Here is a 57,671-nt window from a genome sequence, read left to right on the forward strand (position 1 = left end):
ACAGCCCGGTGCAGATGGCGGCCGACCTGCCGGAGAACTACGAGAAATACGCCGACGCCTTCCAGTTCATCAAGGACGTGCCGGTCGACTGGGAGCGCAGCCGCACCCTGCAAAGCGTGATCGGCGACTACGCCATCGTGGCGCGCCAGCAGCGCGGCGCGCGCGACTGGTATCTGGGCGCCGTCACCGACGAGAAGGCGCGCGCGGTCACGGTGCCGCTGGACTTCCTCGATCCGGCGCTGCGTTACGAGGCCGTCATCTACCGCGACGCCGACGACGCCGACTACCGCGGCAATCCGACCGCCTACAAGATCGAGCGCCGCAAGGTCGGCGCCGGCGACAAGCTGGCGTTGCGCCTGGCGCCGGGCGGCGGCACGGCGGTGCGGTTCCGCGCCTTGGATTAAGTGTTAGCCGCCGCCCGCGCAGACGGGCGGCGTTCACGGCCGGGTGACCGGCATTCCACAAAAAAATAAGGAGACTGGACATGAAAAAAATATCGCATACCCTGTTGCCGCTGGCGGCGGCGGTGCTGGCCGTGGGCGGCTGCGGCGGCGGGTCCGGCGCCCCGCCCGGCCTGTCCGACAAGGCGGCGGCGTCGGTGGAAGTGGTGCCGCAAGCGTCCGGCGCCGTGGATAAATCGGCCGCGCAGGCGTACCGCGCGACGGAGGCGTTCGTCTCCGGCGGCGCGGTGGTGGGCGGCGGCGCTGCCAGCGGCTTTGGCGCCGTCGGCGCGCGCGCCATCTTCACCGTCAACGTGGCCAGCGCCGGCACCTACGCGGTCAGCCTCAACTACGCCAACGGCAACCACGGAGCCGGCAAGTTGACCTTGTACGTCAACGGCCTGCGGGACGGCCCGGTCAATCTGCCGCCCACCGGCGGCGCGGCCACGTGGAGCACCAAGGGCGCCAAGGTGGCGCTGCGCGCGGGTCTCAACACGCTGACCTACCGCGCCGACGGCGGCGACGCCAGCGGCGTGGCCCTGCGCTATGTCGGCGTCGAGAACGGCGCGCCGATGGCCGCCCGGGGCGCCACGCTGGCTTACCAGGAATACGAGGCCGAGGACGGCGCCACCAACGGCGTGGTGTCCGGACCGAGCCGCGATTACCTGACGGTGGAGGGCCAATCGTCGGGCCGCCGCCTGGTGAGCTTGCAGAGCACCGGCGCCCGCGTCGAATGGACCGCCACGCAGGCGGCCAACGCGCTGGTGGTGCGCTACAGCATGCCGGACGCTGCGGCCGGTGGCGGCACCGACGCCACCCTGAGCCTGTATGTCGACGGCGTCAAGGTCAGGACGTTGGCGCTCAGTTCGCGCTACGCCTGGAACTATGGCGCCTTCCCCTACAGCGACGATCCGGCCCAGGGCGGGGCCACCCACTTCTACGACGAGAGCCGTTTCACCGGCCTCGCCATCGCCAAGGGCGCCCGGGTGCGCCTGCAAAAAGACGCCGGCGACACGGCCGCCTACTACAAGATCGACTTGATCGACCTGGAGCGGATCGACGCCCCGCTGGCGATGCCGGCCGGTTTCGTCGACATCCGCGACTTCGGCGCCAGGGCCGACGACGCCGGCGACGACATGGCCGCGGTGGTCGGCGCCATCGCGGCCGCGCGCGCGGCGGGCAAGGGGGTGTGGATACCGCCTGGCCGGTTCAACCTGAGCGGACGGCCGGAATTGGACCGGGTGCAGGTGCGCGGCGCCGGCATGTGGTACAGCGAGTTGCACGGCACCGGCGGCAAGGGCGGCTTCATGGGGCGCGGCAACGACATCACCGTCGCCGACCTGCTGTTCACCAGCGACGCGCTGCGCCGCAAGGACGCCGACGACAATCCCGGCCTGGAGGGGGACTTCGGCGCCGGTTCGCTGATCCAGAACGTCTGGGTCGAGCATATGAAGGTGGGCGCCTGGCTGGGCGCCAACAACGACGGCCTGTACATGGTCAACGGCCGCATGCGCGACACCTGGGCCGACGGCGTCAACTTTTCTGGCGGCGTGCGCAACTCGCGCGTCAGCCACTTCAGTTTCCGCAACACCGGCGACGACGCCATGGCGATGTGGTCGCAGAACGCGCCCAACGTCGGCAACAGCTTCAGCTTCAACACCGCCCAGCTGCCGCTGCTGGCCAACGCCTACGCCATCTACGGCGGCGAAAGCAACAAGGTGCTCGACAATGTCGCCGCCGACACCGTGGTGTCGGCGGCCGGCATCGCCATCAGCACCCGCTTCAACGCCAAGCCGTTCGCCGGCACCACCGAGGTGCGCCGCAACACGCTCCACCGCACCGGCGGCTTCGACCCGAACTGGAACACCACCTTCGGCGGCCTGTGGATCTACGCCGAGGGGCAGCCGATCAGCGCCCCGGTGGTGGTCGACACGCTCGAGCTCAACGACAGCACCTACGACGGCGTGCTGGTGACGTACAACCAGAGCGTGACGAACCTGTCGCTCAACAACGTCAATATCAACCGCGCCGGCGGCTATGGTTTGAACTTCGCGGTGACCGGGCAGGGGACGTTTAGCAACGTGGTGGTGACCGACGCCGCGCAGGGCGGCTTGAACAATCCCTACCCGTACACGATCGTGCGCGGTGCCGGCAACAGCGGCTGGTAACGGCGCTGCGTCGGAGTGCCCCTGGACTGGGCGGGCGCCCGGTGTGTACCGGCTGATTTCCACAGTGTGACCCGGGGGGGCTGGCCCGCTCATCCGGCCGGATGGTTCTTCCAACGCGGATATCCGCACTTGTCGCGCTGCGATCACGGTGGTTGTCACGTGCGGCCCCCTTCTGTCGCCGGCAGTCCTATTGTTTGTCCCCCGCTTTTTTTATAGTAGTGCGCAAGTACAAACTATTAGAGGAGACGATCATGAGTGACATCCACAAGATTTTCACGCCGTCCGGGCCGCTGCCGCCGCCGAGGACGGGTCTGCTGACGGCGTTCGAGCCAAGCACCCGGACCCTGAAGGCCGGCTACCAGCTGGCGCCGCAGTTCCGCGCGCTGCCGGTCGACATCGTCTTCGAGAAGGACGTGGCGGTCACGCTGCGCGATGGCGTGACCATCCATGTCGACCTGTTCCGTCCGGTCGGCGACGCCAAGGTGCCGGTCTTGCTGGCCTACAGCCCGTACGGCAAGGCCCAGGGCAGCTCGATGAGCGTGATGGGCGTGTTCGGCCTGGTGGGACTGGACAACAAGATCGTTTCCGGACTGGAAAAATTCGAAGGCCCGGACCCGGCCTACTGGTGCGCGCACGGCTACGCGATCTGCAACCCCGACCTGCGCGGCTGCATCGATTCCGAGGGCGACAGCGTGCTGTGGGACCGCCAGGAAGGGCGCGACGCCCATGACCTGATCGAATGGCTCGGCACCCGCGACTGGAGCAACGGCAAGGTCGGCATGAGCGGCACCTCCTACCTGACGGTGGCGCAATGGTTCGCCGCCGCCGAGCAACCCCGACACCTGGCGGCGATCAATCCATGGGAAGGCGTCAGCGACGTCTACCGCGATCTGGTGCTGCGCGGCGGAATGCCCGACACCGGCTTCGCCGCGCTGCTGCAGAACGGTAGCTTCTTCGGCAAGAACAAGAAGGAGGACATCCTGGCCGAGGCCGAGCGCTATCCGTTGATGAACGACCTGTGGCGCGACAAGATCCCCGATTTCGACCGCATTAACGTGCCGGCCTACGTGGTGGCCAGCTACTCGAACACGCTGCACACGGCCGGCACCTTCCGCGCCTGGCGGCGCATGGCCTCGCAGAACAAATGGCTGCGCATCCACAACGGCCAGGAGTGGCCGGACTATTACGACGAAGCCAACGTGGAAGACCAGCGCCGCTTCTTCGACCGCTACCTGAAGGACCAGAAAAACGGCTGGGAAGACACGCCGACGGTGCGCTACGCGCTGCACGACTTCCAGGGCGGCGACCGCGTCAACCTGCCGGCGACGTCGTTCCCGCCGGCCGATGTCAGCGCCACCAAGTACTACCTCGACGCCGGGCGCCGGACGCTGGGCACCAGCGCCCCGGCCGACAAGGCCAATGCCGCCTACAACGTCGACCTCAATCCGAACGCAGTGTCGTTCATCGTCCGCTTCGACCAAGAGACCGTGATGGCCGGCTATCCGAAAGCGCACCTGTGGGTGGAGGCGCAGGGCAACGACGACATGGACCTGTTCGTGCTGCTGCAGAAGCTCGACGCCCACGGCACGCCGCTGCAACAGTTCACGGTGCCCAACCATAACGCCCGCATCCACGACCTCACCGACCACGGCGCGACCATCCTGCGCTACAAGGGTTCCGACGGCCGCCTGCGCGTGTCGGCGCGCCACCTCGACGGGCAGCTGTCGACCTCGGACGTGCCCGCGCACAGCTTCGAGCGCGTCGAAAAGCTCTGGCCCGGCCAGATCGTCGACATCGAAATCGATTTGCTACCGATCGGCCTGGTGTTCTACCCGGGCGAACAGCTGCGCTTCGTGATCAGCTCGCGCAACCTGACGGGAACGCTGATGCCCGGCATCCGCGAATACGCCGGCGCCAACAGCGGCCAACACGTGATCCACACCGGTGGCGAACACGCCTCGTATCTGCAGCTGCCCATCAAGGCGGCTTGAGCGGCCGGGCAGGGCGCGACGTTAATCAATTTGAAGGATTTTTCATGCAAACATCTACTGTCTCCGGGCAGGGCGGGCTGCTGACCGGCGTCTTCGCCGGGCCGACCCGCGGCCTGAAGTATCAAACCCCGACCGTGTCGGGCTTTACCAACGAGGATGGCGAATTCCAGTACCGGGCCGGCGAGGCCATCAGCTTCATGGTCGGCGGCCTGGTGCTGGGCGCGGTCGAGGCCGCGCCGCGCCTGAACCTGGCGAACCTGATCAACCGCGTCTCGGGCCGGATCGACAAGCTGCACGACCCGTTCATCACCAACATGGCGCGCCTGGTGCATGCGCTGGACCAGGACGGCGTGCTCGAGACCGGCGTGACCATCGCTGCCATCGTGCATGAGCTGATCGGCCCGATGACGCTCAACTTCGAGCAGCCGGTGGTGGCGGTGCCCGGCGGCCCCGCCGACTTCGCCAGCGACCCCAAGGTCAAGGCCATCCTCGAGACGCTCAACGCCACGGCCGGCGTGTTCACCGCCAAGTCGCCACGCACCCTGTCCGATCCCGCCGCCACGCGCAACGAACTGCGCCGCAACATCCGCGGCATCATCAAGATGACCGATGTGCGCATCCCGGTGCGCGACGGCTCCTACGTGTGCGCCGACGTGTTCCGCCCGGCCGCGCCGGGCCGGTATCCGATCGTCATGAACAAAGGCTTTTACGGCAAGAGCTTCTACCACGACTGCATCGCCTCCGAGGAAGACGCGCTGCGCAAGGAGCAGATGGAGGACCGTTTCTTCTCCGGCAATCCGGACGGCATCCAGTATGAAAACCACGAGAGCGTCGACGCCTCGGTGTGGGTGCCGGAAGGCTATGTGTGCATCCGCGTGGAGTCGCGCGGCGTTTGCAACAGCCCCGGCCTGCAAGCGCCGTTGAGCGTGCAGGAAGCCGAGGATTACCACGACGCCATCGAATGGGCCGGGGTGCAGTCCTGGTCCAACGGCAATGTCGGCTTGTGGGGCATGTCGTATCTGGCCATGACGCAGCACAACGTGGCCAGTCTGCAGCCGTCGCATCTGAAGGCCATGATCGCCCAAGGCACCGACGCCGACATCTACAACGAAGCGTTGTACGGTGGCGGCATCTTCGGCGCCGGCTTCTGGAACTGGTGGTGGAAGATCTGGTCCGGCAACAACCATTGCGGCGTCCGCAACCAGACGGACTGGATGGCGCGGGTGCTCGACACTCCGTTCAACGATCCCATGGCCTACGGCCCGCGCGGCTCGATCTTCATGAAGCCGGACCTGGACAAGGCCACCGCGCCGGTGTGGATCGTCGGCCCCCAGTGCGGCGCCATCATCCACCAGCTGGGCAGCAGCGAAACCTATATCCGTTCGACGGCCTCGAAGGCGCGCAAGTTCGATTTCACCGACGCCTGGTTCCCCGGCAGCTACACGCCCAAGACCACCGCCGAGCACATGCGCTATTTCGATTACTGGCTCAAAGGCGTCGACAATGGCGTGATGGACGAGCCGCCGGTGCGGGTGCAGGTACGCGGCGGCAACGGTTCGCACGTGGTGCTGCACGAGCAAGAGTGGCCGATCGCCCGCACCGAGTACCGCCGCTGGTATCTGGACGCGCGGCCGTCGGCCTGGCAAAACGACGGCCGCCGCCACGACATCATGCGCATCGCCGACACGGCGCCGACCGAGATCGGCGTGGCCCAGTACGAGGCCCACTTCGACCTTGGCACGCCCTCGCTGGCGCCGACGGGGCCGATCGGCGGCGCGCCGCGCTGGTCGACCGGCGTCTCGTTCGTCAGCGAACCGATGACCGAGGACTTGACGCTGGCCGGCTACATGAAGGTCGGGTTATGGGTCGAGTCGAGCAGCCGGGATATGGACGTGTTCGTCTCGCTGCGCGTGCTCGACGAGAACGACCGCGAAATCCGCTACGAGTCGCTGGTGCTGCCGGTCGACCTGAACCATATCCACCCGGTCGGCCATGGCTTGCTCAAGGTATCGCGCCGCAAGCTCGACGCCGAGCGCTCGACCGACTACTGGCCGGTGCACACGCATCTGGAACAGGACAGCGCGCCGCTCGAGGGCGGTTTGATCGTGCCGATCGAGGTGGGCCTGAATCCGAGCACGGCGCTGATCAGGAAGGGGTACCGCCTGCGGGTCGATGTGCAGCCGTACTCGCCGGCCGGAGTGCCGGTGCGCGCCTATGACCAGAGTTACCATGCCGGCGCGGTCAACCGCCTGTACACGGGTCCGGACCACGTCAGCTACCTGCAGTTGCCCATCATTCCAGGCAAGGATTGATGGCGTGGCGTGGCGGCGCGGATCGGCGGAAACAATGCATAACTGATACGTGATCGTGTTTTCGCCACAACAGTAGTGTCCTGAAAGGCATATTGCGCTAAACTTGATACGCTAGGGAACGCCACGCAGAGGGCGCCCATGGCACAGTACGCGGGCTTGGCGCCGGTTACCCACCGGCCTCCGGTCCGCGGCGTCGCAAGCATATCAGGAGACACGCACCATGCCCCGAACCGCCACCGCCCCCGCAGCGCAGCAAGATCTGATCTCTTTTGTACCATTGCCAAGCTGGATACGGGCCGCCGCCCGCTGCGGCTTCGCCATCGCGCCCGTGCTCGACGAAATCGGCATCACGGCGGTCGACAGCGGCACCCACGGCATCGTCATCACCCAGGAACAATCGTTCAGATTGATGAAGGCGTGCGTGGCGCGCGCCAAGGGCGAGCATTTTCCGTTCGCCTTCGGCGAAAACTCCTCGCTCGAGTCGATCCCGGAAATCCAGTCCTACATCTGTTCCTGCGTGACCTTGCGCGAGGCGATCAAATACTACGATTGGGTGCGTGATCTGATGAGCAACGGCGTGCACCTGTCGCTGCACGAAAAGGAAAACTACACCCACATCCGCTTCGAGATCGGCGGCAAGCTGCGCACCGAGGCCGCGATATTTTTCACCGAAACCCTGATCTCGTCGATCATCAAGATGATCACGCAGCTGGCCGGGCGCAAGGAAATCGAAAGATTGACCTTCCGGCATGCCGCGCCCGAGTATGCGGCCGCCTATGCGCGCTTTTTCGGCGTGCCGATCGAGTTCAACCAGCCGGCCGACGCCGTCGTCATCCGCACGGAGCTGCTCGATCGCAAGCTCAACGGCGCCGTTCCCGAGTTGTACCAGCAAGCCAAAAACCAGATCCTGCAGCGCGTGTCCAAGCTGTCGTCGTCGGCCAGCATGGTAGGACAGCTGAACCGGCTGTTCGCCGAGCACCCGCATTTGCTGATGGCCGGCCTGGAGGCGGCCGCCGCCAAGCTGCAAATCCATCCCCGCACGCTGCAACGGCGGCTGCACGAGGAAAACAAGACGTTTTCCGACGTTCAATCCGATTCGCGTTTCCAGATTACCTGTTCGCTGTTGCGCGACACCAATTGCAGCGTCAACGAGATCGGCGAGCGTCTCGGTTTCTCCGACCGGCGCGCCTTCACGCGCGCGTTCAAGCGCTGGTCCAACACGTCGCCGAGCAGCTACCGTAACGCACCCGCCGCGCCCGCCGCGCCCGATCGCCACGCGGCCGAGCGGCGCTAAGGCGCCGCGCCCCGGCAACCGGCCGGGGCCGTTGTTTCGGGCCGGGTTGACGCGTCCGGCCCCCTCGTGTCGCTGGCAGTCCTATTGTTCCCCTCCGGCTTTTCCTACACTGATGACATAACAGCAGTACACATCAGAACGTCAGGAGACCAGCATGGCAAGTCAGTTACGCGATACGTCGGTATCGGCGGGGCGTCGCGTCGACGTTACCCATTTGATCGACAACAGCGCATTCAATTCCTTTACCCTGTCGGTGGCGGTGATCTGCTTCCTGGCGATCGTGTTCGACGGCCTGGACGTGTCGCTGTTCGGCACCGTGCTGCCGGCGCTGATGGCCGACATGCGCATGGGACCGGCCGAGGCGGGGATACTGGCCAGCATCGGGCACGTCGGCGCGGTTGGCGGCGCGATCGTCTTCGGCGTCGCCGCCGACGCCATCGGCCGCAAGCGCATGCTGCTGATCGGCGTGACCTTGTTCACCACCTTCACCGCCGCCTGCGGCCTGGCGCAGGGCTTCGTCGATTTCGCCATCTACCGTTTCATCGCCGGCTTCGGCCTGGCCGGCATCGTGCCCATCGCCGTCGCGCTGGTGTTCGAATACACGCCGGGCAAGCGCAAGGCGGTGGTGTCGAGCGCCTGCTACATGGGCATCACGGTCGGCGTGCTGCTGTCGGCGCTGCTGGCCATCGCCTTCCTGCCGTCGCACGGCTGGCGCGCGATCCTGCTCGGCACCTTCGTGTGCATCCTGCTGGTGCCGGCCGCCATGCTGTGGCTGCCCGAGTCGATGCCGACACTGGTCAAGCGGGGCAAGCACGACACTATCCGCGGGATCCTGGCCAAGGTCGATCCGGGCCACGCCGCGCGTGCCGACGACGACTACGTGCTGACCGAGGCGCCGGCGGCCAAGGTGCCGCTGCGCCGCATGTTCCAGGGCGAGCATTTGCGCAACACGCTGTGCCTGGGCATCGCGATGCTGTGCCTGATGATGATCGCCGTCACGCTGACCACCTGGGTGGCGCAGTTGATGGTATTGCGGGGCTTCACGCTGACGACCGGCATCACGTTCATTCTCGTGTTCTCGCTTAGTAACTTCATCGCGACGCCGCTGGCGGGCTGGATGTCGGACCGCATGGGCTATAAAAGAGTGTTCGCGATCTACATGCCGCTGCTGTTCGTGTCGATCTCGCTGATCGGCGTGGCGCCGGACGCGACCGCCGCCCTGGCGTGCATGTTCTTCGCCGGCTTCGCGTGCATGGGCGCCACCTGCGTGCTGTTGCCGTACGCGGGCTCGTTGTACCCGATGAGTTTCCGCTCCAGCGCGATGGGCGTGATCTACGCCATCGGCCGCGTCGGGCCGATCGTCGGCCCCGCGGTCGCCGGCGGCATGCTGGCCGCCAAACTCGGGGTGGGGGTCATCCTGGTCTGTGTCGCCGCGCCCAGCATCGTCGCCCTGGTTGCTTTTTTGCTCGTCAAAGAGCTTCCCGCCCGGCAGCGCTGAACTGCGCTGGTTTTTCGCGGTGCGCCGCGCCCAGGCGGGCGTACCCGCGTGGGTGGCGTCCCGCACGGCACGGCATCCCCCGCCGACTCAGGCGGCGGGGGCCACACTCTTGAGGAAGTCCACCAGGCTGTGCGGCGCGTCGTCGCCGTAGCAGGCGTCGAAGACACTGTAGGCGTCGTCGGCGGCCGCCGCGCTGCGCGGGAACAACTCGCGTTCGTAGGCCGCCAGCGCCGCCTCGATGTCGTCGCCGTGGGCGGCGATCGCTTCGGCCAGCTGGGCGCCGTCGAACATCGCCAGGTTGGCGCCGTCGCCGGACGGCGGCATCAGGTGCGCGGCGTCGCCCAGCAAGGTCACCCCGGCAATACGCTCCCAGCGGTGGCCGTTGGGCAGCGCGTGGATGGGGCGCGCCACGGGCGCGGCGTCGCCGCCGGTGATGAGCGTCCTCAGCGGCGCGGCCCAGCCGTCGAACTCGCCGGCCACGCGCGCCGTCGCGGCGTCGCGGTCGGAAAAATCGATGCCGGCGATCCAGTCCAGCGGCTTGCGCAGCGCCACATAGGCGTGCAGCACGCCGTCGGGCTCGCGGTGCGCGGAAATGCCCTGGCGCGGCGCCAGCGCGAATAAGCCGCCGGGTCCGACCGCCTCCGCGCTGGCCGGCTGGAGGACGTCGGCGTTGCGCACGAAGGTTTCGACGAAGGTGGTGCCTGTATAGGCGGGCTTGTCCGGCGAGAGCAATGGGCGAACCCTGGACCAGGCGCCGTCCGCGCCCACCACCAGGTCGGCGCTCACCGAGGCGCCATTGTCGAACGCCAGCCGGTGGCGGCCGCCGCCCAGCGCCGTGGCGCCGGTCAGTTTGTGCCCCCATTGGACCGTCCCGGCCGGCAGCGAGTCGAGCAGGATGGCGCGCAGCGCGGCGCGCGGCACCTCGGGGCGCAGGCCGTCGGAGCCGCCGTCCTCGAACAGCAGGCGGCCGTCCTTGTCGAACACCCGGGAGGCGTCGCCGCCGGTTTGGATGATGGCGCGGAAGGCGTCGTACAGGCCGGCGGCCCGCAGCGCCGCCTGGCCATCGTGCTCGTGCATGTCGAGCATGCCTCCCTGGGGGCGCGCCGAGGCCGATGCCTCCGCCTCGTAGACGGTGGCGGCGATGCCGTGCACATGCAGCACGCGGGCCAGCGTCAGACCGCCGAGGCCGGCGCCGATGATGGCGATGGAAGTGTTCATATTGATCCTTTGAAATATTGGCATGGTTGCCATGTCGCGTTTATGGAACACTGTTCCATTTCCATTTTGCGCCGGGTCGCTGTTTGTGTCAACATGCGCCATGGATAAACTGACACACACCACTGCGCGGCGGCGGCAATCGCTGACGCGCGAACAGATCATCGAGGCGTCGATCGCGCTGCTGGACGCCGGCGGCGAAGGCGGCTTGACGTTCCGCGCGCTGGCCGAACGGCTGGGCACCGGCGCCGGGGCGATTTACTGGCATGTCGATGACAAGGGTGACTTGTTGACCGCCGCCTGCGACGCGCTCGTCGCGCGCGCGCTGGGCGCGCCGGCGCCGGGACAGGCGCCCGGCGACGTCGTGCGCGCCGTCGCGCTGGCCTTGTTCGACGCCATCGATGCCCACCCGTGGGTGGGCGCGGCGCTGACCGCCGCGCCCGGTTCGCTGCCGGTGGTGCGGATACTGGAACGCTTGGGACGGCAGGTGGGGGCGTTGGGCGTGCCGGCGCACGCGCAGTGGGCCAGCGTGTCTGCGCTGTTGAGCTACATACTGGGGGTGGCGGGGCAGAACGCGGCGAACGCGCGGCTGGCGCTGCCGGCCGGCGCCGACCGCACGGCGTTCCTGGACGCGGTCGCCGACGGCTGGCTGGCCCTCGATGCCGACGAGTTCGCGTTCACGCGGGGCGTCGCCGGGCGCCTGCGCGAGCATGACGACCGGCTCGACTTCCTGGCCGGGATCGATTTGATCCTGGCCGGGATCGCGGCCGCCGCAGCGGCCCGGTAAGGCGCGCTCCCCGCATCACGCCGCGCTCAGGCGCTGCACGGGCCGGCCCGCGGCGCGGCGCGGCAGGGGCGCCGCCACGGCGTCCTGCGCCAGCTTGAAGATGCTGACCGAGCGCGCCAGCAGCAGCGCCTGCTCCTGCATGCTTTCGGCGGCGGCCGCCGACTGTTCCACCAGCGCGGCGTTTTGCTGCGTCATTTGATCCATCTGCGCGATCGCGTCGTTGACCTCGCCGATGCCGTGGCTCTGCTCCTGCGTCGCGGCCGTGATCTCGCCCATGATGTCGGCCACCTGGCGGATCGACGTGACCACCTGCTCCATCGTCTGGCCGGCGGTGTCGACCAGGCGACTGCCGGCGTCGACCTTGCCGACCGAGTCGCCGATCAGTTCCTTGATCTCCTTGGCCGCGCCGGCCGAGCGTTGCGCCAGGTTGCGCACCTCGGAGGCGACGACGGCGAAGCCGCGTCCCTGTTCGCCGGCGCGCGCCGCCTCCACCGCCGCGTTGAGCGCCAGAATGTTGGTCTGGAAGGCGATGCCGTCGATCACGCCGATGATGTCGACGATCTTGTTCGAGCTGGCCTTGATCGAACCCATCGTCTCGACCACCTGCGCCACCACCGAACCGCCCTGCTGGGCCACGTCCGAGGCGGTGGCGGCGAGCTGGTTGGCCTGGCGGGCGTTGTCGGCGTTTTGCTTGACGGTCGAGGTCAACTGCTCCATCGACGCCACCGTCTCCTCCAGCGAGCTGGCCTGGGCCTCGGTGCGGGCCGACAGGTCGGCGTTGCCGCTGGCGATGTCGCGCGAGGCGGCGGTGATCAGCTCCGAGCCGCTGCGCACCTCGCCGACGGTGCGCGCCAGGCTGTCGTTCATGTCCTTGAGCGCGCGCAGCAGCTCGCTCGTCTCGTCCTTGCCCTCGACCACCACCTGCGACGTCAGCTCGCCGGCGGCGACCCGCTTGGCCACCGCGACCGCGCCCGACAGCGGCGCCACGATCGAGCGCGTGATCAGCACCGCGCAGGCCAGGCCGAGCGCGACGGCCACGGCGCCCATGCCGAACAGGGCCAGCATCAATTGGCGATCGTCGGCGACCGAGCCGGCCATGACCGCGACGGCGTTGGCCTGCTGCAGCGTGACCAGTTTGTTCATTTGCGCCACCGACTGCTGGTTGAGCGGGTCGATGCGGCTGGAGATGATCTTGATGCCGCCCTCGACGTTGAACGCCAGCACCTGCGTGATCGCCTCCTTGAACGCGGCGCCGGTGTCGGCGTCGAGCTTGGCGAGTTCGGCCAGTGTCTGCTGTTCCGCCGGCGTCAGGCCGAGCGCCTTCAATTCCATGATCGCTTTGTCGTAGCGGGCGCGGTTGTCGTTGACCCGGTGTTCCTCCTTCTGCATCAGGCCGACATCGGACTGCAGGCCGATGTTGCGCATGGCGATGCCGGTCTCGAGCAGCGCGCTTTTCATCGCGCTCACGCGCAGGTGCTTGGCGTTGGTGGTGTCGAGTCCCTCGGTGAGCGCGGCCTTGTTGCGGAAATTGAGATAGTTGGCCATCAAGACCATCGCCACCAGGATCAGCAAAATGGCGCCGAAGCCGAGGCGCAGGCGGGTGCCGATGGTGAAGTCGCGTAAATTCATGATGTGCTCCGTTGTGCGTGGTGTGTTGCCGGCGGCCGGCCGGCGCGCGTCTTGGCGGGCGCGCCGGCCGGCGCTGCGTTACTGCAGCGTCAAAATGACTTTGACGGTGTCGTCGACCGCCGATTTGTCGATGTAGCCGATCGCCTTCGGATCGGCCGCCACCGCCTTCTTGACGTCGGCGTTGGAGGCGTATTCCTTCGGCGCGGTGGCCTTGCCGGTGAACACTAGCTTGGACCATGCCGCCTTGACCTGGGCCACGTCCTTGTCGGCCACCTTGCGGTAGAAGTCGTTGCGGATGGCCGAGCCGTCGGCCTGGTCGACCGGCGTGAACAGGTCGGACTTACCGAGGAAAAATTGCGCGGCTTGTTCGGAGAACATGCGCGTGGCCGGGTTTTTCGGATTGACGATCACCACCGTCTCGGCGCCGGCAGGCAGGCCCGTGGCGGCCAGCGCCGACAGCAATAACGTTGTCATCAAGGTTTTCATGGCCGGCTCCGTCAGAATACGAAGTCGACGCTGGCGCCGACCACGGTAACGCGTTTGTTATACCCGGCCGGTTCGCCGATCAGGGCGCCGCCGCCGGTTTTCGGTTTGACGCGGTCCACCTGCAGCTTGAGCGCCATGCCCTTGGTGAAGTCCCAGCGCACGCCGATCTGGTCGGAGCTTTGCGCGCTTGGCGCCAACAGGCTGGCCACCGGCGCGCCGAGCGCGCCGGTGGCGGGGAAGTTGGCCGGCACGCGGGCGGTGGTGGCGATCGAGCGGAAGTCGGCGTGCGCGTAGTACGGCATCACCTTGCCGAGGCGGTAGCCGGCCATCGCATACCAGCTGTTGGTGCCCGGAACCTGTACCGGGTCCTTGGCGCGGCGCTGGGCGTACTCGGTCTGGAGCACGATGTTTTTCCAGTCCATCGTGCCGCCGACGGCGGTGAACGCGAACTTCTGGCCGTGCAGCGTCAGGTCCGAGGCCAGGTTGGCGAAGCCGTAGGCGTTGAGCGCGGAAACGAGCGGCGCCAGCGCGGGAATGTCCTCGTGCAGTTCGGCGTACAGGCGCGACACGCGCACCGTGAACGGGCCCGACTCGGCTGACAGCGTCAGGCCGTGGGTCGGGGCGCGGTAGGTGTAAGCGCCGCCGCCGGCATACAGCTTGCCGCGGCTGACGCCGAGGAACGGTTGGGCGGTGAGGGTGACGTCGCCGAAGCCGTGCTGGTAGATCAGGTCGATACCGTCGTGGCTCTCGATCGGCACCTGGCCGTACATCTCGATCGGCGGGCGCATCATCGTGTTGGCGTAGCCGACGTTCTGGTATTCGGAGATCAGGAAGGTCGGCAGCGCCAGGCGGCCGACGCGCACGCTGACGTCGTCGTTGACGCGCGCCTTGACGAAGGCCCAGGTCAGGTCGGTGGTGAAGCCGGGACGCGGGCCCTTGCGGGTGAGCACCTGGCCGGTGGCGGACAGCCAGTCATTGATCTTGTAGCCGACCTGCAGCCCGAGGTTGGTGTCGAGGCCGAGGCGGGCGCCGTCGCCCACGCCTTCGGCCTGGTTGTAGCGCACGAAGCGCGCCTCGTCGGTGTCCGATTTGGCGACGCCCAGCGTGCCGAAGCCGCTGATGGTCAAGTCGCCGTTATCGAGCGCGCCGGCGGTGGCGTTGGCGTGGTGGATCCCGATGGCCGCCAGCACCGCTGCGGTCAATAATTGTTTTTTCATGAATTGTCCTGGAAATGGGTAAAGGCATGCCGCGAAGTCGGTTTCAAGCCGTCGACGGCGACAAAGGTATGCGGGGGCGGGGCATGGACATCATCGTAATATAGTTTCGTTACGGAACCAAATAGTTTTTCTTTATGGATATATTTATTTCCAATTGGTGTAGTTTTCGCGCGTCGGCGGGGTGGGTGCGCAAGGATGGGGGAGGCGGGGAACGGCGGGGCGGGGAACGGCGGGAAGGGGGAACGGCGGGAAGCGGGAACGGCGGGGCGGGGCCCCCGTCATGGCCGGCGCGGGCCCCGCCTGGCCGGGCAGGGCGCCGCTGGCGGGATCAGCGGGCGATCAGTGCCACGCCGGCGCGGCGCGGCATGTGGGCCGGCGCGCCATCCTGCGCCAGCTTGAAGATGCTGACCGAGCGCGCCAGCAGCAGCGCCTGCTCCTGCATGCTTTCGGCGGCGGCCGCCGACTGTTCCACCAGCGCGGCGTTTTGCTGCGTCATTTGATCCATCTGCGCGATCGCGTCGTTGACCTCGCCGATGCCGTGGCTCTGCTCCTGCGTCGCGGCCGTAATCTCGCCCATGATGTCGGCCACCTGGCGGATCGACGTGACCACCTGCTCCATCGTCTGGCCGGCGGTGTCGACCAGGCGGCTGCCGGCGTCGACCTTGCCGACCGAGTCGCCGATCAGTTCCTTGATCTCCTTGGCCGCGCCGGCCGAGCGTTGCGCCAGGTTGCGCACCTCGGAGGCGACGACGGCGAAGCCGCGTCCCTGTTCGCCGGCGCGCGCCGCCTCCACCGCCGCGTTGAGCGCCAGGATGTTGGTCTGGAAGGCGATGCCGTCGATCACGCCGATGATGTCGACGATCTTGTTCGAGCTGGCCTTGATCGAACCCATCGTCTCGACCACCTGGGCCACCACGGAGCCGCCCTGCTGGGCCACGTCCGAGGCGGTGGCGGCGAGCTGGTTGGCCTGGCGGGCGTTGTCGGCGTTTTGCTTGACGGTCGAGGTCAACTGCTCCATCGACGCCACCGTCTCCTCCAGCGAGCTGGCCTGGGCCTCGGTGCGGGCCGACAGGTCGGCGTTGCCGCTGGCGATGTCGCGCGAGGCGGCGGTGATCAGCTCCGAGCCGCTGCGCACCTCGCCGACGGTGCGCGCCAGGCTGTCGTTCATGTCCTTGAGCGCGCGCAGCAGCTCGCTCGTCTCGTCCTTGCCCTCGACCACCACCTGCGACGTCAGCTCGCCGGCGGCGACCCGCTTGGCCACCGCGACCGCGCCCGACAGCGGCGCCACGATCGAGCGCGTGATCAGCACCGCGCAGGCCAGGCCGAGCGCGACGGCCACGGCGCCCATGCCGAACAGGGCCAGCATCAATTGGCGATCGTCGGCGACCGAGCCGGCCATGACGGCGTCGGCGTTGGCCTGCTGCAGCGTGACCAGTTTGTTCATTTGCGCCACCGACTGCTGGTTGAGCGGATCGATGCGGCTGGAGATGATCTTGATGCCGCCCTCGACGTTGAACGCCAGCACCTGCGTGATCGCTTCCTTGAACGCGGCGCCGGTGTCGGTGTCGAGCCGGGCCAGCTCGGCCAGCACGGTGCTTTCCTGCGGACTCAGGCCCAGGCCCTTCAGGGCGGCGATCGCCTTGTCGTAACGGACGCGGTTGTCGCCGACCTTTTGTTCCTCTTTTTTCATCAGGCCGACGTCCGATTGCAGACCGATGTTGCGCATGGCGATGCCGGTTTCGAGCAGCGCGCTTTTCATCGCGCTCACGTGCAGGTGCTTGGCGCTGGCGGTGTCGAGGGCCAGCGTGAGATCGGCCTTGTGGCGGAAATTGAGGTAGTTGGCCATCAAGACCATCGCCACCAGGATCAGCAAAATGGCGCCGAAGCCCAGGCGCAGGCGGGTGCCGATGGTGACGTCGCGTAAGTTCATGGAGAGCTCCGTTGTGCGGTGAATCTGTACGGCGCGGCCGGGCGCACGCGGGGTGCGGCCCGGCCGCTGGCCGCTTATGGCAAGGTCAGGATGACTTTGACGGTGTCGTCGACGGCCGATTTGTCGATGTAGCCGATCGCCTTCGGATCGGCCGCCACCGCTTTCTTGACTTCGGCGTTGGAGGCGTATTCCTTCGGCGCGGCCGCCTTGCCGGTGAACACCAGCTTGGACCACACCGCCTTGACCTGGGAGGCGTCCTTGTCGGCGACCTTGCGATAAAAGTCGTTGCGGATGCTGGAGCCGTCGGCCTGGTCGACCGGCGTGAACAGGTCCGATTTGCCAAGGAAGAATTGCGACGCCTGTTCGGAGAACATGCGCGTGGCCGGGTTCTTGGGATTTACGATCACCACCGTTTCGGCGGCGGCCGGCAGTGCCGCGGCGCACAGCGCCGACAGCAGGAGAGTCGTCATCAGGGTTTTCATAGGGGTCCGATCAGAATACGAAATCAACGGTGGCGCCAACGACGGTGACCGACTTGGTGTAGACGGCCGGTCCGCCGATCAGCGAGCCGGACTTGGCCTTCGGCTTGACGCGGTCCGCTTGCAGCTTGAGCGCCATGCCCTTGCTGAAGTCCCAGCGCACGCCGACCTGGTCCGAGCTTTGCTCGACCGGGCCGAGAATGCCGGCGACGGTCGCGCCCAGCGGCGTGGCCCGGCTCAGGCCGGCCGGCATGCTCAGCGTGGTGCCGGTGGTGTGGTAGGCCGCGTGCGTGTAATAGGGCAGCAGCTTGCCGACCCGGTAGCCGGCCATCGCGTACCAGGAATTGCTGCCGGCGACGATCGACGGGTCCTTCGGCCGGCGCTGCGCGTATTCGGTCTGCAGCACGATGTTGTTCCAGTCCATGGTGGCGCCGATGGAGGTGAAGGTGATCCTTTGGCCGTGCAGGATGAAGTCGCTGGCCGTTTGCGGATAGCCGGCGGCGCGCAGCCCGGCGGCGATGGCCGAGAAGCCGGCCGCGTCGTTGTGCAGCTCCACCGCCATGTGGGCGCCGCGCACCACGAACGGTCCGTATTCGCCGGAGACGGCGATGCCGCGCGATGGCGCGCGGTAGGTCGACAGTTGGTTGGCCGCGTACAGCTTGCCGCGGCTGACGCCGAGGTAGGGCTGGACGGACAGGTTAAGCTCGCCAAACGCGCGCTGGTAGATCAGGTCGACGCCGTCGTGGCTTTCGATCGGCACCTGGCCGTACATCTCGATCGGCGGGCGCATCATGGTGTTGGCGTAACCGACGTTCTGGTATTCGGAGATCAGGAACGTGGGCAGCGCCAGGCGGCCGGCGCGCACGCTGAATTCGTCGTTGATGCGCGCCTTGACGAACGCCCAGGTCAGGTCGGTGGTGAAGCCGGCGCGCGGTCCCTTGCGGGTCAGCACCTGGCCGGTGGTCGAGAGCCAATCGTTGATCTTGTAGCTGGCTTGCAGGCCGAGGTTGGTGTCGAGGCCGAGGCGCACGCCGTCGCCCACGCCTTCGGCCTGGTTGTAGCGCACGAAGCGCACGTCGTCGGTGTTCGACTTGGCCACGCCGACGGTGCCGAAGCCGCTGATGGTCAGGTCGCCGCTGTCGAGGGCGCCAGCATGGACGTGACCGGTCGCGAGCGCTGCCAGCACGGCGGCGCCCATGAGTTGCTTTTTCATATAATTTTCCTAGAAGTCGTTGGCGGTGTCTCGCCGGTCGCCGTCGTGGTCGCGTCGTCGCCTGCGGTTTGTTATGCGGGGGTGGGGCATAAGCGAACGATAGTATAGTTTCCGCACAGAACCAAACAGATTCTCGTCGGACGGTGTTTTTTTGGCGCGCGGCAGTGGTTTTTTGTGCGTGAAAACGATTTATCCGTCGCGCGGATGACACAGATCAAGCCGCGGTGTTAAGTTTCATGCTGCCAGTGGCGGGGCTGCGGCAAGGCCGCCGCGCAATCGGTTGGGAAGGCGAGCCCGGTCGGTACCGGACTCGCTCGCATCGCAGGAGTCAGTGCGCAGTCAGCGCGCGCCGGCGGCGAACGCGCGCGCCGGCAGGCGCACCTTGACGGTGGCGACCGGCTTGTCGGCCGCCTCGGCCAGCGTGACGACATACTCGCCTGCGGCGATGCGCCACTGGTTGGCGCGCGTGTCGAACACGGCCAGCACGCGCGGATCGATGCCGATCCGGCTCTCGCCGCTCTGGCCCGGCGCCAGCGCCAGCTTGTCCCAGCCGCCGAGGCGCTTGGGCGCCTCCCAGCCGGCGCCGACCTTGGACACGTACACCTGCGGCACGGCCTTGCCGGCGCGCTTGCCGGTGTTGGCGGTCTTGAAGCGGACGGCGATGGCGCCGCCATCGGCTTTGGCGCTCAGGCCCGTATAGCTGAACGAGGTGTACGACAGGCCGTGGCCGAAGGCGAACAGCGGCTGGTGGCCTTTCTTCTCGAACCACTTGTAGCCGACCGCCGCGCCCTCGATGTTGTAGTCGGTGGAAAAGCGCGCCGCCTCGGGCAGGCCGGTGCCGTCGACGCGCGCGCGCGGCAGCTGCGCGACCGACCGCGGGAAGGTCGCCGGCAGGCGCCCCGACGCGTCGACCTCGCCGGTCAGCACGCGGGCGATCGCCTCGCCGCCGCTGCTGCCCGGATACCAGGCCGCCAGCACGGCATCGACCGCGCCCAGCCACGGCATGGTTACCGGCGAACCGGTCTCCAGCACCACCACCGTGGGTTTGCCGGCGGCGGCCACCGCCGCGATCGTCTCATCCTGCCGGTTCGGCAGCGACAGGTCGGGCTGGTCGAGCGACTCGGCGGTCCACTGGGTGGCGAACACGATCGCCAGGTCGCTGCCGGCGGCCACCTTGGCGGCGGCGGCGGCGTCCTTGCCGTCGTGGTAGACGAACTTCGCGTGCAGCCGCGCGGCCAGCGCCTTCAGCGGCGACGACGGCAGATATACGGTCGGGCCGGGGAAGCTGGCCGGCCCCTCGTTGGGGACCGGCGAGCCGCCGGCCGGGTACACCTGCGACGAGCCGCCGCCGGACAGCACGCCGACGTCGGCATGGCCGCCGATGATGGCGATGGTGGTGTAGGTGTTGGTCAGCGGCAGCAGCCCCTTGTCGTTTTTCAGCAGCACGATGCCTTCCTCGGCGGCCGCCTGCGAGACGGCGGCGCTGGCGGCGACGTCGATCTTTTCCGGCTCGACCCGCACCGGGTGCTCCATCAGTCCGTTGGCGTACATGGCGCGCAGGATGCGGCGCGCCATGTCGTCCAGCCGCGCCGGCGGCACGTGGCCGTTCTCGACCGCCTCCTTGAGCGCGCCGTTGAAGTAGGGCGACAGGTCGAACGGCCAGCCCGATTGCTGGTCGAGGCCGTTGAGGGCGGCCGGAATGGTCGAGTGCGTTGCGCCCCAGTCGGACATCACGTAACCCTTGTAGCCCCAGTCGCGCTTGAGCACCTGGTTCAACAGGTAGTCGTTTTCGCAGGCGTAGAAACCGTTGACCAGGTTGTAGCCGCACATGACGGCGCCCGGGTCGCCCCGTTCGATGGCGATCTGGAACGCCAGCAAGTCCGACATGCGGCCGGCGGCGTCGCCGATCCTGACGTCGACCTTGGTGCGGCCGGTCTCCTGGTTGTTGTAGGCGAAGTGCTTGACGGTGGCGACCACGTGGTTCGATTGCACGCCGCGGATCGCCTCGCCGACCATGACGCCGCTCAGCAGCGGGTCTTCGCCGGCGTATTCGAAGTTGCGGCCGTTGCGCGGCTCGCGTTGCAGGTTGACGCCGCCGACCAGCATGACGTTGTGGCCGGACAGGCGCGCCTCCTGGCCGATCATGGCGCCGCCGGCATACGCGAGCGCCGGGTTCCAGCTGGCCGCGGTGGCGATGCCGGCCGGCAGGGCGGTGCGCGCGCGCGGCTGCTCGCTCGGCTGCGTGGCGACGCCCATGCCGGCGTCGGTCAGCTGTTGGTGGGGAATGCCGAGGCGCTCGACGCCGGCGATGAAGCCGGCGGTGAACGGCACGCCGTCCTTGGGCCTGGCCGTGCCTTTGAAATCGGTGGAGAAGTAGCCGAACACGGTCTGGATCTTCTCGTCGAGCGTCATCGCGGCGACGGCGGCGGCGGCGCGCTGGTCCGGCGCGGGGGCGTCGCCGCCGGCCGCCGTGGCGGCCGTCATGCCCATGGCGAGCGCTAGCAGCAGCGGCAGCGTCCGCATGGCGTGGTGGCGTGGTGTGGTCTGTTGTCGCATGCGTTATCCCATGATTGAAATCGATTTCACGGCATATTCCCGATCACTCGCGCCGAAGTCAAGCGAATGTTGTGAATTTACATAAATCGTGAAATTTTTCGTATCTTTACTACGTTTAGTAAAACCAGCTAAACAATTTAATTGACGCCTTTGTTGTAACTCGGGTAAATTCCAGCTCGGGAAGCGATTTCATAAATCTATTTGGTGAAAAGCATAAAGCTTTCTATCGATAACTCTGATAGGTGAATTCTCGACCGCACCAATGATATCGATTTCACGACCTGGCGCCGGCGTGTGCCCAGGCCGACTAGAATAATAGGGGATTCAAGTGGCAAACCTTTCACCGACCATGGCCGGCGTCGCGCCCGGCGCGACCAAGACCAACCAGGGCGCGCTGTTCATCATCATCATGTTGTTCTTCATGTGGGGTCTGCTGACCTCGCTGAACGATGTGCTCATTCCCCATCTGAAGGCGGTCTACACGCTGACCTATGTGCAGGCGATGCTGGTGCAGTTCTGCTTTTTCGGCGCGTACTTCCTGGTGTCGGTGCCGGCCGGCGCGCTGATACGGCGCATCGGCTACCAGCGCGGCGTGGTCACCGGGCTGGTGGTGGCGGCCGTCGGATGCGCGCTGTTTTACCCGGCCTCGCTGGGCGGCTACGGGCTGTTCCTCGGCGCGCTGTTCGTGCTGGCCAGCGGCATCACCATTCTGCAGGTGGCCGCCAATCCGTATGTCACCTATCTGGGACCGGCTTCGACCGCGTCGAGCCGGCTCAACCTCACGCAAGCGTTCAACGCGCTCGGCACCACGGTGGCGCCGGCGCTGGGCGGCATGCTGATCCTGTCGGGCGCGGTGCTGTCGGCGCAAGAATTGTTGCAACTGCCTGCCGCGCAACAGGCCGCCTACAAGGCGCACGAGGCGGCGGCGGTGCAGGGGCCGTACCTGGCGCTGGGCGCCGTGCTGCTGGGATTGGCGCTGTTCTTCGCCCTGGCGCGCCTGCCGCGCATCGCCCAGCCGGCCACCGACGCGGCGGCCAAGGTGTCGCTGCTGTCGCACCGCCATCTGGTGCTGGGCGCGATCGCCATTTTCCTGTATGTCGGTGGCGAGGTGTCGATCGGCAGCCTGCTGATCAATTTCCTGGGCGAGCCCAACGTCGCCGGCATGACGGCCGCCGAGGCGGCCCCGTATGTCAGCTATTACTGGGGCGGGGCGATGGTGGGGCGTTTCATCGGCTTCGGCGTGATGCGCAAGGTCAGCCCCGGCGCGGCGCTGGCGGCGACGGCGGCCGGATCGGTGCTGCTGATCCTGGTGGCGGTGTTCGCCAGCGGCACGCTGGCGATGTGGGCGCTGCTGCTCGTCGGCCTGTGCAACTCGATCATGTTCCCGACCATCTTCAGCATGGCGCTGCACAAGCTCGGCGCGGCCACCGGCCAGGGCTCGGGCCTGCTGTGCATGGCCATCGTCGGCGGCGCCATCGTGCCGTTCGCCCAGGGTTTGCTGGCCGACACGGTGGGCGTGCAGTGGTCGTTCCTGCTGCCCATCCTGTGCTACCTGTACGTGTTGTTCTATGGCTTGAAGTACGCAACGCTGTACGCGCAGCAGCGGCCGGCTTGAAACGATGCGCGGCGGCGCGGCCGGGACGACCCGGGCGCCGCCTCCATCACAGCGGCGCTTGACGCCTCGGCGAGGCCGAGGCGCCGCGCGCTTCCAGATTCTCTTGTTTAGTAACGCAACTAAACAATATAATAGCGGCTTTGTTCGGCGTAACGTCGATTGCGTTCAATTTTGAAAACGTTTTCATACCACGCCGCCGGCTAGGCCGCGCCGTCGCCGGGATGCCCGGACCCAGCAAAAAAGTTTTTTGAAATCAACGGAGACATGCAATGACCCAGTTTAAAAAGACCGCCATCGCCATGGCGGTGGCCCAGATCGGCTTCATGGCCAGCGCCGGCGCCTTGGCGCAGTCGGCACCGCCGGCGGAAGCCGCGCCGCAGGAGGGCGCCGCCGCCGTGGTGGTGGTGTCCGGGCAGCGCGCCGCGCTGCAATCGGCCCAGAAAATCAAACAGAACGCCGATGAGATCGTCGACTCGATCAATGCCGAGGACATCGGCAAGCTGCCAGACCGCTCGATCACCGAGGTGCTGCAACGCGTCGTCGGCGTCACCATGGACCGCAGCGTCGCCGGCGACCCGCAACACTTCGCCGTCGAAGGCTCGGGCATCGCGATCCGCGGCCTGAACTACGTGCGCTCGGAATTGAACGGCCGCGATTCGTTCTCGGCCGGCGGTGGCCGCGCGCTCAGCTTCGAAGACGTGCCGCCGGAATTGATGGCCGGCGTCGACGTGTACAAAAACCCGTCGGCCGAACAGATCGAAGGCGCCATCAGCGGCCTGGTCAACCTGCGCACAGCCATGCCGTTCGACTACAAGGGCTTCAAGGGCGCGATCTCCGGCGACATGTCGTGGGGCGACCTGCGCAAGGGCAAGGCGGCGCCATCGAGCTCGCTGCTGCTGTCGGACCGCTGGAAAACCCCGTTCGGCGAGTTCGGCCTGCTGGTCGACCTGGCCAAGTCGCGCAGCGACGTGCGCACCGACAATTTGCAGGTCGAGCCCTACTATCCGCGCGACAACCTGGTGCCCGGCCAGACGGTCTGGGTGCCGAAGGGCGTGACCTGGCGCACCACCGAGTTCGAGCGTACCCGCCAGGGCCAGTACGCCGCCGCCCAGTGGCGTCCCAACAAAGACCTGAACACCTCGCTGACCTATTTCAAGTCCAAGTACAACCTGACCTGGTCCGAGCAGGCAATGCTGATGTCGCACAATTCGCCGTACACCATCCAGGTGGCCAACGGCACCTACGGCGCCAACGGCCAGCTGCTGACCGGCACGCTGTCGGACCCGAGCACCGGCGGCATCAACCTCAATCCGGACCGCCGCGTGGCCTCGCGCGATTCGTCGACCACCGACATTTCGTGGAACGTGCAATGGCGCGTGACGCCGCAGTGGACCATCCGCAACGACCTGCAAGGCGTGCGCGCCAAGACCCAGGCGCTCGATTCGGACGTCGCCACCGGCCTGCAACTGCAAAAGCAAAACCTCGACCTGACCGGATCGATGCCGCGACTGAATTTCGACGACGCCGACCGCGCCGCCATCGCCGACCCGAAGAACTACTACTGGGCCTACACGATGGAGCACCTGGACAAGTCGACCGCCAGCAACAACGTCTGGAAGACCGACGCCCAGTATGACTTCGACGACAAGGTGCTGCGCGACGTGCGTTTCGGCGTGCGCTTCACCGACCGCGAATCGGACACCCGGAATTCGAACCCGAGCTACAACTGGCAGGGTGTGACCCAGCCGTGGATGCTGGGCTGGAACATTCCGACGCTGGCCTCGCTGGGCGACTCGCGCTTCAACAGCGAGGCGCGCCTGCACCAGTTCACCAATTTCTTCAACGGCAGCGTGTCGGTGCCGTCGGCCGTGTTCCCGAGCGACGCCGTGGCGCGCGGCTATCCGGACAGCTACGCCACGCTGCACGGCTACCACGACATCCTGTGCCGGGAGACGGCGGCCGCCAACGGCTACGGCGATTGTCCGGCGTGGGTGCCCGCCACGTTCGGCACCGATCCGGCCGAAAACAACAACGTGCGCGAGAAGACCAAGGCCTTCTACACCCAGGTGCGGTTCGCCTTCGAGGACTTGAAGTATCCGATCGACGGCAACCTCGGCGTGCGCTACGTCAAGACCGATTCGACCGCGGCCGGTTACACCGTGTTCGCGCCGGCCGTCTTCAGCGTGCCGCCCGGCGCCGGCCAGACCGGCGTGCCGATTCCGCAGATCGCCGCGTTCTCGCGCCAGGAAGACTTCAAAAACTCGTACAGCAACATCCTGCCGAGCCTGAACCTGAAGCTGAAGGCCACCGACCAGTTGCAGTTCCGCCTGGCGCTGGCCAAGGCGCTGTCGCGTCCGGATTTCACCCAGTTGCAAGCCTATAACGCGCTGACCCAGCGCATCTACAGCACCCTCAACCCGGCCACCAACGTGGTCAACATCGACAACGTCGCCCTGACCGGCGAGGCATCGGGCAACCCGATGCTCAAACCGGTGACCTCGACCCAGCTGGACTTGACGGCCGAATGGTATTTCGCGCCCGGCGGTTCGCTCACGCTGGCGCTGTTCAACAAGCAGTTGAAGGACATCATCGTCAACCAGGTCAGCAATATCTCGGCGGCCGACGCCACCGGCAAGATCCAGAACTTCACCACCACCTCGCCCGTCAACGGCGCCAAGGGCCACGCGCGCGGCTTCGAGCTGGCCTACCAGCAGTATTACGACAACGTGCCGGCCTGGCTCAAGGGTATCGGCCTGCAGGCCAGCTTCACCTACGTCGACAGCAAGCGCAAGCTGTACAACCCGGTGTATTCGCCGTATTGCAGCGGCGGCGCCGGCGCCGAGAACCTGAACCTCAACATCAACGGCTGCGACACCGACGGCCGCGTGTTCGACGACCTGCCGCTGCAAGGGCTGTCGCGCCGCACCGCCAACCTGTCGCTGATGTACGACCGCGGCCCGGTGTCGGCGCGCCTGGCGTACAACTGGAAGTCGCGCAACCTGCAAGGGGTCAACCAGTACGGCACCAACGGCACCGACGGCAAGGACACCAATCCCGCCAGCGCCACCTACAACGCCACGAGCCTGGCCTACGGCCTGCCGCTGTGGGCCGAAGCCTACGGCCAGCTCGACGGCTCGATCTTCTACAAGATCACCGACCAGCTGACCTTCGGCATCGAGGCGCAGAACTTGAACAACGCCAAGTTCCGTCAAACCATGCAACAGCATATCGGCAGCATGGAGCACACCTGGTTCGCCACCGGCCGCCGTTACGCCGCCAAGGTTAGTTACAACTTTTAAGCGCTGGATGTAGTCGCAGTGGCAGCAAGCCGGCCGGGGCGCAAGCGCGCCGCGGCCGGGTCGGAGACGTCGTACACAAACAAACCTAAAGGAAACCATCATGAAGAACCTCTTGCGGCCGTTGCTGGCCGTCGCGCTGTCGCTGGCCGCCAACCTGGCCAGCGCCGCCCCGAGCTGCAGCGCCACCTATGCCACCCGCAACGACTGGGCCACCGGCTTCGTCGTCGACGTGGTCGTCACCAACGCGGGCCCCGCCACCGTCAGCGGCTGGAACGTCAAATGGACCTACGGCGGCCCGGTGGCCCTGACGTCGGCCCCGTGGGGCGCCAACGTCACCATCAGCGGCAACACCGTCACCGGCACCGACAATGGCAGCCACCCCAGCATCCCCGCCGGCGGCACGGTCAGCTACGGCATGTCGCTGTCGTACACGGGCGCGCGCCCGACCCCCGGCCCGATCACCGTCAACGGCACCAATTGCGTGACCACCGCCATCCCCGCGCTGTACGTCGATCCGCAATCGACCGCCGCGATCTGGGTGCGCAACAATCCAGCCGACGGCCGCGCCGCCGACATCAACGCCCGCATCGCCACCCAGCCGGGCGCGCGCTGGTTCGGCAACTGGAGCGGCGACATCGGCTACGCTACCGGCAGCTATGTCGGCGCGGCGGCCGCCAACAACCGCATGCCCGCCCTGGTGGCCTACAACATCCCGGCGCGCGACTGCGGCCAGTACAGCGCCGGCGGCGCCGGCTCGCTGGCCGACTACCAGAACTGGATCAGCGCCTTCGCCGGCGGCATCGCCAACCGCGACGCCATCGTCATCCTGGAACCGGACGCGATCCCGCAGCTCGACTGCCTCGACGCCAACGGCAAGGCGGCGCGCCTGCAACTGTTGCAGTTCGCGGTGAACCAATTCAAGACGCAAGCGCCGCGCGCGCTGGTGTATCTGGACATCGGCAACAGCGCCTGGCTGGCGCCGGCCGAAGCGGCCACGCGCCTGTACAACGCCGGCATCGCCAACGCCCACGGCTTCTCGCTGAACGTGTCGAACTACCGCAGCGACGCCGAGAGCAACGCCTACGGCAACGCCGTGCGCGCCGCGCTGCAGCAGCAACGCGGCTGGACCAAGCCGTTCGTCGTCGACACCAGCCGCAACGGCAACGGCCCGAACGGCACGCTGTGGTGCGATCCGGCCGGCCGCAAGATCGGCGTGGCGCCGCGCGTCAACGCCGCCGGCACCCAGCCGGAAATGACCTTGTGGATCAAGTCGCCGGGGGAATCGGACGGTTGCGCGGCCGCCGCCGGCACTTTTTCGCCGGATCTGGCGTACAAACTGATTTACGGTTACTGATGCCAGCCATGGTATCCTGGGATTCCGGGTATCGGCGGGATCGCAGCGGCGCCGTGTATGCATCAAAACAGTGAGACGACATGGCACGACGATGGCGGGGCGGCGCGGCATTCTGGTTCACCGCGGGGATGGTCTGCACGCAATGGGCTTATGCGGCCACGCCAGCCGACGGCGGCCCCGGCCCGTTGCGGCTGGTGGTCGGCGACGCCAACGACGCCTGCCTGCGCGACCCGCGCCATCCGGAGCTGCCGCGCGAGGGTGGCATCATGTGCGATCTGTTGCGCGAAATGGCGCGCCGGGTCGGCTACGACACGCCGTTCGAACGCTATCCGCTGCAGCGCGCGCTGTTCATCGGCGAAACCGGCCGCAACGTGATGCTGGCGCCGCTGGCGCGCATCCCGGCGCGCGAGCATTTGTTCCGCTGGCTGGTGCGGATGCTCGAGGACGAGCTGGTGGTGGTGACCCGGCGCGATGCGCGCTTCGACATCGACAGCGCGCGCGCGCTGCGCCATCTGCATATCGGCGTGGTGCGCGACGGCGTGGCGGCCAGGCTGGCGGCCGAACAGGGCTGGCCCGACGTGGTCGCGGCGTCGCGCGATGTCAACAACGCCCATAAATTGCGGCTGGGCCGGATCGACGCCTGGGTCGGGCCCTGGAACGCGATCCTGGTGGCCCAGCGCGCCGCCGGCCTGCCGCTGTCGGCGCTGCGCCGCGGCGCGGTGCTGCGCCGCCTGCCGCTCTACCTGGCCGGTTCGCGCGATCTCGACCCGGCCGTCGCGGCGCGCTGGCAAACGGCGTTCGACGCCATGCGCAAGGACGGCACGCTGGCGCGGATTTTACGCCAGCATCAATTCGAATCGGCGCCGCCGCCGCCGACGGCGGCGGCGGCGCGCGAGCCGGCGCGCAAGGCCGCGGCCAAGCCGACGCCGCCCTCCGGCGGCCGCTAATCTTTTCATTTCGACCAGCGCCGGTGGCGCCCCCGCCGAAAATAAAGAAAATCTGAAGATTGGGCGCGACGGCGGCGCTCCGGCCCCATGCCGCCGCTGCTAAACTAGCCCGATGAAAATATTTTTGATCGAAGACGACATCGCCATCGGCAGCGCCTTGCTGTCGGTGTTCCAGGACGAAGGGCACAGCGTGGTGTGGTGCCGGCTGGGCGGCGACGCGGTGGACCGCGTCAAGGCCGAACATTTCGACGTGGTGCTGCTCGACCTCGGACTGCCCGACGGCGACGGCGTCGACATCCTCGGCGCGCTGCGGGCGGCCGGACAGACCATGCCGGTGCTGGTGCTGACCGCGCGCGAAAGCTTGCAGGACCGACTGGCCGCGTTCGCCATCGGCGCCGACGACTATTTGATCAAGCCGTTCGCCATTCCCGAGCTGCTGGCCCGCCTGCGCGCGGTGGTGCGGCGCGCCGGGCTGGCGGCCGACGGCCACGAGCCGGAGTGGAAGGTGGGCGCGCTGGTGCTCAACGAGCGCCGCAAGCTGGTGGCGCTGGCCGGCGAGACGCTGGCGTTGTCGAAAACCGAGTACGGCTTGCTGCTGACCTTGTTGCAACAGTCGGGCCGGGTGCTGACGCGCGCCGAGATCGAGAGCCGGGTGCTGCCCAACAGCGACGGCAAGACGCTCGACGTGCACATCTTCAACCTGCGCAAGAAAATCGGCGACGGCTTCATCCGCACGGTGCGCGGCGTCGGCTACATGATCGAGCCCGATGAGGGCTAGGCAGCCGTCGCTGTTCGGCCGCTTGATGACCGGTTTCGCCGGCGTGCTGGCGGCGGTCACGCTGGTGTCGTTCGCCTACGTCGTCTACGAGGCCAAGGCCACCCAGCGCGTGCGCACCCAGGCCGAGAACCGGGCCCACGCGCACGAGGCGCTGCTGCACTTCGGCGCGCTGGCGCGCCAGCCGCGGGCGATGCTGGCGGCCGCCGCCCAGATCGAGGCGGTGCGCGCGCACATGTTCAAGTCGCTCGACTACCGCTCGCGCGTGCGCCTGCGCCTGTGGCAAGGCGGCCGCCTGGTCTACAACTCGGCGCCCTGGCTGCCGGCCGCGCTGCCGGCCTTCGGCACGCCGCAGGCGCGCACCGCCAGTTCGTGGGAGCGCGCGGTGGTGGCGGACCCGGCCAACGGTCTGGTCGTCGAGCGCAGCCACGAGGTCGACGATGAATGGATGCTGTCGCTGTCGGCGCTCAACGTGCTGATGTCGTCGACCGTTTTCAGCCTGCCGCTGTTGCTGTTGCCGGCCTGGCTGATCGTCGGCATCGGCCTGCGGCCGCTGCGCCGCATCGCCGAGCTGATCGAGCAGCGCGACGAATTCGATCTGGCGCCCTTGCCCGATTCGAACTACCGCGAACTGTCGCCGCTGGTGTCGGCCATCAACCGGCTGCTGGCGCGCCTGTCGCAGCGCATCGAGCGCGAGCACGCCTTCATCACCGACGCCGCGCACGAACTGAAGACGCCGCTGGCGGCGATCCAGATCAACGCCCATTTGATCCTGAGCCGCTGCGACGCCGGCGTGCGCGAGCGCTGCGCCGCCGCCGCCGCCGGCCTGAATGGCGGTGTCGACCGCGCCAGCCACATGGTGCACCAGTTGCTCGCCTTCGAACGCGCCAGCACCGAGTCCGACAGCGTGCCGGACACGCCGATGGAACTGGCCTCGTTCCTGCGCGGGCGCATCGCGGCGATGGCGCCGATCGCCGTGGCGCGCCGCATCGATATCGTCTTCGAGGCCGACGCCGCGCCGGTGCGCCTGCTGCACGTCGAGAGCATGGCCGCGCTGTTCGACAATTTGCTGAGCAACGCGATCAAGTACGCGCCCGACCGCAGCCGCATCCACATCGCGCTCGCCAACCATGCCGGACTGGACCGCGTGACCTTGACCGACGAGGGGCCCGGCATCGTCCCGGCCCTGCGGCGGCGCGTGTTCGAGCGCTTCTACCGCCTGCCCGGACAGCGCGAGGCGGGCAGCGGCCTGGGGCTGGCCATCGCCCAGCGCGCCGCCGAGCGCAACAAGGCCAGCATCGCGCTGGCCGACGGCCCCGGCGGCAAGGGCCTGTGCGTGCGCGTCGACTTCCCGCGCAAGGCCGACGGCTGAGGCGGCGCCGTCAGCCCGGCGCGGCGCGCGGCGGCGCGCGCAGCCCGGCCAGCAGCAGATCGGTCATCAGGCAGTGCGCCAGCAGCGCGCCGGCGCCGTCGGCCGGGGCGGCGGCGCTGCCGAGCACCAGCCGCGCCGACGCCGGCACGAACGGCGCCAGCGCCACGTCGCTGACGACGACCGCGCCGAAGCCGTCGCCGATGTAGTGGCCGATGGCGTCGAGCATCGCCGCGTCGGGCATGCCCTGGCAGAAGAACAGGCCGGCGGCGGGCGGGGCCGCCTCGCGCGCGGCGGCCGCCGCCGGCATCGCCGGCGCGCGCGCGGCCAGGCCCTGGCGCAGCAGCGCGTCGCGCGCATACAGGGCGGCCAGGCCGAGCTGGTAGGCGGCCAGGCAGTCGATGCGCGGCGCGCGCGCCAGCACGGCGACGGCGTCGGCCAGCGGCGCGCCGTCGAGGTGGGCGCGCAGGCGGTGGACGGCCGCGGCGGCATGGTCGAGCAGGTCGCCGGCGCCGCCGCGCGGACGCGGCGGCGGCAGATGGAACAACACGGCCGTGTCGTGGCGGCCCAGGCTGGCCACCAGCGCTTGCTTCAGATCGGTCAGGCCGGTGTGGCCGAGGGCGCGGCAAAAACGCATGATGCTCGGCGCGCTGGCGCCGGCCCGGTCGCCGATCACCGCCATCGGGGTGCGGGCAAATTCCAGCGGCGCTTGCAGCAGCACGTCGGCCACTTTGCGCTCGACCGGCGTCAGGCGCGGGTAGGCGTGGGCGACGCGCTCGAGGAAGGGATTGCCGGCCACGCCGGCGGCGCGCGTCGCCGGCGTCGCCGTCATGGCCGCGGCGCCGCGCAATGTTCGGCGATGAAGGCGTCCTGGCTCGGCATGCGCGCCACGCATTGGCCGATGACGCCGGCGACGTCGCCCAGGTACTCGGCCACCTCGCCCTCGTCGAGCAGGTCGGCCAGCGGGTGGTGGCCGCCCGCTTCGATGCCCTGGCCGTGCAGCACCTGCAACCAGCCGACCTCCGAAAACAGTTCGTTGTCGATGCGCACGATGCGCCCGCGCGCGCGGTACAGCTCGATCTTGGCGCGCAGCGTGTCGGGCACCGGCATGGTGCGGCAATAGTCCCAGAACGGCGTGTCGGCGCGCGTGGTGGCGTGGTAGTGCAGGATGATGAAATCGCGGATGCGCTCGACTTCGAAGTCGCTCTGGCGGTTGAACTCGGCGATGTCGGGCGCGCTGAAGCCGCGGTCGGGGAAGAAGGCGATCAGGCGCGCGATGGTCGACTGGATCAGGTGGATGCTGGTCGATTCGAGCGGTTCGAGGAAGCCGGACGACAGGCCGACCGCCACCACGTTCTTGTTCCACACCTGTTTGCGCTTGCCGGCGGTGAAGCGCAGCTGCTTGGGCTCGGCCAGCGCGGGGCCGTCGAGGTTGTCCATCAGCAGCCTGGCGGCGGCGTCGTCGTCCATGAAGGCGCTGGCGTAGACGTGGCCGTTGCCGGTGCGGTGCTGCAGGCCGATGCGCCATTGCCAGCCGGCAGGGCGCGCCGTGGCGCGGGTGTAGGGCAGCAATTCGGGGCCGGCGCCGGACGGCACGGCCCAGGCGCGGTCGCACGGCAGCCAGTGGCGCCAGTCGTCGAAGCCGGTGTGCAGCGCCTGCTCGATCAGCAGCGCGCGGAAGCCGCTGCAGTCGATGAACAGCTCGCCGCCGACCCGCTCGCCGCTTGCCATGCGCACCGCCTCGACGTGGCCGTCGGCGGCGCGCAGCACGCTGTCGACCACCTTGCCCTCGATCCGCTCGACGCCGCGCGCCTCGCTGTAGCGGCGCAGATAGGCGGCGTACAGGCCGGCGTCGAAGTGGAACGCGTGGACGATGTCGCCCAGCGGCGAATTGGCGTGCGAGCGGTCGGCGCGCATGAACTTGTTCTGGCGCGCCGCCATGCGGTTGATCGAATAGCGCTCGAGGTCCGGCGCCTGGCCGGCCTGGTGCAGGCGCAGCCAGTACTGGTAGAAGGGCAGGGTGGCCAGGTCCTGGCCGAAGATGCCGAAGCCGTGCATGTAGTTGTCGCCCAGCTTGCCCCAGTCGCGGAACTCGATGCCCAGCTTGAACGTGCCCTGGGTCGCGCGGATGAACTCGTCCTCGTCGATGCCGAGCACCTGGTTGAAGCGCCGTATCATCGGGATCGTCGATTCGCCGACGCCGACGCTGGAAATTTCGTCGGACTCGATCAGCTTGATCCTGACCTTGCCTTCCAATACCTTCGCCAGCGCGGCCGCCGTCATCCAGCCGGCCGTGCCGCCGCCGACGATGACGACCTTGGTGATGTTTTTCTGCGTCATCATCGCTCCTTCACCAGCACGCGGTAGCCCCACGCCGGCATCGCCAGGCTGGTCGCGGCGTCGATCACGACCGCGTCGCCGGAGTCGAAGTCGCGGTAGCGGCCTTGCTGCAGTGTTTGCGCGAAGCGCGCCTCGACCGGCGCGTCGCTGAGGTTGAACACGGCGAACACCTTGTCGCGCTCGTTCTGCCGCACGAAGCTGAAGAGCTTCTTCGGCGCGCCGTTGGGCACCTGCACCATGGTCGCGCCCCAGGCGCCGTTCCACAGCGCCGTGTTGGCATTCTTGAGCGCCAGCAGTTTCTTCAGCAATTCACCGCGTGGCGAGGCTTGCCAGGCGATCGGGTCGCGGTCGAAGAACGCCAGGCGCTTGCGGTTGCCCGCCTCCTGGCCGTTGTAGATCATCGGGATGCCCTCGCTGACGAAGGAGAACACCGTGGCCGCGTCGACCGCGGGACCGAACAGCTCGAACTCGGTGCCGTCCCAGGTGTTCTTGTCGTGGTTGGTGGTGTAGAGCATGCGGTAGGCTTGCTTCGGATAAAACTTCTGCCCCCAGGCGTAGTAGGTGTACAGCGCGGTGGCGTCGGCCTTGCCCTGGGCGATGTTGTGCAGCGTGTCCCACCAGGTCCAGGCGTAGCTGGCGTCGAAGGCGACCGCGTGCATGTCGCGGCTTTCCCATTCGGCCAGCATGAACACCGGCTTGATGGCGCGCAGTTCGCGGCTGGCGTTGTCCCAGAAGTCCTGCGGCACCAGGCCGGCGGCGTCGGCGCGGTAGCCGTCGACGCCGGCCTCGCGCACCCAGTACGTCATCGCCTGCGTCATGTAGCGGCGCAGGCCGGGCTGGTCGTAGTCGAGGTCGATGATGTCGTCCCAGTCGTACCACGGGGTCGGGTGGGCGTCGCCCTTGTAATCCTTGGCGTACCACTCGGGGTGGCTGGTGCGCAGCACATTGTCCCAGGCGGTGTGGTTGCCGACCCAGTCGAGGATCACGTGCAGCCCCAGGCCGTGGGCGGTGTCGACGAAGCGCTTGAAGTCGGCGAGGGTGCCGAATTCGGGATTGACGGCCAGATAGTCGCGCACGGCGTAGGGGCTGCCCAGCACCCCCTTGCGCTTGACCTGGCCGATCGGGTGGATCGGCATCAGCCACAGGATGTCCACCCCCAGCTCCTTCAGGCGCGGCAACTGTTGTTCGGCCGCGCGGAACGTGCCTTCGGCGGTGAACTGGCGGGTATTGATTTGATAGATGCTGGCGTTTTTGGTCCACTCGGCGTTCTGGAAACGCACGTAGGACGTGGGCTGGTAGGCGCCGTCGGCGGCGCTGGCGCCGGGCTGGTCGCACAGCGCCAACAGCGGTGTCAGCAGCAGTGTCAGCAGCAGACGGCTGCTCCGGGTAAGCGAGGTGATCGGGTTCATCATCGGTTGGTGGTGGTCGCGCCGAAAAGGAAAAAAACCCCGGGCCCCAGATGACGGCGAGGCGGCCCGGGCAAGGAGAGACATAGGAGTTGTCACAATGCAGGCCGGATGGTGGAATAGAAGCGCGCGCCCGTCAATGGCGCGGCGCCGCAAAAATAAAGGAAGCCTGAAGATTGGGTCGTCCGACAACTTTGCGCGCGGCGGGCCGTTTGTGGTTTTTTGGACGCGTCCGGCAGCGCCGCCCGGTGTATATTGTCCTTTTTGGTGCACGGGATGACGGCATGGGAATTGGACGACGGTGGCGCGGCGCGGTGGCGGTCCTCGCGCTCGCCTGGCTAGTTGGCGTCAGCGGCGCCAACGCGTCCGGGCCGGCCCCCAAGGTGCGGCTGATCGCCGCCGACACCGCCATCTTCTGTTCGGAAGACGAGCGCCGGCCCGGCGCGCCTCCGGCCGGGCTGGTGTGCGACATGTTGCGCGACATGGCGCGGCGCGTCGGCCATGCCGGCCCGATCGAACTGTATCCGTTCCAGCGCGCCATCATGCTGGCCGCCGCCGGCCCCGCCGTGCTGATGGCGCCGTTGGCGCGCACGCCGGCGCGCGAAGCCAGTTATCAATGGCTGGTGCAATTGTTTGAGGAGGAATTCGTCGTCGTGGCCAAGCGCGATTCCGGCGTCGATATTTCAACGCTCGACAAGGTCGCGCACCTGCACGTCGGCCTGGTGCGCGAAGGCGTGGCGGCCGAGTTAGCCTTGCAGCAACGCTGGCCCGACCTGCAGCTGTCGACGCGCGACATCGCCAACGCGCGCAAGCTCGATCGCGGACGCATCGACGCGTGGGTCGGACCGTGGAACGGCATTCTGGCCTTCCAGCGCGCGGCCGGGCTGCCGGTCGCCAACCTGCGGCGCGGCGCGGTGTTGAAGCGGGTGCAGGTGTACCTGGCCGCTTCGCGCGACCTCGATCCGGCCGTCGGCGCGGCCTGGAAAAAGGCGTTCGACGACATGGTCAGGGACGGCACCTACCGGGGCTTGCTGCGCCGCTATGCTTTCGAGCCGCCGGCGCGCGCCGCGCCCTAGGGCCCGGCGGCGTCGTCGGCCGCCTGCAGTCCGCTGCGTATCTCCAGCAGCAGCGTCTTGAGCAGCGCGTATTTTTCGACGCCGATGGCGGCCTCGAACTCGGCCTCCGTCTCGCTGATGGCCTTGCGGCAGGTCGCCATCGCCTTGCGCCCCTTGGCGGTGAAGTCGACCACGCGCGCGCGGGCGTCGCCGTCGTCGGGCCTGGCCGCCAGGTAGCCGAGGCGCTCGCAATCGGCCAGCGCCTGGCTCATCGCCCCTTTGGTGACCTTGGCGCGCGCGGCGATCTCGGTGACGCGGGTGCCGCCGAAGTCGATATGGCGGAAGATGCGCAAGTGGGTCTGCCGCAGGTCGGGCGCCTGGGTGGCCAGCTTTTGCAGCATCCGCGCCTCCAGATGGTTGAAGCAGAACAGCGCCAGGCGGCCGATGTTATCGTGCCGCCAGATATTGTGCGGATCGGCCGCCAGTCCGTCGGCGCGTTCGAGATCGAGCGGGGTCGGTGCCGGCGGCGCTGGGGTGGGAGACTTTTTGGCCATAGGGTTCTACATTGCTAGTGTCAATACCAGAAATATACAACTTATCAGACGACTTGTCTGAAATCACTATGGTACGCTGTTTGGTTACGTAAGTATCCTTAAAAATCGGTGGCCGGCGGTGGCGGCCGCGCCGGCGCGCGGACCACCCGGTTGCGCCCCGACTCCTTGGCCTGGTACAGCGCGGCGTCGGCGGCCCGGTACAGGCCGTCGGCGTCCAGATCGGCCGGCGGCGCCAGCGCCGCCACGCCGATGCTGACGGTGACGATGCCGTGCGCGGAGCGCTGGTGCGGCGCCGCCAGCGCCGCCACGGCGGCGCGCGCGCGCTCGGCCACGGCGGCCGTCTCGGCCAGGTCGGCGCCGGGCAGGATGATGGCGAATTCCTCGCCGCCGTAGCGCGCCACCAGGTCCACGCCCTGGCGCACGCTGTGCGCCAGGGCCTCGGCCACCAGCCGCAGGCAGGCGTCGCCCTGCTGGTGGCCGTAAAGGTCGTTGTACGGCTTGAACTGGTCGATGTCGATCATCGCCGCGCCCAGCGGCGTGCCGGCGCGCCGCGCGCGGCGCCATTCGGTGCCCAGCGCCTGGTCGAAGTGGCGCCGGTTGGCCAGGCCGGTCAGCGCGTCGGTCACGCTGAGCGCGGCCAGCTCGCGGTTGGCCAGTTCCAGCGCCCGGGTGCGCTCGGCCACCTTGCGCTCGAGCGAGGCGTACAGCATGGCGTTGTCGAGCGAGACGGCCAGCTGGCCGGCGATCAGCTCGACCGTCTCGAGGCGGTCGGCGGCGAAGGCGCCGCGCCGCTGGCGGTTTTCCAGCATCAGGATGGCCCGCAGCTCGCCGCGGTTCATCACCGGCAGCAGCAACAACGAGCACAGCCGCATGCCGCGCCAGTACGGATCGGCCGCGAAGCGTTCGTCGCCGGTGGCGTCGTCGACCACCAGCGCGGCGCGCGTGCGCACCACGTAGCGGATGGCCGACAGCGGCAGCACGCCGGCGCCGGCCGCCACGCCGGGCGCCTCGCCGGCGCCGGCGCCCGGTTCGGCGCCGGCCAGCGCCCAGCCGTCGCCGTCCTCGCGCGGCAGCAACAGGCGCACCTCGCCGGCGCCGGTCATCGCGCCGAGCTGCTCGGCCACGCGCGCGTGCAGCCGCGCCAGGCTGGTTTCGGAGCTCAGCGCCTGCGACGCGCGCAGCAGCGCGAGCATGTGCAGGCTGTCGGTGGAGACCCGCGCGCGCCCGTCCACGTCCGCCGCCAGCGACCCGGCGGCGCTGCGCAGGAAGCCGTGCTCGCGCTCGAGCCGGGCCACCTTGGCCGCCGCGCCCCAGGCCTGGTAGTGGCGGCGCGCCTCGGCCAGCAGCTGGCGGCCGGTGCGCGGCATCGCGTGGGCGAGATGGAACAGGCCGGCGCGCTCGCCGATCAGCGCGCGGTGCCACGGACGCTGGCGCGCGTCGAGCGCGGCCAGGGCGTCGTCGTAGGCGCGCGCGGCGCCGATGAAGTCGTCGTTGGCGCGGGCGCGTTCGGCGTCGAGCCACAGCATCAGGTGGCGCACGTTGTCCGGCGCGTCGACGGCCCAGCGGGCCAGTTCGTCGCGCAGCGGCGCGATCGCCGCCAGCAGCGCGGCGCGGCGCGCGCCATCGCCGTCCTGCGCCTGGCGCGCCAGCGACAGCGCCCGCAGCAGGGTGACCAACACCTTGCTGTAGCCGCCGTAGAGGACGTCGCGGGCGGCGAAGGCGGCGCCGCTGTGTTCGTCGAGCAGCCCGGGCTCGTCCATCAGCGCGCTCTTGATCGCCTGGGCGATGTGCCAGTTGCAGCGCCCCAGCGGCGTGAAGTGGGCCGGGTCCTCGGCCTCGAGCGCGTCGTGGCCGTCGTGCAGCGCGCGCGACAGCGCCAGCACGGCGCGGAAGGCGGGGGCGGCCACCAGGTTGTTGGCGCGCGCGGCCACGTCGAGCGCGGCGCGCGCCTCGGCCACGCCGGCGGCCAGCGTCGGCGCGCTCTCGAGCGTGCAGCTGACCACGGCGATCAGCGGCAGGCAGGCCGCCAGCAGGTCGCCGCCCTGCATCAGCGCCGCGTGGGCCTGGCGCGCGTGCGCCAGGCAGTGTTCGAGCGGCTCGCGCCAGTGCGCGTGCGAGACCGAGAACAGGGCGCGCACGCGCTCGCCCTCGAGCACGTAGCCGCGTTCCTCGCACAGGCGCAGCAAAAAGCGCGAGGCGTCGTAGCCGAGCCGGTAGTCGTCGCGCTGGCGGATGGCGACGATGCCGATGAAGCTCACCGGCGCCACCATCGGCGCGCACAGGCCGTGGTCGCGCCACAGCCGCCAGGCGCCCAGCGACAGCCCGGCCAGCAGGGCGTCGTCGATGAAGAACGCGGCGCGCACGCAGCGCTCGAACACCATGGCGACGGCGCCGATGCGCGCGTCGGCCGTTTCCGCGTGGGCGGAGGCGCCGACGCCGTGGGCGTCCTGGCGTTCGAGCCAGGCGCCGAAGGCGTCGAGCTCGGCGGCGATGGCCGCCGCGCCGTCGAAGCGCGCCAGCGGGAAACCGAGCCGGTCGAGCATGCGCATGCCCAGCGCCACGGCCTCGGCCAGCTGGCGCCGCAGCATCAGCGCCGACATTTGCAGGCAGGCGGCGGGGATCAGCTCGAGCGGCGCGGCGGCGCCGGCGTCGATGGTCGCATCCATCGCCGCGTACAGCGCGTCGGCGTCGCCGGCGCGGCCGACCCGCACCAGCGCGGCGTGGCGCTCGCACAGCATCTCGTTGCGCAGCCGGCGCGCGGCGGCGTCGGCCGGCTCGCCCAGCAGATCGAGCGCGGCGCGCAGCAGGCGTTCGCATTCCGCGTCGTTGCTCTGGCGCGACAGGTGGGCCGCGTGGCGGAACAGCGCGATCACGCGGGTGCGCTCGTGCGGTTCGATCAGCGGCGCGGCGGCCAGGTACTGGGCCGCCGCCAGCGCGACCTGGTCGGGCAGGGGCTCGAGCCGGCGGGCGATGGCCAGGTGCCGGCCGGGGCGTTCGGCCGGCGCCAATGCGCCGTAGACGGCCTGCTGCACGCGGTCGTGGCGGAAGCGCGCCAGCGGCGCGCCGCCGCCGTCGGCCTCGCGCGCCAGCAGGCCGTCGTCGAGCGCCGGCGCCAGCAACACGTCGACCGTCTCGGCGGCCAGGCCGGTGGCCGCCGCCAACTGGTCGAGGCGGACGTCGCCGCCGAGGCAGGCCATGGCGCGCAGCAGGCGCGCGCTGTCCGGCGGCAGGCGGTCGATGCGCGCCAGCAGCAGGCTGGCCGCGCCGCCGCGCCCGACATGGCGCTTGAGCGCGTCCTGGTCCCATGCCCAGCCGCCGTCATCGAGGCGCAGCACGCCGCTCTGGCGCAGCGCGTTGAGCAGCTCGATGGTGTCGTATGGGTTGCCGCCGGTGTGCTCCGCCAGCGCCGCCGCCAGGTCGGCCGCGCGCCGCGGCGGCAGGCGCAGCACCTGTTCGAGCAGCAGCGCGACGTCGGCCGCCGGCAGGTTGTCCAGTTCCAGCCGCTGCGCGCCATGCCCGGCCCAGGCCAGTAGCAGCGCGGCCAGCGGGTGGCCGGGCGGCAGGTCGCCGCCGCGCCAAGCCAGCACCAGCAGCAGGCCGGGCAGGTTGGCGTCGCGCATGATGGTGTCGAGGATCGCCAGCGAGAACGGATGCGCCCATTGCAGGTCGTCGATGGCCATCACCAGCGGCCGTTGCGGCGTGACGATGGCGCGCAACAAGGTGGTCACGCCGGTCAGCAGGCGGTTGGTGGCGTCGGCCGTGGTGTCGTTCCACGGCTCGGCCGGCACGCCCAGGATGATGGCGAATTCGGGCGAACTGGCCGCCATCAGCGCGGCGTTGACGCCCAGCGCGTCATGGATGCGGGCGCGCATCTCGGCGAGCCGGTGTTCCGGTTCGGCCAGCAGGCGCCGGCCCAGCGCGCGGAAGGCCAGGTAGACGCCGTCGGATTGGCGGTCGTGGCGCAGTTGATGGAATTTGCCGGCGACGAAATAGCCGCCGCGCGCCGCCACCAGCGGCTGCAACTGCGCCACCAGGCGCTGTTTGCCGACCCCGGGCGCGCCCGACAGCAGCACGCCGCGCCCGGCGCCGCGCATGGCGCGCTCGAACGCCCGCATCAGCGTTTGCAGCTCGCGCGCGCGGCCCACCAGCCGCGCCGGCGCGGCCAGGCGCGCCGGGAAGTCGCGCGCGCCGAGTTCGAAGTCGCCGTGCGCGCCGCCGGCCAGCCGCGCCAGGTCGTGCGCCAGGCCCTCGGCGCTCTGGTAGCGCCGGTCGGGCTCCTTCTCCAGCAGGCGCATGATGATGGCCGACAGCGGCGCCGGCAGCCCCGGCGCCAGCGACGCCGGCGGCGCCGGCACCCGGTTGAGCTGGTCCTGCGCCAGCCGGGCGATGTCGGCCTGCTGGAACGGCGGCGCGCCGGTGGCCAGTTCGTACACCGTCGCGCCCAGCGCGTACAGGTCGGCCCGGTGGTCGACGGCGCGGCTGCCCCCGCTGATCTGTTCCGGCGCCGCGTAGGCCAGCGTGCCGAGCATCTGGCCGGCGGCGCCGGCCCGCATGCCCGCCGAGCCCGCCGTGGCGAGCTGGAAGTCGATCAGGATCGGCACCCGCCGGGGGCCCGAGAGCAGGATGTGGCCGGGATGGATGTCGTGGTGGACCACGCCGCGCGCGTGCACGGCGGCGACGATGCGGGCCAACGCCAGCGCCAGCGCCAGCACGTCCGGCACGGCCAGGCGCTCGTGCCGCAGCAGCTGCGCCAGCGGCACGCCGCCGTGTTCGCGCAGCGCCACCACCTGCGGCGCGTGCGCGGCGCCGGCCAGTTGCGGCACGCCGTCGACGCCCTCGAGGCGGGCCAGCATGTCGCGTTCGTGGCGCGCGCGCTCGACGGCGTCGCTGCCCAGCGCCTCCTTGGACACGATCCGCTCGCCGCCGGCGCCGGCGGCGACGTCGATTTTGGTACGATCGCTGGTGTGTAGCAAAGTGATAGGCATCGATGTCGTCGTCGCTGTCCCGCGCAAACGTTGGTCGCCGCCGCCATGGTGCGGGCGCCGCGTGCTTTTGTCCTGTACGTTAGCCTAGCATGGCCTGCGCCGGGCTGGCGCAGGTGACGGCGCAGGTGACGGCGCGGAGGCGCGGCGGCGACGCAAACCGTTACTTCCCGTCCACAGACATGCTAGAATATTGTCCAACTATAAAATATCAACGTTTGTTGATATCATCCGGCCAAAGAGGGCGTCAATGAGCGTAACCATCGAACAACCACCCCGGCGCGGGCGACGCGCCGGCAGCAGCAACACGCGCGACGAGATCCTGGCCGCGGCCAAGAAGAGTTTCGCCACCGACGGCTTCGCGGCGACGACGATCCGCAAGATCGCCAAGGACGCCGGCGTCGATCCGGCGCTGGTGATGCAGTTCTACGGCACCAAGGAGGTGCTGTTCGCCGCCAGCCTGGCCGTGTCCGCCGACGCGCTGACCCGCATGTCCGAGGCGTTCGAGGGACCGGTCGAAGGGCTGGGCTGGCGCGTGACGCGCGCCTTCCTGACGTTGTGGGAACAAAAGAGCGGCGACGGCGAGGCGCTGATGGCGATGCAGCGCGCCGCCATGTCGAGCGAGGTGGCCGCCGCCCAGTTGCGCGACTTCGTGCAGTACCGCATCGTCGAGGTGTTCAGCCCGAAGCTCCACGCGCGCTCGGACGCCGCGCTGCGCGCCGGCCTGGCGACGTCGATGCTGGTCGGCGTCATCGTCAGCCGCAACATCGTGCGCATACCCCTGATCGCCGAGGTCGAGCAGGAAGCGGTCATCGAGCTGCTCGGCGCGTCGATACAGACCATCCTGGTCGGCTAGCACCAGGCGGCGTCGGCGCCGATGCGGTCGCCGCCATGACAAAGGCCCATCAACGCGATGGGCCTTTTTTTTCGCCCGGCGCGATTCATGCCCGATTGGCGCGAACGACACCCCTGCTGTCGTTCGCGGTCCTATTTTTCATCGCGGCCTTCTTCCATACTCAAGACCTGACCGGAGACTTTCGGCTTGCAGGCAACGCCGCGGATAGACGGCAAAAAAATATAATCGGAGACTTAAATGAAGAAATCGAAAGCACGGGATTCGACGCGCTCGTCCGCAATGCGGGCGCTGTTGGTCTCCAGTGGCATGTGTAGCGCGTTGTACGCCCCGGTCGCCGGCAGTGTCGAGCTCGACACCGGCAACCCCGACATCAAGATGCGCTGGGATAACACCTTCAAATACAGCGCGGCGGCGCGCGTGCGCGGCCAGGCGCCGGCGCTGCTCGCCAACATCAACGGCGACGACGGCGACCGCAATCTCGACAAGGGCTTGATCTCGAACCGCGTCGACCTGTTCAGCGAGTTCGACATCACCTACAAGGACTTCGGCGCCCGCGTCACCGGCGCCGCCTGGTACGACCGCGTCTACAACCAGGCCACCGACAACGGTTCGCCGCGCACGGCCAACGGCGTGGGCAACAGCTACAACGAGTTCTCCCGCGCCGCCCGCAAGGTCCACGGCCGCAACGGCGAACTGCTCGACGCCTTTGTCTTCGGCAAGGGCGAGCTGGGCACGATACCGGCCTCGTTCCGCTTCGGTAAATACTCCAGCCTGTGGGGCGAGACTCTGTTCTTCGGCAACAACGGCATGGCCGGCACCATGGCCGGCACCGATATCGTCAAGGCGCTGTCGGTGCCCGGTTCGCAATTCAAGGAAATCGTCCGCCCGGACCGGCAAATCTCGGCGCAGTTCGCGCTGACGTCCGAGATCACCGTCGGCGGCTACTACAAGTTCAGCTGGGAAGCCAATCGCTTCCCGGTGTCGGGCAGCTATTTCGCCAACGACGACATCCTGTTCGGCGGCGAGCGGGTGCTGCTGCCGATCCCGCTGCCCAACGGCGGCTATGCCAGCCTGAAGCGCGTCAACGACTACACGCCCAAGGATACGGGGCAGGGCGGCCTGCAATTCAAGTGGCACCCGGACGACCTCGACCTCGGCTTCTACGTCACCCGCTATCACGACCGCGCGCCGTCGGCCTACGCCTTCCTCGGCACCGGCGCCAATCCGGCCATCGGCCAGCTCGGCGTCTACGACGTCGCCTACGCGCAGGGCATCACCGCCTACGGCGTAAGCGCCAGCAAGTCGGTCGGCGACATCGTCCTCAACGCCGAGCTGTCGACCCGCCACAACACCTCGCTGGTGGCGTCGCGCCCGATCCTGGTGCCGGTCGGCGTCGCCGCCGACAACGATAACAATCCGCGCTACCCGATCGGCAACACGGCGCACGCCAACTTCTCGTTCATCTGGGGCATGGGGCCGAACGCCATCGCGCAGGAAGCCAGCTTCCTCGGCGAACTGGCGTGGAACCGGCGCCTGTCGGTGAGCCGCAATCCGGAAGCGGTGCTCAATACGTCCGAACGCGACGCCTGGGGCCTGCGCCTGAGCTACGCGCCCAGCTACCGCCAGGCCCTGCCCGGCGTCGACCTCACCGTCAACACCACCGCCAGCTATTTCCCGAAGGGTAACTCGTCGGCGTTCAACGGTTTCGGCGTCGACAACGGCGGCGACATGAGCGTGGGACTGGAAGCGACTTACCTCGACAGCTGGAAGGGCAGCGTGAGCTTCACCCACTACTACGGCAACAAGATTTTGCAACCCGGCAGCATCGTCGCACAACAATTCAAAGACCGCGATTTCATCTCGCTGTCACTTCGCCGCACGTTCTAGGAGACACATAACATGAAGCTTGCCATGCACCGTAACCGCCTGACCGCCATCGCCGCGATGTTGTGCCTGTCCGCCGCCGGCCACGCCGCCGTGACGCCGCAGGAGGCGGCCGCGCTGAAGACCACGCTCACGCCGCTGGGCGCCGAGAAGGCCGGCAACCAGGACGGCTCGATTCCCGCCTGGACCGGCGGCATCAAGCCGGGCACCGGCGTCGGCCCCAACGGCCGCCGCGACGACCCGTTCGCCGACGACAAGAAGCTGTACACGATCACGGCGAAAAACGTCGACGAGTACAGCGGCAAACTGACCGACGGCGTCAAGGCGCTGATCAAGAAATACCCGAACAGCTTCCGCGTCGACGTCTATCCGACCCGCCGCACGGCGGCGGCGCCGGGCTGGATGTACGAGAACACCTTGAAGAACGCCACCCAGGGCAAGATGACCGACGGCCAGTTCCCCGAGAAGGTGTTCGGCGGCGTGCCGTTCCCGATACCGAAAACCGGCGCGGAGGTCATGTGGAACAGCGTGCTGTTCTGGCGTGGCGCCGCCTACCACGTCGACGTCCAGGCCTTCCTCGGCACCAGCGACGGCAACATCGTCATGACCGTCGATGCCGGCAACGACCTGCAGTTCCCGTACTACGACGAATCCTACCGCGACAAGTTCACCGGCGAATGGCTGCTGGCGCGCGTGCTCAACTACGGTCCGCCGATCCGCGCCGGCGAAGCGCTGCTGGTGCGCAACCAGTTCGACGACGCCAAGTCGCGCGGCTATGTCTACGTGACGGGCCAGCGCCGCGTGCGCCGCCTGCCCAACCTGTGCTGCGATACGCCGTCGCCGGCGTCGGCCGGCGTCATGACGTTCGACGAGATCGGCGTGTTCACGGGCAGCCTGGAACGCTTCAACTGGAAGATCGTGGGCAAGAAGGAAATCATCGTGCCGTACAACTCGAACCGCATCCTGGTGCCGCCCAAGACCAGCACCGTGATCCAGCCGAACCACCTCAATCCGGACTACGTGCGGTGGGAATTGCACCGCGTCTGGGTGGTCGAGGCGACCCTGGCCAGCGGCAAGCGCCACGCGGCCAAGCGCAACCTGTACTACATCGACGAGGACACCTGGATGCCGGTGCTGGGCGACCGCTTCGACGCCAAGAACGAGCTGTGGCGCACGCTGTTCTCGCTGCCGCTGGCGGCGCCGGACCTGCCGGGCGCGATCCAGGGACCGTACGGTTTCTATGATCTGCTGGGCGGCACCTGGTTCTCGTCGCAGCACATGAACGAGACCAAGGTCCAGTACAAGTTCCAGAAGCCCAAGCCGGAATCGACATTCACGCCGGACGCGCTGGCGGGCGAGGGCGTTCGTTGAACATGCGTGCACATCTTGTGGTCGGCGCGGTCCTGTGCACCGCGCTCGCAGCGTCGCCAGGCGCCCTGGCCCAGGCCCAGGCCCTGACCGATCCGATGCAGCGCGAGGCGGTGGCCGCGCGCCGCCTCGACAAGGCGGTGCTGCTGAGCGCCGCGTCGGCCGGCGCGCGCGTGGTCGCCGTCGGGGAACGCGGCATCGTCGCCTTGTCCGACGACCAGGGAAAAACCTGGCGCCAGGCCAAGCGGGTGCCCACCAGCGTCACCTTGACGATCGTCAAATTCGTCGGCGAGAAGTCGGGCTGGGCCGCCGGTCACGGCGGCGTCGTGCTGCACACCGGCGATGGCGGCGAGAGCTGGGTGCTCAAGCTTGACGGCTTGCGCGCCGCGCAACTGATGTTGCAGCACGCGCAAGCGGAACAACAGCGCGGCGCGCCCAACGCCGCCGCGCTGCTGAACGAGGCGCAACGGCTGGTCCAGGACGGCGCCGACAAGCCGTTCTTCGACCTCGAGGCCAGCGACGAGCGGCACGCCGTGCTGGTCGGCGCCGCCGGACTGGTGTTTTCGACCGCCGACGGCGGCGCGAGCTGGCAGCCGTGGGGCGGGCGCTTCGACAATCCGCGCGCCCTGAACCTGTACGCGATCCGCCGCATCGGCGCCAACCTGCTGGTGGCCGGCGAACAGGGGCTGGTGTTCCATTCGGCCGACGACGGCGCGACGTTCGCCAGGCTCAAAAGCCCGTACGACGGCAGCTGGTTCACCGCCGCCCGCCAGGGTGAGGACCGGTTCGTCGTCGCCGGGCTGCGCGGCAACGCCTACCGGCTCGGCGCCGACGGCAACGTCTGGACCCGGATCGGCGGCGTGCCGCCGGTGTCGTTCATGAGCGCGGCCGCCGCCACGGCCGACTGCACGGTGCTGGCGAACCAGGGCGGCCAGCTGTTTTCGGTGACGACACGGCAGGACCAGGCGCGGCGCGTCGACGCGCAGCCGCTGCCGCCGGTGACGACGACGCTGCAACTGGCCGGCGGCGCGTGGCTGGCCTTCACCATGAATGGCATTTTTCAACTCGGTCAGCTTAAGAACGCCTGTTCCCCGGCCACCTCACTGGATAGCGGTAAACCATGAGCCCATATGACGTTAAAAACCTGGCCGACTTCGACAAGAAGTCGGGCTCGGCGGTCGAGAAATTATTGTTCAACCACCGTTGGACCATCCTGTTGCTGTGCGCGCTGGTCACGGCCGTGCTGGGATGGCAGACCACCAAGCTCAAATTCAACACCAGCTTTGAAAAGACGATCCCGGTCAGCCACCCGTATGTCGCCAATTTCCTGCAATACCGCAGCGAGCTGACCGGCCTGAGCAATGCCGTGCGGATCGCCGTCGAAAGCACCGACGGCAGCATCTACGATCCGGCCTATCTCGCCACGCTGCAGAAGATCAACGACGCGGTGTTCCTGCTGCCCGGGGTCGACCGCCAGTTCGTCAAGTCGCTGTGGACGCCCAACACGCGCTGGGCCGCCGTCACCGAGGAGGGGCTCGAAGGTGGGCCGGTCATTCCGATGGATTACGACGGTTCGCCGGAAGCCAGGCAGATCCTGAAAACCAATGTGGCCCGGTCCGGCGAGATCGGCCAGATCGTCGCGCTCAACGAGAGATCGAGCGTGATCTATCTGCCGTTGCTGGCGCGCGACGCCAAGGGCGAGCTGCTCGACTACGCCGCGCTGTCGGCGCAGATCGAAGCGGTCCGCAAGCAGTACGAAAACCAGCACGTCAAGCTGCACGTGACCGGCTTCGCGAAGGTCGCGGGCGACCTGATCGCCGGCCTCAAGGAGTTCCTGCTGTTCTTCGCGCTGGCCGTCGCCATCGGCGCGGCGACCTTGTATCTGTTCGCCCGCAGCATGCGCTGCACGGTGCTGGTGGTGGCCAGCTCGCTGGTGGCGGTGATCTGGCAACTGGGCTTGTTGCCGATCCTCGGCTACCAGCTCGATCCGTATTCGATCCTGGTGCCGTTCCTGGTGTTCGCCATCGGCATGAGCCACGGCGCCCAGAAAATGAACGGCATCATGCAGGACATCGGCCGCGGCATCGACAAGCTGGTCGCCGCGCGCTACACGTTCCGGCGCCTGTTCCTGGCCGGACTGACGGCGCTGTTCGCCGACGCGGTGGGCTTCGCGGTGCTGATGATCATCGATATCCAGGTGATCCGCGAGCTGGCCATCGCCGCCAGCATCGGCGTGGCCGCGTTGATCTTCACCAACCTGATCCTGCTGCCCATCCTGTTGTCGTACACCGGCGTCGGCAAGCGGGCGGCCGCGCGCAGCCTGAAAATCGACACCCGCAACGAGAGCGGCGCCGTGAAGAACCCGGTGTGGACCTTCCTCGACCGTTTCACGCGGCGCACATGGGCCGGCGGGGCGGTGCTGGCCATGGTGGCCATGTCGGCGGGCGGTTTCTACGTGGCGCAATCGCTCAAGATCGGCGACCTCGATCCGGGCGCGCCGGAGTTGCGCGAGCACTCGCGCTACAACCGCGACGCCAAGTTCATGACCGCGAACTACGGCGCCAGCAGCGACGTCTTCGCCGTCATGGTCAAGACGCCGCAGCAGGCGTGTTCGAGCTACGAGACCGTCATGCGCATCGACGCGCTCGAATGGGAGTTGCGCCAGATCGACGGCGTCGAGACCACCAACACGCTGGCGATGCTGGTCCGGCGCATGATGACGGGCTTGAACGAGGGCAACTTCAAATGGTACGACGTGCCCCACAACCAAAGCATGCTCAACACCATCACGGCCGGCGCGCCGCGCGGGCTGTACAACGAAACCTGCAGCATGCTGACCGTCTACGTGTATCTGAAGGACCACAAGGCCGACACGTTGAGCCGGGTGGCCGACCGGGTCGAGGCGTTCGCCAGGGCCAACAGCACCAAGGACACGCAATTCATCCTGGCGGCGGGCAGCGCCGGCATCGAGGCGGCCACCAACATGGTGGTCAAGAAGGCCTGGCGTGAAATGCTGTTGCTGGTGTATGTCGCCGTCGCGCTGCTGTGCTACGTGACGTTCCGCTCGTGGCGCGCGGTGGTGGTGGCGGTGCTGCCGCTGATCGTGACGTCGATCCTGGCCGAGGCGTTGATGGTGGCGCTGGGCATCGGCGTCAAGGTCGCCACCTTGCCCGTCATCGCGCTGGGCGTGGGCATCGGCGTCGACTACGCGCTGTACATGCTGTCGGTGATGCTGGCGCAGATGAAGGCGGGAAAAACGCTGTCGCAGGCCTACCACGGCGCGCTGCTGTTCACCGGAAAGATCGTCATGTTGACCGGCATCACCCTGGCGCTCGGCGTGGCCACGTGGGTGTTCTCGGACATCAAGTTCCAGGCGGACATGGGCATCCTGCTGGCGTTCATGTTCATCTGGAACATGGTCGGCGCGGTGATCTTCCTGCCGGCGCTGGCCTACTTCCTGCTGCCGGGGCCGGACCAGCGCGGACGCGACGCCGCCGCCACGCCGGCGCCGGGGACGGCGTCGGACCTGGCCGGCGCGCCGGCATTACCGATGAGCGCCGAGCTGTCGCGCAGCGCCTGACACCGATGTAGCAATGAGCAGTGATTTTTGATTTATCAATATTGGAGAATGACGTATGAGCGTATTACAAGACAAAGCGGAAATTATCGAAGTCATCAACCTGTACGGCATCGCGCTCGACGCCCACGCGTGGGACTTGCTGGACGACGTGTTCACCAAGGATGTGCACGCCGAGTTCGGCCCGGCCGGCGCCGTGTGGAAGTCGGTCGACGCGCTCAAGTTCGCCTTCAAGGACTTCCATGAGACCTTGACCAACCACATGCACACGATGACCGGCTCCTGCGTCCACGTCGACGGCGACAAGGCCAACGCTTTCACCTACGGCGACTGGCTGCTGTCGCGCGACAGCGCCGTCGGCGGCCCGGACTGGGTTGGCCGTGGCTGGTACGACGACGAACTGGTGCGCACGCCCGAGGGCTGGCGCATCAGCAGCCGCGTGTGCCGCCTGCTGTCGTGGACCGGCAATCCCAACGTGCCGGAGCCGGCCTACGAACAGCGTCCGGTGATGACCACCCACACGCTGCGCGGCCACCACGAAGCCGGGAAGATCAAGTTCTTCAAGGCCATCGCCAGGAAGTAAGTCTTGCGGCACGCTCCCGGCCCGCCCGCTTCGGCCTTCGCGCCCCTGCGCCTGCCGGGATTTCGCATGTTGTGGCTGGTCTGGCTGGGCGCCAACCTGACCATGTGGATGAACGACGTCGCCTCCGCCTGGCTGATGACTTCGTTGACGGGCAACGCCTTCATGATCGCGCTGGTGCAGTCGGCGTCGACGCTGCCGTTGTTCCTGCTGGGCCTGCCCAGCGGCGCGCTGGCCGACCTGTTGGACCGGCGCCGCTATTTGGCGTGGACCCATGCATGGGTCGCCGGCGTCGCCCTGGCGCTGGCCGCGCTGACCTTTTTCGGCGCCCTGAACGCGCCGTTGCTGCTGCTGTGCAGTTTTCTCAATGGCATCGGCATGGCGATGCGCTGGCCGCTGTTCGCCGCCATCGTGCCGCAGCTGGTGCGGCGCGACGACCTGCCGGCCGCGCTGGCCCTCAACGGTATCGCCGGCAACATGGCGCGCATCATCGGCCCGCTCATCGCCGGCGCGCTGCTGGCCGGCGCCGGCAGCGCCTGCGTGTATCTGCTCAACGCGCTGCTGAGCTGCGCGGCGCTGGCGCTGATCCTGCGCTGGCGGCCGGCGCCCGAAGCCAGCGCGCCGCCTCCCGAGCGCTTTGTCGCGGCCATGCGCGCCGGCTTGTGGCACGTGCTCGGCCGCGCGCAACTGCGCAACATCCTGTTGCGCATCTTCCTGTTCTTCCTGCAAGCGACCGCGCTGATGGCGCTGCTGCCGCTGGTGGCGCTGCGTCTGGCCGGCGGCGGCGCCGGCGCCGGCGCCTTCACCACGCTGCTGGTGGCCATGGGCGCCGGCGCGGTGCTGGCCGCCTTCAATCTGCACCGGCTGCGGCGCCTGGCCGGTCCCGACACGCTGGTCGGCGTCGGCGTCTGCGTCCACGCCGCCGCCTCGGCCGTGGCGGTGCTGGCGCCCGGCATGGGGCTGGCGGCGGCGGCCCTGGCGGTCGCCGGCATGGCGTGGATCGCCACCGCCAACGCGTTGACGGTGGCGATGCAGCTGGCGTTGCCGGACCGGGTGCGCGCCCGCGCCATGGCGATTTACCAGATGGCCGTGATGGGCGGCAGCGCCGCCGGCGCGGCGTTGTGGGGCTATGTCGCCAGCGTCGGATCGGTGCGCGCCAGCGTGCTTGCCGCCGCCGTGCTGGGACCGCTCGTGTGGTGGTCGACCAGGCGCCTTGGCGTCGGCGCCGCGCACGGGCAAGCCTGATTTTTCTTTGCTTTGCCATTGACACTGCGCGGCGTCTTGAATAATATCAATGCGTGTTGATATAATTTTTCGCCGCAGCACTTGACAGCCGAAACATAAAAAACGGAGGGGACAACAGACATGATGCACGCCACTTCCATCGGGGCCGCGCCGACCCGCGCCGCGCACCCGCAACCAGCCGCTTAAGCCAGGATGACTATGACGAACGACGTTGTAATTGTCGGCGCCGGTCCGGTCGGACTGTTCGCCGCGCTGCTGCTTGAACAACGGGGCATGACGGTGGCCCTGTACGAACGCTGGCCGACGTTCTATCCGCGCCCGCGCGCCTGCGGGGTCGACCACGAGATCATCCGCCAGCTGCAGCTGGCCGGCCTGGCCGCCGAGCTGGAACCCTTGCTGGACCCGGTGATCGGACCCGATAAAGCCTACGAATTCCTCAACGGCGCCGGCGAGACGATCCTCAAGATCGACTGGAACCGGCCGGGCGCGTCGGGCTGGGCGCAGATGAACATGTTCTACCAGCCCGACGTCGAGCAGTTGCTGGCGCGCCGCATCGAGGCCTCGCCGCGGGTGACCATCCACCGCGGGCGCGAGCTGGTGGCGCTGACGCAGCACGACGACCACGTGGCGCTCGAGTTCGGCGCGACGGGCAATCCGCAGGACAAGATCGGCGCCACGGCGCGCTACGTGCTCGGCGCCGACGGCGCCCGCAGCACCACGCGCGACTTGCTGGCGATCGGCCAGACCGATCTGGGCTTCGAGTACGACTGGCTGGTGGTCGACGTCATCCCCGACGAGGAACGGGTGTGGAAGCCGTACGTGGTCCAGCATTGCGACCCGGCCCGTCCGTCGACGCTGGTGGCCAGCGGTCCCGGCCGCCGGCGCTGGGAATTCATGCGCATGCCGGGCGAATCGATCGAGGAGCTCAACACGATGGAAAAAGCGTGGGAGCTGCTGGCGCCGTGGAACGTCACGCCCGAAAATGCCACCGTGGAGCGGCACGCCGTCTACACCTTCCGTGGCTCGTGGGCGGACCAGTGGAAAAAAGGCCGGGTGTTCCTGGCCGGCGACGCGGCGCACCTGATGCCGCCGTTCCTGGGCCAGGGCTTGTGCTCGGGCATGCGCGACGCGCTGGCGTTCTGCTGGCGCGTCGAGGCCGTGCTGCGCGGCGGCGCGCCGCTGGCCTTGTTCGACTCCTATGGTCCGGAGCGCAGCGTCCACGTTCAGGAAATCATCCACCAGGCGGTCGAGATGGGGCGCCTGATCTGCATGCTCGATCCGGCCGAGGTGGCCGCGCGCGACGCCCAAATGAAAGAGGCGATGCGCAACCCGGCCCTGGCGCTGAAGCCGCCGCCGGAACCGCGCCTCGGCGACAGCGCCGCCTTCCAGGCGGGCAATCCGCACGCCGGTTATTTGTCGGTCCAGGCGCGGGTCGGCCACGGCGGACGCGAGGGCCTGTTCGATGACGTCGTCGGCAAGGGCTGGCAATTGCTGCTGCGCGGCGACGGCGCCGAGCCGGCGATCGACGCGGCGCTGCGCGCGGCGGTGAGCCGCCTGGGCGGCGTGGTCGCCGATTTCGGCCCGGGCGGCGACACGGTCGACCTCGATGGCACGTATGCGGACTGGTTCGACGGCCTTGGCGCCGACGCGGCGCTGGTGCGACCGGACTTTTATGTCTTTGGCACGGCCTCCAGATCGGAGGTCGGGTCGCTGCTCGCCCAGGCGAGCGCGATGCTGGGGATGGCACCCGCGGCAAACCCACGATAAACAACACAGCGCTAACAAGAATGGAGACAACAATGACAAGCTCAACACAGGGCGCCGCCATCGACGCGGCCGCCCCGGATTTACAGCAGGATTTCAAAAGCGCGATGCGGCGCCTGGCCGCCACCGTCTGCGTGGTGTCCACGACCGACCAGGACGGCTGGCACGGCATGACGGCCACGTCGGTCACGTCGGTGTCGATGGACCCGCCGTCGGTGCTGGTATGCGTCAACACCACCGCCACCCTGCACAAGATACTGCACGCGGGCGGGCACTTCTGCGTCAACGTGCTGCGCGCCTCGCAGGAGGCGCAGGCCGGCCGCTTCGCCAGCAGCAAGATCCGCGGCGCGGACCGTTTCGCCGACCACGCGTGGAAGGCGAACGCGGAGCAGGGCGCCTTGCCCTACCTGGTCGACGCCCAGGCCAACCTGTTCTGTGACATCGACCAGGCCATTTCCTACGGTACCCATACCATCTTCATCGGCCGCGTCAACGAGATCCGCATCGGCGAGCTGGTCTCGCCGCTGCTGTACGCCGACGGCCAGTACCTGGCGACGCGCCGGGTGCCCAACTTCCCGGTCGAGACCTTGTTCCTGCACCGCTGGTCGCCGCGCGCGTTCACGCCGGAGCCGATCCCGGAGACGCAGCTGATGACGTTGCTGGAGGCGGCGCGCTGGGCGCCGTCGTGCTTCAACTCGCAGCCGTGGCGCTTCCTGTACGCGCTGCGCGACACGCCGCAGTGGGACAAGTTTGTCGGCCTGCTGACGCCGGACAACCAGGTGTGGGCCAAGAACGCCTCGGCCCTGGTGTTCATCGTGTCGAATACGTTGATGAGGAATCCGGCCGCCGAAGAGGGCGCGGCGGCCGACGAATGGGTGCCGTCGTACACCCACTCGTTCGACGCCGGCGCCGCCTGGGCGCAACTGGGGCTGCAATCGACGCTGGCCGGCCTGCGCGCGCACGGCATCATCGGCATCGACCTGGAACGCGCGCGCCGGGAACTGAACGTGCCGGAGCACTACCGCATCGAGGCGGCCGTCGCCATCGGCCGCCAGGCGCCGGCCGAAACGCTGGACGACGATTTGCAGAAGAAGGAGCAGCCGAGCGAGCGCGAGCCGTTGTCGGTGATCGCCCTCGAGGGCGGCTTCCCGGCGGCGTAACCGGACGCTGCGCCACGGTTTTCATGCCACACAGCGGCGCCGGTGTCCGGCGCCGTTTTAACTTTCGAAGGAACGATAATGGAAGTAGTTAAATTTGCCGAAGCGCCGTTTTATACCGCCCCGCACCATGAGGATGTCGTCGCCCGCCGCCTGCAGGGCGGCGTGGCCAGCAGCACCGATTTCGCGCTGGTGGGGCATTCGTATCTGCGCGATGGCGCCAAGGTGCAAATGAGCGCCGGCACGTTCGGCAAGGTGTATGTGATCACCGAGGGGTCGCTGATCATCGAGCAGGAAGACGGCGTCGAGCATGTGCTGGAGCTGTTCGACAGCATCCACATTCCCGCCGGCGAAGCGCGCGCGATCCGCAACGACAGCGGCGCCGGCGCCACGATGATCGTCATCACGCCGCCGGTGCCGGCCTAAACGCCGGCGTGGCCGCCGCCGCCATGCGCCGTCGAAGGCGCATGGCGTGTGGCGTATCAGGCCGTACCCGGGTTTTTACCCGGATGCACCTGCTCATAATGTAGCCGCAGCAAGTCCTTGCCGTAGTCGTTGCCGTTGGGCGTGCGCACCACCGTGTGGATGTGGCACTTGGCCGGCGTGTCGTTGGCCAGCCAGATGCCGGCGTGGTGGTCGAACTCGGTCATCACCACCGGGCTCTGGATGCGGTAGTAGAACGGATCGTCCTCGCCGTGGCCGCCGATCCAGCTCCACCAGGTGCGGTCGAGCATCGATTCGACGTGGTCCATCTTGGCCCTGAGCGGGCCTTCGGGCAGGTAGCAGACGAACGCTTCGACGATCTCGAGCAGCTGGCGCTTCTGCAGCGACGAAAACTCCTTCACCGAAATGCCTTCGTACGGGATGATGCGGTTGTCCTGGAAGGCGCCGCCGAGCGCGCGCTCGTCGCCCGGATTCCAGCGCCCCTCGGGCATGGCCGGGTCCTTCATCTGCTTGAAGACGGTGGCCCGCTCGCGCAGCGCCTCGGGCAGCGAACGCATCAACGCCAACCCCACGTCCTGCTCGGTGTCGAACAGCTTCAGGCCTTTGTTCGGGCCGTCGTCGATCTCGTTCGGCTCGGCGCCCATGAAGGTCGGCGAGATCACCATCTGGCTGCCCTGCACGAACACGTTCAGGCACAGGTGGTGGCCGTACAGGTTCCAGCCCCACGGACCGTCCATCGACGGCTCGCCGAACAGCAGGAAGTTGTAGCTCCACTCGTTCATGATGTTTTCGAGCTGGCACAGCTGGCCCAGGAAGGCGTTGGTCTTCATGCAGCCGCGCGCCTTTTCGAAGCCCTTGGCGCTCAGCGACGCCTTGATCAGGTTCATGATCGCCAGGCGCGGGACCGGCGCCAGATCCTCCAGGCGCACGCCGTTCGGATTGAGCAGGAATTCCGGATTGCTCCAGCTGCGCCACTCCTTGGCGTCGATCGGATAGCGCACTTTGTCGAGTTCGTCCGCGCCGAGCACGTTGAGCATGTTCCTGGCGGCGTCGACCAGCTGCGCGGTCGGCGCGCCCTCGTTCTTGATCTCGTACAGGCCGGTTTCCTTGTGGCCATCGCAGGTGATGCAGGAGTGCGGTTCGGCATACAGCTTGCGCCAGTCGGCCACCAGCGCGGCCGGGATCGGCTCCTTGATCACCTCCTGCGCGAAGGCATGCGGATCGAGATGGCGGAACGGCGTCAGCCGTGGCGAGTCGACGGGGTAGAGAAGATCCCTGAATTGCGGCCTTTTGTATTGCATGGTGTGCTCCGTTATCGTTGGTTTTTAGTGTTTGATACAGTCAAGCAACCGGTACGCGGCGGCGCCCGGCGTGATCCTTCCCTCGGCGACCGCCTCGGTCAGTTGCGCGAGCTCGGCGCCGACGGCCGGATGGCGCCGGAAATGCTGGCGCACGCCCGAATCGATCAGGTTCCACATCCACGCCAGCGCCTGGCGGCGGCGCTTGGCGTCGAACTCGCCGGTGCCGGTCATCGTGTCGCGGTAGCGCTCGACGTCGGCCCAGAACGCGTCGATGCCGCGCCTGGCCAGCGAGCTGACGGCGAGCACCGGCACCCGCCAGTTTTTGCTGGCCGGGCGCAGCATCGTCAGCGCCGTCTGCACTTGCATGCGCGCCAGTTCGGTCGCCTGCGCGTCGATGTCGGCCTTGTTGAACAGGACCAGGTCGGCGATTTCGACGATCCCCTTCTTGATCGTTTGCAGGTCGTCGCCGGCGTTGGCCAGTTGCAGCAGCACGAACAGGTCGACCATGCCGGCCACCATCGTCTCGCTCTGACCGACGCCGACCGTCTCGACGATGATGACGTCGAAGCCGGCCGCCTCGAACAGCAGCATGGCTTCGCGCGTCTTTTCGGCGACGCCGCCGAGCGCCCCGGATGTGGGACTGGGGCGGATGAAGGCTTCCTCGCGCTGGCACAGCGATTCCATCCGCGTTTTGTCGCCGAGGATGGAGCCGCCGGAGATCGACGAGGACGGGTCGACCGCCAGCACCGCGACGCGCTTGCCGGCGTCGATCAGGAAATTGCCGAGCGCTTCGATGAAGGTCGACTTGCCCGAGCCGGGCACGCCCGAGATCCCGACCCGGATCGCGCGGCCCGTGTGCGGCAGCAAGGCCGCCAGCACCTGTTGCGCGCGCGCCTGGTGGTCGGCGCGGGTCGATTCGATCAGCGTGATCGATTTCGCCAGCGCGCGGCGCTGCCCGGCGCCCGGGCCGAGCACGCCGTCGACCAGTTTCTGGTCGGCGGGCTCGAGCGCGGCGGGCGGCGGCGCGGCCCCATCGGTTGACTGCAAGGAGGCCGGCACGGTCTACGCCGCCGTGGCGGCCAGCGCCTTGCGGATTTCCAGCAGCGTGGTCCGGGCCGAATCCTCGATGCGCGTGCCCGGCCCGAAAATGGCCTTGGCGCCGGCCTCGAACAGGTAGTCGTAGTCCTGCGCCGGGATCACGCCGCCGGCGAAGACGATGATGTCGTCGGCGCCCTGGTCCTTGAGCGCCTTGACCAGCGCCGGCAGCAACGTCTTGTGGCCGGCCGCCAGCGACGACACGCCCACCGCGTGCACGTCGTTCTCGATCGCCAGCCGCGCCGCTTCCTCCGGCGTCTGGAACAGCGGGCCGACGTCGATGTCGAACCCGAGGTCGGCGAAGGCGGTGGCCACCACCTTGGCGCCGCGGTCGTGGCCGTCCTGGCCCAGCTTGGCGATCATGATGCGCGGACGGCGGCCCTCGTCGGCCAGGAATTGCTCGATGTCGGCCTTGATTTCCTCCCAGCTGACCTGGCCCTCGACCACCGCGCCGTACACGCCCGAGACGGTCTGCTGCGTCGCGCGGAAGCGGCCGTAGACCGTTTCCAGCGCGTCGGAGATCTCGCCGACCGACGCGCGCAGCCGTACCGCCTTGATCGCCAGGTCCAGCAGGTTGCCGTCGCCGCCCTCGGCGCATTTGACCAGCGCGTCGAGCGCGGCCATCATCTTGTCGTCGTCGCGCGCGGCGCGCATCCGGTTCAGGCGCGCGATCTGCGACTCGCGCACGGCGACGTTGTCGATGTCGAGGATCTCGATCGGGTCTTCCTTGGCCAGCTTGTATTTGTTGACGCCGACGATGACGTCCTTGCCGGAATCGATGCGCGCTTGCTTGTCGGCCGCGCACGCTTCGATCTTCAGCTTGGCCCAGCCCGATTCGACCGCGTGCGTCATGCCGCCCATGGCCTCGACTTCCTCCATGATCTTCCACGCCTCGTCGGCCATGTCCTGGGTCAGCTTCTCCATCATGTAGGAGCCGCCCCACGGATCGACCACGCTGGTGATATGGGTTTCTTCCTGGATCACCAGCTGCGTGTTGCGGGCGATGCGCGACGAGAAATCGGTCGGCAGCGCGATCGCCTCGTCGAGCGCGTTGGTGTGCAGCGACTGGGTGCCGCCGAACACCGCCGCCATCGCCTCGATGGTGGTGCGCACCACGTTGTTGTAGGGGTCCTGTTCGGTCAGGGTCCAGCCGGAGGTCTGGCAGTGGGTGCGCAGCATCGACGACTTGGCGCTCTTGGGCGAGAACTCCTGCATGATCTTCCACCACAGCAGGCGGGAGGCGCGCAGCTTGGCCACCTCCAGGTAGAAGTTCATGCCGATGGCGAAGAAAAAGCTCAGCCGGCCGGCGAATTCGTCGACGTCCAGGCCCGAGGCGATCGCCGTCTTGACGTACTCGCGGCCGTCGGCCAGCGTGAACGCCAGCTCCAGCGACTGGTTGGCGCCGGCCTCCTGGATGTGGTAGCCGGAGATCGAGATCGAATTGAACTTCGGCATGTTCTTGGCCGTGTAGCCGATGATGTCGGCGATG

Annotated in this window: 40 protein-coding genes (2 of these 40 cut by a window edge); 24 read left to right on the top strand and 16 right to left on the bottom strand. The window is 68.1% G+C overall.

The annotated features are described in order from the left end of the window. The 6 genes from BMX85_RS19010 to BMX85_RS19035 all read left to right on the top strand — a co-directional run. On the top strand, positions 1 to 404 hold the 3' portion of the coding sequence (locus BMX85_RS19010) for a glycoside hydrolase family 97 protein (RefSeq protein WP_229210562.1). It extends 1,645 nt beyond the left edge of the window; only the last 404 of its 2,049 coding nucleotides appear in the window; the start codon falls outside the window, past its left edge; its stop codon occupies positions 402 to 404. Between the two features lie 80 nt (positions 405 to 484). Next, positions 485 to 2,608, top strand: coding sequence for a glycosyl hydrolase family 28-related protein (locus BMX85_RS19015; RefSeq protein ID WP_090321801.1), 2,124 nt, complete (start codon positions 485 to 487; stop codon positions 2,606 to 2,608). Positions 2,609 to 2,859: 251 nt separating this feature from the next. Next, the gene (locus BMX85_RS19020; RefSeq protein WP_090322242.1) at positions 2,860 to 4,599 is read left to right on the top strand and encodes a CocE/NonD family hydrolase; all 1,740 of its coding nucleotides are present in this window, start codon (positions 2,860 to 2,862) and stop codon (positions 4,597 to 4,599) included. Between the two features lie 44 nt (positions 4,600 to 4,643). Beyond that, positions 4,644 to 6,911 carry a CocE/NonD family hydrolase gene (locus BMX85_RS19025; RefSeq protein WP_090321804.1) on the top strand — a complete coding sequence of 756 codons (2,268 nt, stop codon included), beginning with the start codon at positions 4,644 to 4,646 and terminating at the stop codon, positions 6,909 to 6,911. A 220-nt stretch (positions 6,912 to 7,131) separates the two neighbouring features. Then, positions 7,132 to 8,205 carry a helix-turn-helix domain-containing protein gene (locus BMX85_RS19030; protein WP_090321807.1) on the top strand — a complete coding sequence of 358 codons (1,074 nt, stop codon included), beginning with the start codon at positions 7,132 to 7,134 and terminating at the stop codon, positions 8,203 to 8,205. Between the two features lie 154 nt (positions 8,206 to 8,359). After that, entirely contained in the window at positions 8,360 to 9,703 is a 1,344-nt protein-coding gene (locus tag BMX85_RS19035; protein ID WP_090321810.1) for an MFS transporter, read from the top strand. An 87-nt stretch (positions 9,704 to 9,790) separates the two neighbouring features. Here the strand turns inward: BMX85_RS19035 and BMX85_RS19040 are convergent, their stop codons facing one another. Continuing rightward, positions 9,791 to 10,921, bottom strand: coding sequence for an FAD-dependent oxidoreductase (locus BMX85_RS19040; RefSeq protein ID WP_090321815.1), 1,131 nt, complete (start codon positions 10,919 to 10,921; stop codon positions 9,791 to 9,793). Between the two features lie 100 nt (positions 10,922 to 11,021). On the opposite strand from BMX85_RS19040, the gene BMX85_RS19045 reads away from it, so the two are divergent. Continuing rightward, positions 11,022 to 11,705: a TetR/AcrR family transcriptional regulator gene (locus BMX85_RS19045; protein ID WP_090321820.1), complete on the top strand. Its 684-nt coding sequence runs from the start codon at positions 11,022 to 11,024 to the stop codon at positions 11,703 to 11,705. Positions 11,706 to 11,720: 15 nt separating this feature from the next. Here BMX85_RS19045 and BMX85_RS19050 read toward each other — a convergent pair whose 3' ends face one another. The 7 genes from BMX85_RS19050 to BMX85_RS19080 all read right to left on the bottom strand — a co-directional run bounded on the left by BMX85_RS19050 (position 11,721) and on the right by BMX85_RS19080 (position 21,215). After that, positions 11,721 to 13,334 carry a methyl-accepting chemotaxis protein gene (locus BMX85_RS19050; RefSeq protein WP_090321823.1) on the bottom strand — a complete coding sequence of 538 codons (1,614 nt, stop codon included), beginning with the start codon at positions 13,332 to 13,334 and terminating at the stop codon, positions 11,721 to 11,723. Positions 13,335 to 13,412: 78 nt separating this feature from the next. Continuing rightward, positions 13,413 to 13,820: a type 2 periplasmic-binding domain-containing protein gene (locus BMX85_RS19055; RefSeq protein WP_090321828.1), complete on the bottom strand. Its 408-nt coding sequence runs from the start codon at positions 13,818 to 13,820 to the stop codon at positions 13,413 to 13,415. 11 nt (positions 13,821 to 13,831) lie between these two features. Beyond that, positions 13,832 to 15,037, bottom strand: coding sequence for a porin (locus tag BMX85_RS19060; protein WP_090321832.1), 1,206 nt, complete (start codon positions 15,035 to 15,037; stop codon positions 13,832 to 13,834). Positions 15,038 to 15,365: 328 nt separating this feature from the next. Continuing rightward, a complete protein-coding gene (locus tag BMX85_RS19065; protein ID WP_090321835.1) occupies positions 15,366 to 16,967 on the bottom strand; it encodes a methyl-accepting chemotaxis protein in 1,602 nt (533 codons plus the stop codon). A gap of 74 nt (positions 16,968 to 17,041) precedes the next feature. Further along, positions 17,042 to 17,437, bottom strand: a complete 396-nt coding sequence (locus BMX85_RS19070) for a type 2 periplasmic-binding domain-containing protein (RefSeq protein WP_229210563.1) — start codon at positions 17,435 to 17,437, stop codon at positions 17,042 to 17,044. Between the two features lie 22 nt (positions 17,438 to 17,459). Next, positions 17,460 to 18,659 (bottom strand): porin, encoded by a 1,200-nt coding sequence (locus BMX85_RS19075; protein ID WP_090321843.1) that lies wholly within the window; start codon positions 18,657 to 18,659, stop codon positions 17,460 to 17,462. A 339-nt stretch (positions 18,660 to 18,998) separates the two neighbouring features. Continuing rightward, entirely contained in the window at positions 18,999 to 21,215 is a 2,217-nt protein-coding gene (locus tag BMX85_RS19080; RefSeq protein WP_373923863.1) for a beta-glucosidase family protein, read from the bottom strand. A 349-nt stretch (positions 21,216 to 21,564) separates the two neighbouring features. Between BMX85_RS19080 and BMX85_RS19085 the strand changes: the two genes are divergently transcribed. The 6 genes from BMX85_RS19085 to BMX85_RS19110 all read left to right on the top strand — a co-directional run bounded on the left by BMX85_RS19085 (position 21,565) and on the right by BMX85_RS19110 (position 30,577). Then, positions 21,565 to 22,830: a sugar MFS transporter gene (locus BMX85_RS19085; RefSeq protein ID WP_090321846.1), complete on the top strand. Its 1,266-nt coding sequence runs from the start codon at positions 21,565 to 21,567 to the stop codon at positions 22,828 to 22,830. A 269-nt stretch (positions 22,831 to 23,099) separates the two neighbouring features. Next, positions 23,100 to 26,129 carry a TonB-dependent receptor gene (locus BMX85_RS19090; protein ID WP_090321851.1) on the top strand — a complete coding sequence of 1,010 codons (3,030 nt, stop codon included), beginning with the start codon at positions 23,100 to 23,102 and terminating at the stop codon, positions 26,127 to 26,129. Between the two features lie 100 nt (positions 26,130 to 26,229). After that, positions 26,230 to 27,483: a glycoside hydrolase family 6 protein gene (locus BMX85_RS19095; protein ID WP_090321854.1), complete on the top strand. Its 1,254-nt coding sequence runs from the start codon at positions 26,230 to 26,232 to the stop codon at positions 27,481 to 27,483. An 80-nt stretch (positions 27,484 to 27,563) separates the two neighbouring features. Next, complete coding sequence (locus tag BMX85_RS19100) at positions 27,564 to 28,430, top strand: substrate-binding periplasmic protein (protein ID WP_090321859.1); 867 nt, start codon at positions 27,564 to 27,566, stop codon at positions 28,428 to 28,430. A 112-nt stretch (positions 28,431 to 28,542) separates the two neighbouring features. Beyond that, positions 28,543 to 29,208: a response regulator transcription factor gene (locus tag BMX85_RS19105; RefSeq protein ID WP_090321863.1), complete on the top strand. Its 666-nt coding sequence runs from the start codon at positions 28,543 to 28,545 to the stop codon at positions 29,206 to 29,208. Then, positions 29,198 to 30,577 (top strand): ATP-binding protein, encoded by a 1,380-nt coding sequence (locus BMX85_RS19110; RefSeq protein WP_090321866.1) that lies wholly within the window; start codon positions 29,198 to 29,200, stop codon positions 30,575 to 30,577. The genes BMX85_RS19105 and BMX85_RS19110 overlap by 11 nt, the downstream gene beginning before the upstream one ends. A gap of 10 nt (positions 30,578 to 30,587) precedes the next feature. Here BMX85_RS19110 and BMX85_RS19115 read toward each other — a convergent pair whose 3' ends face one another. From BMX85_RS19115 to BMX85_RS19125, 3 genes are read right to left on the bottom strand one after another with little or no spacing between them, the layout of a single operon-like run. Further along, positions 30,588 to 31,406, bottom strand: coding sequence for a MurR/RpiR family transcriptional regulator (locus BMX85_RS19115; protein WP_177196814.1), 819 nt, complete (start codon positions 31,404 to 31,406; stop codon positions 30,588 to 30,590). Then, positions 31,403 to 32,914, bottom strand: a complete 1,512-nt coding sequence (locus BMX85_RS19120) for a tryptophan halogenase family protein (protein ID WP_090322248.1) — start codon at positions 32,912 to 32,914, stop codon at positions 31,403 to 31,405. The genes BMX85_RS19115 and BMX85_RS19120 overlap by 4 nt, the downstream gene beginning before the upstream one ends. Next, positions 32,914 to 34,326, bottom strand: a complete 1,413-nt coding sequence (locus BMX85_RS19125) for an alpha-amylase family glycosyl hydrolase (RefSeq protein ID WP_229210564.1) — start codon at positions 34,324 to 34,326, stop codon at positions 32,914 to 32,916. Before BMX85_RS19125 ends, BMX85_RS19120 begins: the two co-directional genes overlap by 1 nt. Positions 34,327 to 34,604: 278 nt before the next feature. Here BMX85_RS19125 and BMX85_RS19130 point away from each other — a divergent pair, with 278 nt between their 5' ends. After that, a complete protein-coding gene (locus BMX85_RS19130) occupies positions 34,605 to 35,396 on the top strand; it encodes a substrate-binding periplasmic protein (RefSeq protein ID WP_090321872.1) in 792 nt (263 codons plus the stop codon). On the opposite strand, the gene BMX85_RS19135 is transcribed toward BMX85_RS19130, so the two are convergent. Together BMX85_RS19135 and BMX85_RS19140 are read right to left on the bottom strand one after the other, a co-directional pair. Continuing rightward, positions 35,393 to 35,929 (bottom strand): MarR family winged helix-turn-helix transcriptional regulator, encoded by a 537-nt coding sequence (locus tag BMX85_RS19135; RefSeq protein ID WP_090321876.1) that lies wholly within the window; start codon positions 35,927 to 35,929, stop codon positions 35,393 to 35,395. The genes BMX85_RS19130 and BMX85_RS19135 overlap by 4 nt on opposite strands. Positions 35,930 to 36,027: 98 nt before the next feature. Further along, a complete protein-coding gene (locus tag BMX85_RS19140) occupies positions 36,028 to 40,914 on the bottom strand; it encodes a diguanylate cyclase domain-containing protein (RefSeq protein ID WP_090321880.1) in 4,887 nt (1,628 codons plus the stop codon). Positions 40,915 to 41,161: 247 nt separating this feature from the next. Here BMX85_RS19140 and BMX85_RS19145 point away from each other — a divergent pair, with 247 nt between their 5' ends. The 10 genes from BMX85_RS19145 (at position 41,162) to BMX85_RS19195 (ending at position 53,768) form a co-directional block, all read left to right on the top strand. Further along, a complete protein-coding gene (locus BMX85_RS19145; protein WP_090321884.1) occupies positions 41,162 to 41,767 on the top strand; it encodes a TetR/AcrR family transcriptional regulator in 606 nt (201 codons plus the stop codon). Positions 41,768 to 42,004: 237 nt separating this feature from the next. Next, complete coding sequence (locus BMX85_RS19155; protein ID WP_229210565.1) at positions 42,005 to 43,654, top strand: DUF1302 domain-containing protein; 1,650 nt, start codon at positions 42,005 to 42,007, stop codon at positions 43,652 to 43,654. A gap of 12 nt (positions 43,655 to 43,666) precedes the next feature. Next, a complete protein-coding gene (locus tag BMX85_RS19160; RefSeq protein ID WP_229210566.1) occupies positions 43,667 to 45,022 on the top strand; it encodes a DUF1329 domain-containing protein in 1,356 nt (451 codons plus the stop codon). Positions 45,023 to 45,024: 2 nt separating this feature from the next. Then, positions 45,025 to 46,143, top strand: a complete 1,119-nt coding sequence (locus BMX85_RS19165) for a WD40/YVTN/BNR-like repeat-containing protein (RefSeq protein ID WP_143068033.1) — start codon at positions 45,025 to 45,027, stop codon at positions 46,141 to 46,143. Beyond that, entirely contained in the window at positions 46,140 to 48,599 is a 2,460-nt protein-coding gene (locus BMX85_RS19170; protein WP_090321906.1) for an efflux RND transporter permease subunit, read from the top strand. Before BMX85_RS19165 ends, BMX85_RS19170 begins: the two co-directional genes overlap by 4 nt. Positions 48,600 to 48,654: 55 nt before the next feature. Next, entirely contained in the window at positions 48,655 to 49,179 is a 525-nt protein-coding gene (locus tag BMX85_RS19175) for a nuclear transport factor 2 family protein (RefSeq protein WP_090321910.1), read from the top strand. Positions 49,180 to 49,182: 3 nt separating this feature from the next. After that, a complete protein-coding gene (locus BMX85_RS19180) occupies positions 49,183 to 50,421 on the top strand; it encodes an MFS transporter (protein WP_255372390.1) in 1,239 nt (412 codons plus the stop codon). 198 nt (positions 50,422 to 50,619) lie between these two features. Next, positions 50,620 to 52,188 carry a bifunctional 3-(3-hydroxy-phenyl)propionate/3-hydroxycinnamic acid hydroxylase MhpA gene (locus BMX85_RS19185; protein WP_177196815.1) on the top strand — a complete coding sequence of 523 codons (1,569 nt, stop codon included), beginning with the start codon at positions 50,620 to 50,622 and terminating at the stop codon, positions 52,186 to 52,188. A gap of 32 nt (positions 52,189 to 52,220) precedes the next feature. Further along, complete coding sequence (locus BMX85_RS31505) at positions 52,221 to 53,345, top strand: flavin reductase (protein ID WP_177196816.1); 1,125 nt, start codon at positions 52,221 to 52,223, stop codon at positions 53,343 to 53,345. A 78-nt stretch (positions 53,346 to 53,423) separates the two neighbouring features. Beyond that, on the top strand, positions 53,424 to 53,768 hold the full coding sequence (locus BMX85_RS19195; protein ID WP_090321925.1) for a cupin domain-containing protein: 345 nt from the start codon (positions 53,424 to 53,426) through the stop codon (positions 53,766 to 53,768). 56 nt (positions 53,769 to 53,824) lie between these two features. Here the strand turns inward: BMX85_RS19195 and BMX85_RS19200 are convergent, their stop codons facing one another. The 3 genes in view from BMX85_RS19200 to scpA are tightly spaced (at most 24 nt apart) and all read right to left on the bottom strand, a layout consistent with a single transcriptional unit that may run on beyond the window. Beyond that, a complete protein-coding gene (locus BMX85_RS19200; RefSeq protein WP_090321928.1) occupies positions 53,825 to 55,087 on the bottom strand; it encodes a DUF3500 domain-containing protein in 1,263 nt (420 codons plus the stop codon). A gap of 24 nt (positions 55,088 to 55,111) precedes the next feature. After that, entirely contained in the window at positions 55,112 to 56,134 is a 1,023-nt protein-coding gene (gene meaB / locus BMX85_RS19205; protein WP_090321931.1) for a methylmalonyl Co-A mutase-associated GTPase MeaB, read from the bottom strand. Between the two features lie 15 nt (positions 56,135 to 56,149). Next, positions 56,150 to 57,671, bottom strand: partial view of a methylmalonyl-CoA mutase gene (scpA, locus tag BMX85_RS19210; RefSeq protein ID WP_090321936.1) — the 3' portion only. The gene runs 656 nt beyond the window's last position; the window shows 1,522 of its 2,178 coding nt (coding positions 657–2,178); its start codon lies off the right edge, out of view; its stop codon occupies positions 56,150 to 56,152.

This window comes from Duganella sp. CF517 (assembly GCF_900110275.1).
Taxonomy (GTDB): domain Bacteria; phylum Pseudomonadota; class Gammaproteobacteria; order Burkholderiales; family Burkholderiaceae_D; genus Rugamonas.

Coding starts and splice junctions, on each gene's coding strand:
- BMX85_RS19115 (WP_177196814.1), bottom strand. CDS start 31,406: ATGACGGCGACGCCGGCGACGCGCGCCGCCGGCGTGGCCGGCAATCCC.
- BMX85_RS19025 (WP_090321804.1), top strand. CDS start 4,644: ATGCAAACATCTACTGTCTCCGGGCAGGGCGGGCTGCTGACCGGCGTC.
- BMX85_RS19120 (WP_090322248.1), bottom strand. CDS start 32,914: ATGACGCAGAAAAACATCACCAAGGTCGTCATCGTCGGCGGCGGCACG.
- BMX85_RS19060 (WP_090321832.1), bottom strand. CDS start 15,037: ATGAAAAAACAATTATTGACCGCAGCGGTGCTGGCGGCCATCGGGATC.
- BMX85_RS19125 (WP_229210564.1), bottom strand. CDS start 34,326: ATGATGAACCCGATCACCTCGCTTACCCGGAGCAGCCGTCTGCTGCTG.
- BMX85_RS19040 (WP_090321815.1), bottom strand. CDS start 10,921: ATGAACACTTCCATCGCCATCATCGGCGCCGGCCTCGGCGGTCTGACG.
- BMX85_RS19135 (WP_090321876.1), bottom strand. CDS start 35,929: ATGGCCAAAAAGTCTCCCACCCCAGCGCCGCCGGCACCGACCCCGCTC.
- BMX85_RS19160 (WP_229210566.1), top strand. CDS start 43,667: ATGAAGCTTGCCATGCACCGTAACCGCCTGACCGCCATCGCCGCGATG.
- BMX85_RS19030 (WP_090321807.1), top strand. CDS start 7,132: ATGCCCCGAACCGCCACCGCCCCCGCAGCGCAGCAAGATCTGATCTCT.
- BMX85_RS19035 (WP_090321810.1), top strand. CDS start 8,360: ATGGCAAGTCAGTTACGCGATACGTCGGTATCGGCGGGGCGTCGCGTC.
- BMX85_RS19080 (WP_373923863.1), bottom strand. CDS start 21,215: ATGCGACAACAGACCACACCACGCCACCACGCCATGCGGACGCTGCCG.
- BMX85_RS31505 (WP_177196816.1), top strand. CDS start 52,221: ATGACAAGCTCAACACAGGGCGCCGCCATCGACGCGGCCGCCCCGGAT.
- BMX85_RS19100 (WP_090321859.1), top strand. CDS start 27,564: ATGGCACGACGATGGCGGGGCGGCGCGGCATTCTGGTTCACCGCGGGG.
- BMX85_RS19045 (WP_090321820.1), top strand. CDS start 11,022: ATGGATAAACTGACACACACCACTGCGCGGCGGCGGCAATCGCTGACG.
- BMX85_RS19020 (WP_090322242.1), top strand. CDS start 2,860: ATGAGTGACATCCACAAGATTTTCACGCCGTCCGGGCCGCTGCCGCCG.
- BMX85_RS19140 (WP_090321880.1), bottom strand. CDS start 40,914: ATGCCTATCACTTTGCTACACACCAGCGATCGTACCAAAATCGACGTC.
- BMX85_RS19090 (WP_090321851.1), top strand. CDS start 23,100: ATGACCCAGTTTAAAAAGACCGCCATCGCCATGGCGGTGGCCCAGATC.
- BMX85_RS19105 (WP_090321863.1), top strand. CDS start 28,543: ATGAAAATATTTTTGATCGAAGACGACATCGCCATCGGCAGCGCCTTG.
- BMX85_RS19065 (WP_090321835.1), bottom strand. CDS start 16,967: ATGAACTTACGCGACGTCACCATCGGCACCCGCCTGCGCCTGGGCTTC.
- BMX85_RS19155 (WP_229210565.1), top strand. CDS start 42,005: ATGAAGAAATCGAAAGCACGGGATTCGACGCGCTCGTCCGCAATGCGG.
- BMX85_RS19110 (WP_090321866.1), top strand. CDS start 29,198: ATGAGGGCTAGGCAGCCGTCGCTGTTCGGCCGCTTGATGACCGGTTTC.
- BMX85_RS19085 (WP_090321846.1), top strand. CDS start 21,565: ATGGCCGGCGTCGCGCCCGGCGCGACCAAGACCAACCAGGGCGCGCTG.
- BMX85_RS19070 (WP_229210563.1), bottom strand. CDS start 17,437: ATGACGACTCTCCTGCTGTCGGCGCTGTGCGCCGCGGCACTGCCGGCC.
- BMX85_RS19170 (WP_090321906.1), top strand. CDS start 46,140: ATGAGCCCATATGACGTTAAAAACCTGGCCGACTTCGACAAGAAGTCG.
- BMX85_RS19165 (WP_143068033.1), top strand. CDS start 45,025: ATGCGTGCACATCTTGTGGTCGGCGCGGTCCTGTGCACCGCGCTCGCA.
- BMX85_RS19075 (WP_090321843.1), bottom strand. CDS start 18,659: ATGAAAAAGCAACTCATGGGCGCCGCCGTGCTGGCAGCGCTCGCGACC.
- BMX85_RS19185 (WP_177196815.1), top strand. CDS start 50,620: ATGACGAACGACGTTGTAATTGTCGGCGCCGGTCCGGTCGGACTGTTC.
- BMX85_RS19055 (WP_090321828.1), bottom strand. CDS start 13,820: ATGAAAACCTTGATGACAACGTTATTGCTGTCGGCGCTGGCCGCCACG.
- BMX85_RS19130 (WP_090321872.1), top strand. CDS start 34,605: ATGGGAATTGGACGACGGTGGCGCGGCGCGGTGGCGGTCCTCGCGCTC.
- BMX85_RS19200 (WP_090321928.1), bottom strand. CDS start 55,087: ATGCAATACAAAAGGCCGCAATTCAGGGATCTTCTCTACCCCGTCGAC.
- BMX85_RS19095 (WP_090321854.1), top strand. CDS start 26,230: ATGAAGAACCTCTTGCGGCCGTTGCTGGCCGTCGCGCTGTCGCTGGCC.
- BMX85_RS19015 (WP_090321801.1), top strand. CDS start 485: ATGAAAAAAATATCGCATACCCTGTTGCCGCTGGCGGCGGCGGTGCTG.
- BMX85_RS19145 (WP_090321884.1), top strand. CDS start 41,162: ATGAGCGTAACCATCGAACAACCACCCCGGCGCGGGCGACGCGCCGGC.
- BMX85_RS19195 (WP_090321925.1), top strand. CDS start 53,424: ATGGAAGTAGTTAAATTTGCCGAAGCGCCGTTTTATACCGCCCCGCAC.
- BMX85_RS19050 (WP_090321823.1), bottom strand. CDS start 13,334: ATGAATTTACGCGACTTCACCATCGGCACCCGCCTGCGCCTCGGCTTC.
- BMX85_RS19175 (WP_090321910.1), top strand. CDS start 48,655: ATGAGCGTATTACAAGACAAAGCGGAAATTATCGAAGTCATCAACCTG.